Source organism: Lentibacillus salinarum (assembly GCF_042679865.1).
Taxonomy (GTDB): Bacteria; Bacillota; Bacilli; order Bacillales; family Amphibacillaceae; genus Lentibacillus; species Lentibacillus salinarum.
This window is the reverse complement of record NZ_JBHTNH010000060.1, coordinates 1-57,671: the sequence shown is the minus strand read 5'-3', so window position 1 is coordinate 57,671 and position 57,671 is coordinate 1. Positions and strand designations below refer to the sequence as shown.

Below are 57,671 nucleotides of genomic sequence, written 5' to 3'. Positions count from 1 at the left end.
AGGTAAGTGGTAAAGCAGGAATAAGGCACCAAACATCAGAAGTGAGGTTTTTGGCAGGAAAAATCGTCTGCTGTTACTGCACGTCGGCCAAACACGTAATTCACGAATGCGTCGGTAGAGCCGGGCAGGAACTCCCAGCAGCAATAATGGCGGGATTATAAAATAAAGCAAGCTCATCTGCAGCATGTGCAGGCTGAAGGCAAGATGACTGGCAGCTGCCAGCGGACTTCCGGTAACAGCGTACAAACTAATCAGCGCAAGAAAGAAGAACAACGGCTTTTTCCGCGCATCATCGTTCTGTTTGAAACGCCCGAACAGATACACATACAAGATCCCCACAAGCAAACAGCCTGCTAAAAACGGGATATTCCACACAAGAAACTGTTCCAAAAATAACGTATCCACCAAAAGATTCCTCCTTTCACATCATATAAAACGGACATGATTTCCCTTGTCGCTCCCCCCATGTATATGACAAACTTTCACAAATTATTCACAACACTTTCACATAAACGGCATTGAATAATAGCCCATTCCCGGTTATGATGATGTTAATATTTGTTTGAGTTTGTTACAAACAATCATACATAGAGAGGAGGAATGAGCGATTGCTTCCAGTTGAGCGGCAGCATAAAATAAAGGATTTGTTAAACAGACATCGCAATATGAAAATTTCTGATCTGAGCGAAGAGCTCGACGTTTCCGAAATGACGATTCACCGCGATTTGAAGCCGCTGATTGATGATGGTGCCGTCCTCAAGACGTTCGGTGGGGTATCGATTGCCCAGGAAGCGAACGATCATAATTCTGCCACGAAAGACTGTGTTTTTTGCAGCCGCACGATCAATGACCGTCTAGCATATCGGCTAATCTTGCCGAATAACCGGACGGAGACGGCATGCTGTGCACATTGCGGCCTTCTTCGTCACCGCCAGCTCGGCGATGACGTGGTCCAGGCCATTTGTCCGGACTTTTTCCGGCAGACAACGCTCAGTGCGCAGCTGTCCTTCTATGTGATGGATGCGTCCGTTGAAATCGGGTGCTGTCACCCGCAAGTGCTGACATTTGAACGAGGCGAGGATGCGGATAAATTCGTCAAGGGCTTCGGCGGGACCGTTTATCGTTTCGCGGATGGCATGGAAGCCATTTTCCAAAAAATGAACGGACACAACGGCTGTTCCGGTAGTCATCACTGACATGGCAACGATTTTAGACAGTCGGATTCAGGCAAGCGGAGCACCGGTTTTCCCAAAACGAATAATAGTGCCTGAATCCTCAAGAAAGGATGGCGTGCATGAGATTCTTCAAGATTTTGGTATTGCTGCTCACTCTTTTCCTTGCAGCATGCGGGGAAGAAATTGAGACTAATATGTCAGAGGAAGTAAGCGATTTTGAATTTACCACCCAGGACACAGAAACGTTATCGAACGATGACCTGAAGGGAAAGTGGTGGGTAGCAGATTTTGTTTTCACCAACTGTACAACAGTTTGTCCGCCTATGACGAGTAACATGGCTCATCTGCAGCAGAAAATGAAGGAAAATAACCTGGATGCGCAGCTCGTTTCCTTCAGTGTGGACCCCGAGCGTGATACACCTGAAGCGTTAAAAGAATACGCGCAAAATTTCCAGGCTGATTTGAGCAACTGGACATTTTTGACCGGCTATGACTTTCAAACAATAAAAGAATTTTCGATTAAGTCCTTTAAATCACTGCTAAAAAAGCCACCGGAAGGATCTGACCAAGTAACACACGGTACCAGCTTTTTTTTAATCAATCCGGAAGGAAAGGTCATTAAACAGTACAATGGCACCCAATCAGAAGAAATGCAAAAAATTGCTGACGATTTGAAGGTAGTCTTGGACTAAAAATGAAAATATGGGGGAATTGAAAATGAAAAAAAGGATCTGGACCATTTTGGCTGTGCTAGCCATGGCACTGCTGGCCGCATGCGGCAGTGGTGGCGAAAACGATGATACGGAACAGGAATCAAGCAATGAGGAAGAGGAAATCAAAGCACTCGAAGTGGACTTTGAAGTACCGGATACCGCCGAAGTTGGTGAAACGGTACAGCTGAAGGCAACCGTGACGTATGGAGACGAAAAAGTGAAAGATGCGGAAGAAATGGAATTTGAGTACTGGGAAAAAGGCAATGAAGAGGACAGTACCATGGTTCAATCAACAAATAATGAGGATGGAACATATACCGCTGAAGTAACCTTTGACCATGACGGCATTTACGAAATGTACGCCCACACAACTGCACGCGACATGCATACGATGCCGAAAAAATCCATCACGGTCGGTGACGGTGCAGAAAGCGAAGAGGACAGCGGCGACAGCGACAGTGATGATCATGGTGATCATCATACAGAAGGATTTGGCATGCACTTCGACAAGCCCGATTCTATCAAGGCAAAAGAAGAAACTGATTTAACAGTACATTTGCAGATGGACGACAATCCGTTTGAAGATGCCGATGTCCGCTTTGAAATTTGGAAAGATGGCTCGGAAAACCATGAATATGTGGATGCGGAAGAAACGAAAGCCGGGGAATACAATGCAGGTCATACATTCGATGACGCAGGTTCATATAAAATGATCATCCACGTCGAAAATGATGAAGGGCTGCATGAGCATAAAGAATTTCAGCTTGAAGTAACTGAATGATCTTTGGCAATCTCTTGGAAAAAGGGGCTGTAACATGTGCAGCCTCTTTATCTATTCCTCATCCTTTGCAGCTGTATTGATTGATTCCACCAATTATTTAGATCCTGGTGTTTCACCATTGTCAAAAATGGATTTTATGGACAAAGATAGTAACAATACCAGTAGCGCAGCCGAAACCATGGCTACCGATGTTGTGACAATTGATTTATGATTAATGATCATATACAAATTAACAAATAACAGCGCCGCAATAATCAATGGTGAAATATATGTGCCAATATTTCCGCTTGTTTTATTCAGTATGTTCAATGCCACGGCCTCTCACCTCTTACCTAAAGTGAATTTTCAATCAGTGGGGGTTTTTCTTCATCCCCCACTGATTTTAGGGGAACAAAGGCTAAGTTCGCAACGTCCTCGAAAAAGGAAAGCACTTTTTCTTCGTGCGATGTATCACTGTCGCAGCTTTCCATGTCCTGTTGTAACGCCTTTGTAACCTGCATCGTGCAGGCCCGAACAGAATCGGACCTTTACGACGCAAAGGACGTGCTAGGATCCTTGGACATAATTGAAACAGCCATTCAAAAGACGAACAATACGCTACTTGAGCGCGGGAAATATACGAAGACTCCTGCGGGAGCAAAGGCATAGGTGAGACCCCGCAGTGCGCCAGCAATCTTTTCTGCGAGGAGCGTATGCCTCACCGAAATAGCTTGCAACGTGACGAGCACGAGGAGGCTCACCAGCCGCCCGCGGAAAGCGACGAGCGAAACATCCACCGAGTAAGCTGCGAGTTGCGAGGAGTGCAGCTTCACCGAAAAACTTGCAACACGACGAGCACAAAGTATATTTCCGAAGCGGGTTATTTGCACCAATCATCATTTCGAGTTAGTTCGGATTCTCGTTACATTTGAATCGAACCGTCCTTTATCAAATGCTCCGTCCAGTTGTACAAATCGCAATCCCAACCGCTCTCACACTTTACCAGACAAGTTAACGACGTATTTTTTAAGGATTCATCCATTTCCAAATCAGGCATAAGTGCTTTCAGGAGATGCTTGATAAACGCGCCATGGCTCACAACCAATACATTCCGATCATGATGTTTGGCACTGATTTCTTCAATAAACGAGATCCCTCTGGTAATAATGCTGTCATGCGGTTCAAATCCCACATCCAATTCGCGCCATTCGGGGCCCCATTTTCGAACGCGTTCTTCTTCTGTCGTTCCTTCAATCAGTCCGCCGCCTCTTTCGCGGAGTCTGGAATCCAGATACAGTTGTATGCCGAGGTTATCGGTCAGGATTTCCGCAGTTTGCTTCGCCCGCAGCAGATCACTGGAATACACGACATCCCATTCACCGACTTCCGGCCGCTCTGCCAGTGATCTGGCCTGCTTCAAACCTTCCCCATCCAGTGGAACATCGGAACGCCCCTGCGCTCTGCCTTCTTTATTCCATTGTGTAACACCATGGCGCACAAATCCGATCTTAGTCATATAAGCGGCACTCCCCCACTATTTATATTCTCTACAAGTACTATGACCATGTTAACACAATTTCGTCAGCAAGAATCGCAAACCTGCGAACAGTAAAAACAGGAATATTTGCTTGTTGATCACCAGAGCAGATTCATTGAAAAATATGGTTTAAATCAGGGTTTATTTATTCTGGAAAACATTTATGGCCAAGAAAATCAATCCTTTTATTCGACCATCTTCCCTGATGTCACCTTTTTAATAGATGATATATTTTCGTTTTTGGATTGAAAACTTGACGCCAGTATTTCAAATAACCTCTGATTCACTGCTCGCAAATAAATGAACTGCGACCAAGTCACAGTTCAGAATTTATTTAGTAAGTCTGTTATATTTTTCTTAATTTTGGGAGCTCATTTTCTACAACATTCCAAACGATTTCATTATCTACGCCTAAGTATTCATGAATGAGCACATTTCTCAGCCCCGCCATCTCTCTCCAGGGCATATCACTATTCCAATTTCATTTCTTTTGAAATCCTTTTTGTTGACTCCCCAATAACTTCCAATTTCCTTATAACGGCATCCTGTGTCATCTTTGAACTAAAATAATCTTCCTTTCCATTTGGCAAATAGGATTCAATACTTTGGATGCATTCCAAAATATGGGTTAAATTAAATATATACGATCATTTTTCATAGCGGTCTTGCCTCACTCAATATCTTAACTCTTATACTGTGGTGAACAGCATTTTCCGTCACAACATCCACATCTCTATGAAGGATGTCTTCCACATCATTTTTAAATCTAATTAAATCAAACAGGCTTCTGTCGTCTTCAAAGGTTACAAGGAAGTCAACGTCACTATCTTCTTGATCTTCCATTCTGGCGGCTGATCCAAACAATTTTAAGTTTTGAATACCATGCTCCCTAGCACTTATTAATATTTTCTCCCGATTATCTTTTAGCGTTGTATAGATCGACACATCTAACACCTCTATACTTATTATACAATCGTTGACGGTTTTATTCTAATGAATTTTTCCATATGAACACACTGCAATACAATACCATTTGCTAAAGTCTCATTCTGTCGATGCCCGTAGCTGAACTATAGCAATTTTGCCCCAATCTACAGCGCTCCGCTCAAGTAAACAGTTGTAAAAATTTGCTATAAACCCGCTTCCTCACCAACTGATTTTTCCTGTGTCCCCAGGCTTACGAACACATAAGCAAAAAATGCGACAACGACCGGCAGCACGACCGAATGCAATCCGAATGGTTGCGGGAAGAATGTATCCGACAGAATATATAGACCGACGCCGGTAATCATTGAAGCAAGCGCACCGTATTTATTGCCTTTTTGCCAATAAAGTCCCATTACAATCGGCCACATAAACGCCGCCTGTAGACCACCAAATGCGAATAAGTTCAGCCAGATAATCAAATCAGGTGGGTTGAGGGCCATCAGAAAAATGATAATTCCTAGGACCGCTGTAACCCCGAAACTGAGGCCCTTCACCCGATTATGTGATGCTTTCGGTTCGACGTAATTCAGATAAACATCTTTAACAATTGATGAGCTCACTAACAGTAACAACGAATCAACAGTTGACATAATCGCTGCCATCGGAGCCGCCAGCACAAGGCCTGCCAGCCAGTTCGGCAAAACTTCCAGTGCAATAAGCGGCATGACTTTATCGCCCACTTCAATACCAGGTAATATCGGTCTGGCCAGCACACCAATCAAATGCATATTCAGCATGATGACACCGACAACGATTGTACCGATAATGATGGCACGATGCATAGAGCGGGAGTCCTTATAGGACATCGCCCTGACGGTGATCTGCGGCAAGGCCACAACCCCTACGCCAACCAGTATCCAGAACGATGACACAAAGGCCGGTGTAAGGGTGCCCTCAGCACCATATGGCGTAATCAAATTCGGGTTTTCTGCGGAAAGATCCGACATGAGATTGGAAAGCCCACCCCCTGCGATAATGGTTGCGATCAGCAATATGAGGGTCCCGACAAACATAATCGTCCCTTGGATGGCATCCGTCAGCGCTACCGCCCGGAAACCGCCGATGATCACATAGATCAGTACGAACAGCGCGAAAATGAATAATGCCGTTGTATATGGAATGCCGACCAATGATTCAATCAGACGGGCCCCACCAATCCACTGAGCTGCCATGGCGGAAAATAAAAAGATAATAATGCTGAATGCCGAAAACAGGACAACCCATTTGGAGCGATACCGTTCTTTCAAAAAGTCCACCATTGTCAGTGCTTTATATTTCCGTGTGACAATCGCAAATTTTTTCCCCAGTACCATCAGGACGAAGTAACCGGTCGATACTTGTGTCATCGCCAGAAGCACCCAGCCAAGCCCCTCGGTATAAGCCGTACCGGGACCGCCAATAAAACTGCTGGCACTGCCATAAGTTGCCGTCATCGTCATCGCCAGAACGAATCCGCCAAGACTTCTGCCGCCGAGAAAATAATCCTGAATGAATGTATTGGATGATCGTATGTATTTACCGGCCCACACACCAACCCCAAATATAATTAACAATACGCCAATTAACGGAACTAATGCCTCCCAATTCATGTTTCATTCCCCTCTTCATCAAACGAAACATCCACAAACCATTTTTTGACGACAATTGTCACCAGAACAGCCATGACAACAAACCCCAGCACACAGCTATAAAAAAACCACGCTGGCAGCCCGAAAACATATGTATAGTCGGATGGGTCCTTACCGCCAAGACCATATGCGAAGGCAAACCACCAGATAAAGTTGAAAATTGCCAGTCCAATCCCTATTAATGCCTCACGGTTAGCTATTTTGTAACGTGGGTCACTATCCGACATATTCTGCCCTTTCATTAAATGAGCCCCCTTTTACAGTTCAAATCCCTCACAGCAAAAAACGCCAAGTTACGACTTTTCTCTATTAATATAACATAGTACATCAGGTTGTAAATATTTAAAAAATTGATCCAAGAGTAGAACTTAAATGACACACGAAAAAAGAGTGACCACTGGGAAATCACTCTTTTTTCACCATTTATTCGGTTGGACTAGCTTGTGGCGGGGCTTTTCGTGCCAAGCACATGATGCCGGCGATTAAATAAAAGATGCCACCAAATATCAATGTTCCAAAGGTAATCAAAGTAGACACTGCAGCCGTCACAATCAAAATAATGCCAGCCGCTTTTGGTTTATTGTTACCTTTTACGAATAAAATTGATAGAATACCCAAAATCAGAGCAATCACAGAAAGAGCGATAATAAACCAGCCGCTCCCTTGCATCATTCCAAGGGCCGCTTCCATATCACCGGCTGCAATTTCAGGCTGCTGTATTTCTTCTGTTGTTTCATCTAAAACAGTCTCATTACCAAACAGCCATACCATGAATCCGCCGAAAATTGTAAAAAGAAAATAAACAATGGCACCAATGATGGTTAAGACGATTTCACCTGTTCTGCTCATATAAATACCTCCTCCGTTTCATCTTATGCGACGTGGAAAATCATTTATTCAACGCCCACTGTTTTATCAATTGTACCATAAATCAGATCGGTCTTACCGATATATGTCATGTTCAATGACAGCAAGCTGACTCCCGGCATTCTTCCATTCTACCAGACTTGATGTGAAATTTTAATAATCTCATGACAAACGCTTCCCCTTCTGTTACACTTAACATGTATAAAAGAATAGTTTGCGAACTACTAGGGGTGCCCAGCAATCGTGGGCTGAGAGGAAAGGCGTTCTAAGCTTTCCGACTCTTACGGACCTGATCTGGTTAAGACCAGCGTAGGGAAGTAGTCTGACGACATACCGATTTCAGCTATTTCAAGCCAGGTCCAGTCTATGGATCTGGCTTTTTTTATGATTTCCTCCCACCCCTAATGAGAGGAGGGACTCGAATCGAATTGAAACGAACACGCTTACTGACAACAATGGCTGTTTTTGTCGCTATTGGAACGCTGGGAGCACAGCTCTTATGGTTCCCGGCGGGCGTCGCCAAGGCTTACCCGGTGCAGCATGCCGTCAACGTCATGGCAGCTGTGACACTGGGACCCGGACCGGCCGTTGTTATCGCATTTATGATCGGTCTGCTCCGAAATATGCTCGGTCTGGGCACGCTACTTGCTTTTCCCGGCGGCATGGTCGGTGCTTTTCTCGCCGGCTGGTTTTATCAGATAACAAACAGAAAAGGGATGGCCGCGCTTGGTGAAGCAATCGGGACCGGCATCATGGGGTCACTGTTCGCTGTGCCATTTGCACGAATACTACTGGGCAGCTCGGCCGGGGCATTTTTCTTTATCCCATCGTTTCTCGTCAGCAGTGTTTCAGGTGCTTTAATCGGCTGGTTCATCGTGTCCAAAGTGAACCAGGCAAACATATTGGAAAATCGCGTATAAGGAGGCTTTACCATGCACCATATACCCGCAGCCTTGACAATTGCCGGTACCGACCCAAGTGGCGGTGCTGGCATCCAGGCAGATCTAAAGACTTTTCAGGAATTAAAAACGTATGGCATGTCGATCATCACATCCGTTGTCGCCCAAAATACAACGGGCGTCCAAGATGTACAGCATATAACGGTTCCCATGATCAAACAGCAATTGGATTCAGTCCTTTCCGATATTCCGTTTCAGGCATTCAAAACTGGTATGCTCGCGAATGTCGATATCATGAATGCCATTTCCAACAAAATCTCCGGATTAGCTATCCCTTATATTATGGATCCGGTGATGGTGACCACAAGTGGTGATACGCTGATTTCAGAGGACTCCCGCGATTACCTGCGCGAAAGCTTGCTTCCATTGACGACATTGGTCACACCGAATGTCCCGGAAGCAGAAGTGATTATTGGCGAAACCATTGAAACATCCGAAGACATGCAGCGGGCTGCCAAACGGATTGTCCATGAATTCGGTGCAGGGGCTGCCTTAGTGAAAGGCGGTCATATGCAAGGAAAGGCTGTCGACTTTTTATATGCGGGCGAAAAAATGCATACCTTTTCAGCCGAGCGGATTGATACAAAAAACACGCATGGCACCGGCTGTACCTATTCAGCAGCCATCACAGCTTATCTAAGTCAAGGCTATAAATTATCTGACGCTGTTCAACAGGCCAAAGACTTTGTAACCGCAGCCATCAGGGGCGCCTTTTCAATTGGACATGGAAGCGGTCCGACAAACCATTGGGTACACCGGACGGAAAGGGTGACATAAATGAACGACAACATCATTCAAAAGGTTCGCGAAACAACACCACTTATCCACCATCTCACCAATCAAGTGGTCATGAATTTTTCAGCGAACGGGTTGTTATCGTTTGGCGCTGCCCCGGTTATGGCAAAAGCTGAAGAAGAAGCGGCGGACATGGCGTCCAATGCCGATGGTCTCCTACTTAATATCGGTACGCTGACTGCTCAAGAGTTGCCGTCGATGATTCAGGCAGGCAAAGCGGCCAATGAAAAAGGAATTCCGGTCGTGCTTGATCCAGTCGGTGTTGCTGCAACCCCTTTCCGGACAACAGCGGTGAAAAACATCCTGGATGAGGTGCAGCCGACCGTGATTAAAGGGAACGCTGGTGAACTCGCACACCTCGTTGAAATCCCATGGGAAACAAAAGGTGTCGAATCCATTGGTGACGGGAATGCCGATAAAATTGCTTCCAAGGTGGCTGAAATGTATCAGACTACCGCCATTGTCACCGGGAAAACAGACGTCATTTGTATGGATGGTGCGACGCTGCATAATGACTCTGGCCATTCATTTTTAAGCAAAATCACCGGGGCCGGCTGTCTGCTCGGTTCTGTGTTAACGGCGTGCCTGACAACAAACGAAGCCATCGGGCAACAAGCACTGACTGCTGCTGAATTTTACGGATTGGCCGCAGAACATGCAGCCAAACGATCAGATGTCAATGGCCCAGGAACGTTTCTCCCTCGTTTCATCGATGCCCTGTCACTTGATCCTGCTGAGCTGGAAAGGAAATAGCTTATGAACCTGAGAAAATACTTTATCATGGGTAGTCAGAACTGCAACTACACACCAGAGGATGTTTTGGAAAAAGCAGCACAAGCGGGTATTACAGCTTTTCAGTTCCGCGAAAAAGGAGAAGGATCACTAACTGGTCAAGACAAATTGGCGTTAGGGCGCAGACTGCGCGACATTTGTACGCGTTATAACGTTTTGTTTTTCGTAAACGATGATATTGATCTGGTTGAACGATTAGGCGCTGACGGCATCCATGTTGGACAGGATGACATGCGGCTTAAAGAAGTGCGAAAGATGTTTCCCGATAAAATAATTGGATTGTCTGTATCCAGTCAAACCGAGGTCGAGAACAGTTCCATTGAGTTAGCTGACTATCTTGGAGCGGGGTCAGTCTTTGCAACATCATCTAAGGACGATGCCGAACAAGCAGTTGGCACCAAGTGGATTAAAACATTAAAGCGGCAATTTCCCGACATGCCGATTGTCGGGATCGGTGGGATTACAGAAAAAAACGCAGCCTCTGTCATCAACGCCGGGGCGGATGGGGTTGCCGTTATTTCAGCGATTACGAAAGCTGACAATGTGGAGGTTACTGTTCAAAACCTTTGAAGTCGATGGAAAAGGCAGAAGGGGTAGTCTCTTCGCCCCTTCTGCCTTATTCCACCCTTATTCTTCTCCTCCCTTTCAGCCAAAAATTGTGAACTTCAGGTTTTTAGTTGTGAACATCGGGTTTTTGACTGTGAACTTCGGGATTTCCGACAAAGTCTTTATACTGCGAAGGGGCGGTTGTGAACATTCTGGCCGAAAACCAGCCAATTCTGTGACAACTTCAGTCAAAATTATTCCGGTCCGCATACACGGCCATCGCATCACGCATGAACTCGGCCAGACCATCACCATACTTATCGATGTTTTTCGTGAAGCGTTCATCATCAACATACATTTGACCAAGCCCTTTGAAAGCTTCAAGTGAATAGTTGCCAATCTTATTCAAGTAGTCATACCAGACTTTTATGCCCGCTTGTGCTTCATCCGAATCAGGTGCTTGATGCCGGATTGCAGCAAGATCCCGATAAATTTGGTCAAATTCTTCACCCAATGCTTTCTGTTCATCGTTTGACATCTTGTTGATTTTGTTATTCGACTCATCAACCGCTTCATCACCCCAGCGTTCGCGGGCTTCCTGTTCGTATGGGTTTTTGCTGAAATCAAAGCCCTCAAACTTTTCCAAATCACTCATGTAAATCGCCCCTTTCATATGCTGGATCGTCTTATCAATCGTCGCAATCATGTGATCCAGTCGGGCGCGCTCCTCCAGCAGCATCTTCCGCTGAATCTGAAATGCCTCCTCCCTGTCAAATGACGGACTATTGATTATCGCTTTTATTTTCTTCAAAGGGAAGCCCAGCTGTTTAAAAAATAGTATCTGCTGCAATGATTCAAGATCCTTTTGTGAATAAATCCGATAGCCTGATTCAGTGGTATCCGGTTTGAGCAATCCAATGTCATCATAATGATGCAGTGTACGCACACTGATGCCAACTAATTCGGCTACTTCTTTCACTTTCATCTGGATGACCTCCCTTCAATGGTTACTGTAAAGGATAACGTAACGTAAGAGTCAATGGGAATTAGCCAAAAAATATTAAAAGGCGCCGGAATAAAATACAATTCGGCCGAGTTATTTGAGACGTGATCGGTATTTTATCTAAGACGGTCGGATCAATTTCGGAACAGGCATCTATTCATAAGCCCAATCAATAGTAGACGAATCCCCATATAGTGAAGGGAAAGAATTTTTTGGGGAGGCGAATGTCAATGAACCATTCACCTTATGATGATACAAGACTATATAATTTTCCCTGGTTCCAGGGAGACGGGCAAGACGCAGGCCCTCCATTCGGTGGACCACCCGGGCAGACCGGCGGGGGACCGCCATTTGGAGGAACACCCGGGCAATCAGGCGGAGGGATACCGGGATTCCCAGGTGGACCGTCACAAATGAGCGCGCCCACATCACCGCCGCCAGCATTTACACCACAGCAGCCGCAAACACAGCAGGCACAGGGTGGATTCAGCACCTTCGCAGTTGATCCGGGTTCCATAAGGGGGTGTCTGTTCCGATTTACGTATATTTGGTTGAGATGGGATGCGTTCTGGTTTTTCCCTGTATATATCGGCAGGCAGTCAATCGCCGGATTCAGGTGGCAACGAAATCGATGGGTGTACTATGGGGTCGATCTTGATCACATTCAATCGTTTCAGTGCTACTAGTGAGCCACCAGTAAATCATCAAAACGAAAGCCACTATTCAACCGAACAGTGGCTTTCCTTCATTCGTTTTTAATATCGTCAACAATCGTTTCAACCTCATCACGCGATATTTTGTCGCGTCCTTCTTTCAGTGCTTTGACGGTTCGTTTGGCCAAAGCGAGTGGAATTCGGCAAAATAGTTTAATCGTCCGGGTGTTGATGTCTTTCATATATGCATCTGCCTGGGCCAGATTCTTTTCAGTATAGCGGAACATATCCTCCCTTGTCCAGCCATCCGGCACAAAGTTGACACCGCGTTCACTGTCTTCATCTTGATTCCGCAAAACATTGACAGCCTGAAGGCCCCGACCGTAACTAATCGCCAGCTCCCGGTCTGTTTTTGTCCCATCATACCATTCCCAGATGTCCGACAGCATAACGCCGACAAGTCCGGCAACATAATAGGTATAATCGTCAAGATCAGCTTTATCCCTAATATTCCAGCCTTTTTCCGCCCAGTCAGCCATCCCGGCGGCCATGATGCTTGTCGATTCTTTGACATTCGCCACAATCCCATCCGGGCAGAGGCGGACCCAATCGCCGAGTCTCAGTGTCACTTCAGGCAGGAGAGATTTATATGGCTTGAGCAATTGACGGTACGCCTGATCGTCAAAGTCTTGCTTCAATAGCTTGCTCGTCGACCGGAGCAAATGTTGTTTAACCTCTGAATCCAGCTCTTCATGATCTTCAATTTCATCAACTGCACGCATGCACAAATAAGCCGACCCGACCGTCTGATTCAGTGGTGATTTCAGCAAGGTGATTGGTATGTAAAATGTCCGGCTTGTCTGTTTCAATATATTATTCGCATCTTTTTGCAGCTTCTTTATTTCACGCAACCATGACGCCTCCTTAATGCTAACTCTATTATACCAAAAAGATCGCCTAAATAATATGACGATGATTAAACAAAAAAAGGAGTACTCTAAGGCGTTCACTTACCGTGGAGAAACTTAAAAACACAGTACAATTAGCGTGTGATAGTTGTAATTAAAATTAAAACAGCTCAATTGCAGTTAACTGAGCTGTTTCCTTTATTTATTTTCACTCGCTTCTTCCACAATCGCGCATACGGTCAAGCAAAAGGATGGTTATTAGTTTAACAATCCACATGGTTATCGTTCCAGCCCCAATTTTAAAGGCTGGAACAACTTTATCTACTGCAAGGGACGTTTAGTGGGCTTATTCTTTGATTTGTCCCTCACCGCGGATTATATATTTCGTTGAGGTTAACGCAGGCAAACCCATCGGTCCGCGGGTATGTAATTTTTGCGTGCTAATGCCGATTTCAGCACCAAACCCGAATTCAAAACCGTCTGTAAAACGCGTCGAGGTGTTGTGATAAAGGGCTGCCGCATCCACACCGTTAAAAAATTTCAGCGTATTGTCGTCCGATTCGGTAATGATTGCCTCGGAATGCTTTGTGCCGTAACGGTTGATGTGTGCGATGGCATCATGAACGTTTGAAACAATTTTGATGGCTAAGATTTTATCGAGGTATTCAGTTTCCCAGTCTTTTTCTTTCGCCGGCACAAGATTCCCGGCGATTTCCTGCGCTCTGTCATCGGCCCGCAATTCAACGTGATGGTCTTGGAGGGTCTTAACGAGCTCAAGTAAATGGTTTTTCGCCCACGCTTCATGTACAATGACCGTTTCCGCAGCGTTACACACTGAAGGGCGCTGTGTCTTTGCGTTGACGGTTATATCAATCGCCATTTGTGCATTTGCGGTTTCATCAATAAAGATGTGACAATTTCCCGAACCCGTTTCCAATACCGGAACTGACGATTGTTCCACGACGGTTTGAATGAGGTTTTGTCCGCCGCGTGGAATAAGAACGTCAAGGTATTCGTTCAGCTTGAACATTCGAGCAGCTGTCTCCCTGCTCGTATCTTCAAGCAGCTCCACGGCATCCTTAGGAACGTCCGATTGTTCAAGTGCGCGGTGAATAACTTCTACAAAAGCCTTATTGGAATAAAGAGCTGAGGAACTGCCTCTTAGAAGGACCGCATTTCCAGTTTTCAAACAAAGACTCGCAGCATCCACCGTCACGTTAGGTCTTGCCTCATATATCATCCCAATCACACCCAGAGGAACCCTGACCTTTTCGATATTTAATCCATTAGGGCGATCCCATGATTCCAACACGTCACCGATGGGATCACTTAGTGTTGCCTGTTGTTCGAGCGCATCCGCCATATCGTGAATTCTTTGTTCGTTCAGTACAAGACGGTCGATCAGGGCCTCATGAAAACCGTTTTGTTTAGCGCCTGCGATGTCTTTTTCATTTTCGTTGATGATAAAAGTCGTTTCACTTATGAGTTGTTCAGCAATCAAATGTAATGCTTCGTTTTTTTGATCTGTGGTTTTAGTGCCAAGTACTTGAGCAGACGCCATTGCCTTTTTTGCTTTCGTTATCAATTCGCTCATAGAATTTCCTCCCTTAAAGATAGTACCAATCGGTCGCGGTGAATCACTTCTGGATGATTTCGCTCCGTTTTTATCATGGCTTCATCGCTCGCCAATCCCTTGATCGTGTTCAAATCCGAGGACGAATAATTCACCTGGCCTCTCGCTATAACTGTTTTGTTGGCGTTGATGATTTCGACCACATCCCCTACGTCAAAGATGCCTTCAAATGCTTTGATTCCCGCCGGTAACAAACTTTTTCCGTTAGAAGTAATCGCTCGTTCCGCCCCGTCATCGATTTCGATCTTTCCTGAAATTGGCGAGTGAAAAGCAATCCATTGTTTCGGCTTTCTTAAATTGTGGGTCTTGCTGTCACCGATATAGGTGCCATCGCCTTTCCCATCCAAAATATGCATTAGTTTTTCCTGCCCGGAGCCAGTTCCAACAAATACGTGAACGCCGAGTGATAGAGCGGTTTGTGCAGCTGACAATTTCGATTTCATTCCACCTGTACCGAACTTTGAACCCGAATCGCTGTTGGTTTGATAAAATAGTTTCTCTGTGATGGCAGGCAAAAAGTCGTAGCGTTTTGCTAAGCGGTTTACCCTCGGGTTGTGCTCATACAGTCCGTTAATATCAGTCAACATGATCAAAAAATCGGCATGGACAAGGCCACTGACCAATGCAGATAACATATCATTGTCCCCGAAGGTCAATTCATCAACTGCAACAGAGTCATTTTCGTTTATAATTGGTAAAACCGACCGCTTTAAAAGCTCGGTCAGTGTACTGTAAACATTCCCGTATTGTGCTTGATTGACAAAAACATTTCGCGTTAACAGCAATTGCGCGGCAATGATTCCATGTGCCTTGAAAGCCTCTGTATAAGCCTGCACCAACAATCCTTGCCCCACCGCCGCTGTCGCTTGTTTACCTGCCAGTGTAACGGGGCGGGACGGATAACCAAGCTCGCTAAAGCCGGCCGCAACAGCTCCCGAGGAAATCAAGATGACTTCATAGCCTTGCTTTTTTAGATATGTCAATGCCTCTGCGTGTTCGTTCAGTTTGCTTTTGCTGAGCTCTCCATTTGTATTCGTTAACGAACTGCTGCCGATCTTCACCACAATTCGTTTTTTTGCCATAGGATCACCCCTTTCCTCTACAACCTAAAAAAGACTCTTATCCGCCCTTCACATAATGTTGCAAAGGACGGAAAAGAGTCTACGTTCCGCGGTACCACCTTTTTTTGGCATCAAAAAACAATGATGCCCTCTCTTCCCCGTAACGCAGGAGAACGGTTGGGTTATTCGCCCAACAGCTCAAAGGGTAGGTTCAATAGCCTGAAAAACGCTGGAATCTTTCAGCCGATGGACTCCACTCTCTTTCGTTCCGGGTACTATTTACTAACCCCTATCAACGCCGAATCTTTCTAATTTAAAATTTATTATGTCCCACTTGTCAAGGAATGTCAAGGTTTTTACTATCATGAATGACAGCTTTAATGAATAATGTATCCATTCACACGTTGTTTTACCAGTAAAAAAATAGCGTACTAAATATGATGTGATTTAGCACGCTAAATATGATTTTATATTTTCTCCACCGTAAGTGAGCTACTTTTTATATCGTTAAAAAGTGTCAATTTATGGATGACCTTATAAGAAAGACTTCGGCACTCGCTATAGACGTGGTGAGTACCGAGTTTTTCTAATGATCAATTTTAATGGGTCTGCCTTTTCGTGGCCGTTCCCACATCAGTCCTTGTTCCAATGCCATCTTCTTCGCAATCTGTGGTGCATTCCACAATGGCGGCAACAATAGGAACGATACTGGAACGGCCGTTATGACAATCGAATTTTGAATGGCTGTAACACTGCCTTCACCAATTGTTAGGATGACCATTGTCGTTCCACCGAATATCAGCGCCCAGAAAACACGCAGCCAGCGGGCAGGATGATCATTGCCGGTCAGCGTAACAGACACGGTATAGGACATCGTATCGGTCGTTGTTGCCACGAAAACAACCGAAATAAGAAGGAATGCCACTGCCATGATCGTTCCCATCGGCAATTGGTCCATAATCGCCATCACAGCGGCGGGCATGCCCGCCTCATTCAAGGCCCCGGATACAGATCCCGCATTCTCCCTTTCAAAAAATACGCCAGTTCCACCCACAATGGAAAACCAGAAATTCGTGACGAGCGGTGCCACAATAGATACGGCGGTGATCAACTCCCGTATCGTCCGGCCGCGGGATATCCGACTGATAAAGATGATCAGCATCGGACCATAGCCGATAAACCAGGCCCAGAAAAAGAGCGTCCATGCACCAAGCCAGGCACTGTCACCGCGGTAGAAATTCATCGTAAAGAAGTTCTGCAAATGTACGCCGGTTCCGCCAATAAACGCATCAATGATAAACAATGTCGGACCAATCAGCAGCATGATCATTCCCAGCAGGAACGTCATGCTTACATTTAGACGACTCAGTAAAAGAATTCCCCGGTCAACCCCGGTCGCTGCAGAAATCGCCGCAATCACGACCAGCACGCATACAACCAGAATACTTACGCCGGCTGTATTGGGAACCCCGAATAAATGATTAAGCCCATAAGCAATTTGCAAACCAAGAAAGCCTAAAGGCCCCAATGTTCCGGCAGCTGTGGCGATGATGGAAAAAATATCTGCCGCCGATCCGAGAATACTTTTATGAAAGATTTTTTCCCCGAATACCGGATATAACAATGCCCTTGGCCGCATTGGATAGCCTTTACTGTAATGCACATACATCATGACGATCGTTGCCAGGGTTCCAAGTATCGCCCAGGCCAAAAAGCCCCAGTGCATAAAACCTTGCGCAAACGCCGCCCATACATTATTAAATTCGCCGCCACCGAATAACGGAGGCGTTGTCATGTAGTGATACATCGGCTCAGATGCTGCCCAGAACACACCACCACTAGCCAGAAGGGTTACTAAAATCATCGCAACCCAGCGATAATAACTGTATTTCGGTTTATCCATTTTTCCTAAACGGACTTTCCCAAATCTGGAAAAGCCTAAAAATATACCAATGACAAAATTACCAAACAACAAGAGCTGCCAGTATGCTCCGAAAAGATTAGCAGCATAATCGAATAACATTGTAATCCATTTCCCAACCACTTCACTGTTAATGAAAGATAACACAATAAATAAAATCAAAAACCCGCCACTAACGGCAAAAACGGTCCAATCCGTTTTCCTTTTCTTTTTTCCCTGCAAAGTTTGCCTCCCATATTAAGGAGCAAGTGCCTATAACAAGTGCTGTCATTACAGACCATTGGATGGAAAATGATTATCCTTTGCTTAAACCATTTATCTACTCTATCTCTCTAAAAGCCACCAGCTTGCTCAAGTTATTTCCAAACATAGTCATTAATTATAGTTTGGATTAAACGAACAGTCAATAAAAAAGTAAAAAATACAGTCTTTATTTCATGAGAGCAATAAATCCGCATCAGGAAAAAGTTGTCGAAGCAGTCTGGCAGCTCCATGTAGATATGATTCTTAAAAAGAAAATGGATTCAGAATATTTTTGTCAAATTGACTGGTTCGCTATTATAATAGGGAAAATGTTTCTTTTTTGATATGACGATATAACTTGCAAAAACCAACGCGCCATAACATATAGGGGGGACTACCTATTGAAGGAATATCTCCGGGAACTACCGGCTATCCATGCTATTCAAAAAGATCACCGATTTACAGTGTTACAGGAAGAATATGATATCCCGCTTTCAGCATTGACAAAATGGATCAGGAATATCATACATGATATACGCGAGCAGATGCTGAATGGCAGTTGGCAACAGGAATCGCCAACAACAATAGCCTTGGAAGATCACATTTTCACCATGCTTAACCAAAAGGCCGAAGCATTCCGACAGCATAATGTACGACAGGTCATTAACGCTACAGGGACAATCTTACATACCAATCTCGGGCGGGCCAGATTAAGTCAAAAAGCCATGGAACAAGTTGTTTTAACCGCGGGGAATTATTCGAATCTCGAATATGATCTGGAACAAGGCCAGCGTGGCTCCAGACATCAGCTGATCGAATCCATATTAACGGAGATCACCGGTGCAGAAGCAGCAATGGTCGTCAATAACAATGCTGCAGCCGTTTATCTGATTCTGCGCGCATTGGCACATGAAAGAGAAGTCATTGTTTCCCGGGGTGAACTTGTGGAAATCGGCGGCTCCTTCAGAATTTCATCCATCATGGAAGAAAGCGGCGCAATTTTAAAAGAAGTCGGGACCACCAACAAAACCCATGTATATGACTTTGAACAGGCCATTAACGACGAAACGGCCATCCTGATGAAAGTACATACAAGCAACTTTAAAACAATTGGATTTACCAATTCAGTTCAAGCGGAGGAACTGGTTGAACTGGCACGAAAACACCGTGCGCCACTTATTTATGAGGACCTTGGAAGCGGGGCACTTTATGATTTCGAGGCAGGTGACGAACCCGTCGTACCCGATGTGCTAAAAACCGGTGTGGATATCATTTCATTCAGCGGTGATAAGCTGTTGGGTGGCCCACAGGCAGGAATCATTCTCGGACGGCAGGATCTGATGGATCAATTAAAACGACACCAGCTGGCACGGGTATTACGTGTGGATAAAATGACGCTCGCTGCACTAGAGGCCACATTAAAAAGTTATGCAGCGGATAACACTGAGGAAATTCCCGTCATTCGTGATATGTCACTCTCCACAACCGAAATCAGAAAACGTGTTGACGCATTTGTGGCAGGTGTCCGTGAGAAAAGCGGGGATTGGCATTTCGATATACAAGACGACACTTCCCAGATTGGCGGGGGAAGCATGCCGGAGGTCGAAATGGCGACATTGGTTGTAGCGGTATGCCATACAGACCTCAGCCCACAACAAATTTTCGACCGCCTCCGTACAGGACAGCCTGCCGTCCTTGCAAGACGCAAGTATGATCAGGTCCTGCTTGATTTTCGCACCATTACAGAGGAAGAAATCCCATTATTAGTTGATCGATTTACTAATATCTAAAACGCCTGTGTCCTATGTATATTGAATTTTTTTCTTTTCTACTGTCATCCATTGGTGAGTCCTCCCTGGTTTTTGCTTCGTTTGGGGCCGTTACGCATCGACACCCTGAACAGTACCAAGGAGGCTTTTTTGTATCAAACCTCAAATGTCCTCATATTTCTTTATTACAGGAGTACTCTTTATTTTAGGTACATCAGATTGATAACGAAATAAAAACCTAGTGTCTCAAAATATAAGTTATCACGGCTCATATGACCCATTTCCGCTTATCTCCGACCCTTTTAGTCAATTTATGTTGATCCAACAGCTCCAAAAACGGAATCAAGTATTTCCTGGATACCTGTAGTGCATCTTTCGCCTCTTTTAAACCAAACAGCTCACCTGTGTTAACTTTCAACACCGCCAAAGCATCGGTAAATGGTTGATGATGAATAATATGTTCATTCGTTAACGGATAAGCCTGTTCAGTATGGATAAGGTATGCGTTCAGTTCGACTGTCTCTTTTTTCGGCACTGTCTTATGCACCATATAGTCATCCCATTTCTTCACCTGCAGGCCGTCCGCTTCAAGCTGGCCGATAGCCGTCTCCATTTGCGCCTTCCATTTTCCAGGCAAATGTGGTGTAAAGTCAGATAAAGCAAGAAACCGTTTATCCTTTTGAATCGCACCTGAGGCAAGCATTGATTCCAAACCGAATTCCATTAACCGCTTTGGAAACTGTCCGCTGAACGATTGCACGATTTCCGCCTTGCTGATTCCCGGGCGCATCGGAAAATCGCGATGATAATATTGCAGTTGTCCCGTTACCATATCCTTCATGATCGTAAAGTCGTTCGTAAGGGCATACTTATTTCCTGTAACCGGAAGCAAATGCCCGCTTTCAACCCCTTTGTCAACTGCGGTCTTTACTGCATGTTCATCAAGCGATGTATACTGAATGAGCTGCTTCACATCCAGTAGTTTATGCTTCATTAACACATCTTTCACAAGGTCATCCGGTGTCCCTTCTTTCTTTTTTTGTAACATCTCAACCGTTGCTTCTCCAAAGCGGTATTTGCTTCCTTTAGGTTCAATCACCCAACCACCGCCAAGTGTTTCAACCGGTGTCGGGCGCCTTAGAATAAACCGGTCACCACGGCGGACAACAATATCCTCCTCCAGGCGAATCTGACACAGAACGGCATCATGGTTTCTGTTTACTTCATTGCGGTCAAAAAAAATGATTTTTCCCATCACTTCAGACGTGCCAGTATGGACTTTTACCGGCATTCGCTGCTTAACAGGCGAAGACAACTGATCAACAAACTGTAGACTGACGTCAATGGTGTTCGTTACTAAAAAATGATCTGAAGCAACAAGCACATCCCCTCGCTGGATATCTTCCTTATTAACCCCGCCTAAATTTATAGCTGTTCGTTGACCGGCCCGTGATGTTTTTTTATCTTGACGGTGGACCTGAATTTGCCGCGCCCTAACTTTGAAACCTCCAGGAAGGATTGTTAGCGTACTTCCTTTTTGCACGATTCCCTCATATATCGTTCCTCTAACAATCGTACCCTGCCCCTTCACTGTGAATACTTGATCAATCGGCAGACGAAACGAACCATAAGCATCCCGGAATTCCGTCTTTTCCAATTCAAATACGATCTGTTGCCTCAACTGATCGATACCTTTTCCAGACACACTGTCAACACAAACCAATGGCCCCCCATTAAAAATGGTTCCGGCTAAACTTTCCTTAATATCTTCTATCGCAAGGTCAAGTAGTTCCGCATCGACACGATCTATTTTGGACACCGCGACAATACAATGTTGAATACCGAGGAATTCCAGAATTTGAAAATGCTCCTTTGTTTGTGGCATTACCCCTTCATCGGCAGCGATCACGAGGACAACAAGGTCAATGCCCGCCACTCCGGCAATCATCTGACGGATAAACCGCTCATGCCCAGGTACATCCACAATTGAAACGTGGCTGCCATCCTTTGTTTCCAAAGGCGCATAACCAGGTTCAATCGATACTTCCCGCTCTCTTTCCTCCTTTAAGCGGTCCGTATCCACATCGGTAAGTGCTTTTGTCAGTGTTGTTTTGCCATGATCAATATGACCGGCCATACCAATCGTAAAGTAAGCATCATCCATTTTTATTCCCCCGTTTTACATGAAAAATTATTTTCAACCAGAGACATTTTTGACGTGCGCATTGCCGAAAAATATGATACTATATAGACATAATATTCGTATTATAAAGTTATATATGAATATTAGGAACCCTTGTATTTATGGGGCTGGCTGAGTGACTGGTGTCCTCCCGGGTCTTCAAAACCCTGCGGGAGACGCGTGCCGTCTTCGGTGGGTTCGATTCCCACACAGTCCCGCCATACAACGTTTTGTATCGTTACTGCTTTCCCCGGGTCTAAAGAACCGCCACCCGTTAAGTGCCTTCAACAGGTAGCGCTTTTACAGTGTTTATACGTATCCCCTTATGTCAAAAAACCGCTTGGATTGACAGCCCTTTTTCCAACTGGCTCCCAACCCAAGCTTTTTAAAAAACAATAATCCGGCCTTTATTTTCGCTTGTCACGCTGCCAATGATGGCCGCCTCGACATAACGATTCTCAAGCGCACGCATCAGCGGCTCTGCCTCCGCTTCAGGTACAGACATAACGAGTCCTCCTGATGTCACCGCATCACAAAGGATTAACTGATCCCTAACACGAATGGAGTCGGCATAATCGACACGATCGGACAGCCACTTGTGATTTTTCTTCGTACCGCCTGGAATAATACCTTTTTCAGCAAGCGTTTTTGCCCCCTCCAACACTGGTACTTCCTCACTTGATATCGTGATACCAACCTGGCTGCCTTCAGCGATTTCCAGAGTATGACCAAGCAGTCCAAAGCCGGTAACATCCGTACAGGCATGCACATCGTAATCGGCCATAACCTCTGCCGCCACCTTATTTAAAGCTGTCATGATGCCGGTAGCGTTTGCAAGTTCTTCCTCTGTCAGTAAGTCTTTCTTAATCGCTGTCGTCAGAATGCCGATACCGATTGGCTTTGTAAGAATCAGTACATCACCCGGTTGTGCCCCCGCATTAGATAAAATGCGGTCCGGATGAATGGTGCCGGTAACCGACAGCCCGAACTTCGGCTCCTCATCATCGATAGAATGCCCGCCAACTAACGTAGCACCCGATTCGGCAACTTTTGCGGCTGCGCCAGCCAGGATATCCGCCAATATGTCCTGACTAAGTGTGTTCACAGGAAATCCCACGATGTTCATCACCGTAATTGGTTTCCCACCCATGGCATACACATCACTCAAAGCATTCGCAGCTGCAATTTGCCCAAACATGTAGGGATCATCAACAATAGGTGTAAAGTAATCCAACGTTTGCACAAGTGCCATATCCGTGTTGATTTTATACACGCCGGCATCATCGGAGGTATCCAAGCCTACCAGCAAATTTGGATTAGGGACAGACGGTGGTAAATGACGCAAAACTTGCGCCAGGTCTTCCGGACCAATCTTGCATCCTCAGCCACCTTTACTGGATAACGTGGTTAATTTAATTTCTTCTCTGGACATGGCATCACCCCCTTTCATGGATGGACGTTCCAATATCAGGCATAAATATAAAACAAAATTTCCTGGCCATTGTTAACCGGGTCAGTTGCCAATTGGTACCCACGCTTCGTTGCTTCTTCGGGGACATTTCTAAAAGATGACGGACAATCTGTAATGACTTTCAAAAGCTGCCCTTTTTCCAATTCTTTAAGTGCATCCAGTGTGTAAATAACCGGATAAGGACAGGATTCACCTTGTAAATCCAATGTAAAATCAGCTTGCACTTGTTCCAGCATGAGTCCCCCTCCTTTTTTTCATTCCAAACCCAACATGATGATTATTCCCACGTATGACAACAATCATATACATGACAGCAAGCATGAATAACGTGATCGCAACAGCACCAACAGGACCAACAGCAGGGACAAGATTTAGCTCCCGACCACTGGCAACGAGTATGTTATAAATGCCGAGATGATCCCAGCCAAATGCGAGGAAGGTTGCGCCTACTATATTGCCGGCAAATACTGTAAAATATAGAACTTGACCTTCCATTAATCGGTACATCATCCCGGTTTCGCAACTGGATGCCATCACAATACCCAAACCAAACAATAACCCTCCAATGAAAGTGCCTGGCGCGGCAACTTGTGTAATAGGTGGTATACCATAAAACGCAATCACCACAATCGTCAATATGGAACTGATGGCCATACCGGCTATGATAGCTTTGGCCATGATGCCGCGGCCCATAATCCACAAATCACGAAAGGCTGACGTGAAACAAATTTGCCCTCTTTCAATCAGGATACCAAAGAACGCACCAAACAAAGCACCGAAGCCCAGTAACATGTGCCCCTGTACAAAAAAGACCACAATGAGTGTCAGATACAAGACCGCAATCACCCCTCCGACATAAGGCTGTCTTTTCTTTGACACCTTGGCCTTCGTTTTGCCGTTTCCTTTCGTTAAGGCAGGCTTTCCTTTCCACCAGCGTGTTTGCACAATTTTCGCCCCAATATAGGTACCGGCACCTGTTGCAACGATAAAAAACCATGAATGCAAGGAAAATTGTGGCACACCGGTGAAAAAGGCAGCAAGGTTGCATCCAAGCGCAAGCCGCGCACCAAATCCTGCAATCATACCACCGACAAGCCCTTGTACATAGCGGCGCTTTTGCCGCGGAACACGAATCTTAAAACTATTACTTAATAGTACCATTATAAGAGCGCCGATAAACATCCCCCAAACCATCCAACCAGCCGGCCGTGTCAGTGTTGTTCCGTCCATCTGAATCCTATCAAAGTAAGCCCAGCCCGATATATCCACGCCAAAGAGGCCAACAAACTCCCCACCCAGCCGTGTGAATTCACCCGTGACAGCCCACACGGCTCCCGTAAAGCCAAAATACAAAGCACTCAGAACCCCAGCCAAAAGGAGCGCAATATACGGGTTCCAATAGTTCAGAACTTTATTTTGGAAAAAACGCATCACCTATTTCCCCTTACATAGTCATGTCGATACAAAAAATTGCACAATATTAGAATGATAGACAAGGGGGTCATGCTAATCCCCTTCTGGGAGGGCGTTAGGATTAACATGTCCCCCGGTGTCCGTTACTCAGCCCTGTTCCAATATTAATTCTTCAATATTTTCTTTCGTCAGGTCACCACCTGATATCCGGTTCACTTCTTCACCGTCCTTGAAAGCAAGAAAAGCTGGCAGCCCCATCACACGATAGTTAATACAAAGGCGTCTGTTTTCAGCAGTATTCAATTTGACAATTTTTACTTTATCCTGGTAAGTTTCTGATAAATCCTCCACATCAGGCATCAGCTGTTTACACGGCACGCAGCTCGGCCCCCAGAAGTCAACAATAACCGGTTTGTCAGCTTCCAGCACTTCCTGATTAAAGGTTTCTTTGTTCACATCAATCATGATTCACTCACCCCTTCATTTTGTTCAATAAGGAAAGACATCCCATCGGACAGGTTTGTCATTTTACCAAGGAAAAGGCTTCCTTTACCGACAAACATGGCATTATTGATTTCACCGTTCATGATCATTTCCCGTGCATGACCGAGGAATGGAATCGCTGAAGCAATATGGCCCTGGGTTGGTGAAAAGCCGGTCATGCCATGTTTATACTCGAACTGATTCATTTCCGTTTTTTCCATTTCCCCTCTGAGCACTGCCATCGCGGCAATTGTCCGATAGTTCGTTTTAGGAACGTTCCCATTACCGTTAGGTTCTGTCACATCAGGGTTATGCAGCTCAACAGCGTATTTATCAATATCCAGAATACCCTTTCCAAATTGCTCCAATGGCTTAATAATCAATGATTTGTAAATAGCCTGTGCAGATGACCCGGCGGAAATGTCATGTTTGCCAATGCTGTCTGTACGGATCACCGGGCTCTTGCCATCATCTTTACCAATGATCATGGCAATGGCTCCCATCTGATCTTCCACAATCGGCATATCATTTTTTAAGTTCCCAGCAAACTTCATCCCCAGTTTTGCCAAACTGCCACCACCAACAATAACGATTTCCTCGTAGATCCCCGCCTGAACGAGTCCTGCAGCGATATTCACAGAATGGGCAGGGGCACAGCAAAACGCTTTAATATCAGAACCAGTTGCATTGAAACAGGCAGCATGTTCGGCAATGGCCTTAGCTATATTGCCACCGCCGCGCTGATAACGGTCACCAACCGCTTCCTCGTCACAGCCAAATACGTAGTCAACGTCCTCTGGTATGACATCAAATGAATTGAGAACATGACGCATCGCAATAATACCTGATGCTTTATTGCACAAGTTTTCCAAAATGATCGTGGCGGTCAGAAATTGATCTTCATCATGACCTGTTTGCACACAGCCAACCAGCTGGTCACGGTTCACATGCAACGGTTCAGCCGTTCCCTGATCCAGCTTTTCCTCTATTGCAGCCATACTTTCACCATCTCCAAGGCGTTCCAAATCGTTCGGTTGTATTAACGGATGGTGTGCCAGCTTTTCCTTCAATTGCGATAGAAATGATTCTTCCAAATGAACTAACTGAAAGTCATCAGCGAGTTTTAACCACCCGTAAAATTCATCTTCGGGAACGATGTCACCGGACGGACCAAACCGCTTAGCATCCTCAAGCCTCACATCGGTCCATGGTCGGGCGTAATCATTTAAATCATCAGGTCGCATATTCCCAATAAACACCTGGTTTGGCGGATATGCGACTGCATCGTCGTGGTTCCTCAGATTAGCCAAGATCTCCTCAAGCAAAGCATCATCTTTTGCTGTTTCCCTTGTCGGCTTGGATCCGTGACGAACTAAGCCCGGCGTATGGGTAATGACAAACGAGGCACCTTTGACAACCGGTGTTATCATGTTATACCTCCTCACCCGCGTATTGTAATGCTTCCGTTATCTTTTCAACATAGTCCTGGGCTGACTGGGCCGCAATACTGCCATCACCCGTTGCTGTTACAATTTGTCGTAATCTCTTTTCGTTCACATCGCCAGCTGCAAAAATACCTTTAACATTGGTACACATATTTTCATCCGCCGTGATGTATCCGCTTTCATTTGTAATGCCAAGACCCTCTACACATTCCGTTAGCGGATCCATACCGACGTAGATGAAGACACCGTTACACGGGAGTTCTGATTGTTCACCTGTAACAGTATTTGTGAGCGCTACCGATGAAACCAGCCCATCTCCCTTAATCTCATCGACAACATGATTCCAAATAAACGTAACCTTTTCATTTTCAAATGCCCGCTTTTGCAGCAGTTTTTGCGCCCTTAATTCATCGCGACGGTGAATAATGGTCACTTTTGAAGCAAATCGGGTAAGAAAAACGCCTTCCTCCACTGCTGAGTCTCCACCACCGACAACAACAATTTCCTGGTCCTGGAAAAAGGCACCATCACACACGGCACAATAGGAGACGCCGGAACCCGATAATTCCTTTTCACCTGGTACGCCCAGACTTCTGTGTTCAGCACCTGTGGTAATGATAATTGATTTCGCCAATATCTCCTTATCCGCAACCGTCATTTTTTTATGAGGATAGCCATCTTCAACCTGCTGGATATTACCTTGAAGAAAATCGGCGTCGAACTTCTTCGCATGTTCAAACATTTTATTGGACAGATCGGGGCCGAGTATATGCTCGAACCCCGGAAAATTTTCAATGTCCTCTGTATCAACCATCTGCCCGCCTGGTACACCACGTTCAACCATTAATGTTTTCATCTTTGCCCTTGATGCATAAAGCGCTGCGGTCATACCAGCCGGACCGGTACCAGCAATTACCACGTCATAGATATGCTGTTCATTCATGTTATCCCTCCGTTACCGTTAAACAAATTTTTCCCTTGCCTCTTCCATTGCGCTGCATATGGTATCCCTTTCCAATGACAATTCCGCAACGCCAACTTGTTCCTCGTATATTTCCTGCGGGACTTCCGCTTTAACCACATCTTCCAGGACGTGATATACAGGAAGTTCCAATGCAACACCTGCCAAAGGTCCCGCATAAGTTGGATCACCTATTCTCACTGTTTCGGCATAAATATCAGCGCTATCGGCATCCGGAGATCCCAACAGAACAACAACATTTTCTTGCCCATGCACTTCCGCCGCTGTTTTCAATTTTTCCTGGACCACCTGGTCCATTGCGCCGGCGGCCGTTCAAACGAAACAGGCCGTGTCTTTGTAAATGACTTCGCCTCCTACAGCATTGATACACTCCGCAATTGCCGGTGCGGGTACCCCGTCTCTTTCTCCCAGAATGAACACCTTTTTACCATTCAACATGCTCATACACGCTCCTTATCATTAAAATTATATTTTGACCTCAAAAATTGAGGGTTCCGCAATATTTTGCATTAAACCATCGAGCGCAACCTCAACGCGATGTTTACGCAAATTCCATTGTTCTTCTTCCGTCAAATTCGGGTCACCCAATGGATGTGGAATGGATACCGTCTGAACAATCCGATTGGCACCAATCGTTTCGGCAATCGTCACGATATTGGCCATTTGCACAATTGGAATGCCTTCCCTTTCAATTTCTTTCGCTATCGTTGCCCCGCAACGCGTACAAGTACCTCAGGTGGCTGTCAGAACGATCGCTGATACATTTGCCTCGAGGAGCTCATTGGCAATCTCTTTACCCATCCGGCTTGCCTCTGCCTGACTGGTTCCTGTACCAACTGTCGAGTAGAAGTGGTGATACAGGCGGCCGATTTTGCCTTCATTTTCAAAGTGCCGCATCGCATCCAATGGAACAATCACATTCGGATTTTCATTGGCGGCATTCGGGTCAAATCCGGCATGTATCGTCTCCCACTCACCTGCTCTCAGTCCATCCTGTCCGGTTATGTCATATTTGCCCCATTTTGTAGCCGAAGCGGACTGGATTCCATCCGGATTTCCCTTAGGAACGATACCCCCTGACGTCACGAGCGCTACTGTTTCCTTACTTAAATCCTCCGCCGGCGATGCTATAGGGACTTTATTAATTTTCGGTATTGGGATTTCTGTCTCGTACTCATCACCGTTCAGTTTTTGCAGCAACATGTCAACAGCCCGATCTGCTCCCATTTTCGGTGGTTTAACAAATGTTTCACCGCGAACACCCATCGGAAAATAGCCCTCTTCCTTGGCTGACAGTGTTTCCTCGCCGGCAAGCAAACGTGTTGTGAAGTCAGCCATTGTCGGCACATCTTTCCGCATTGCTGCAGCACTTCTGCCACCGGAAAAGATATAAATATCCTTCCTAAACATTTCGACAGCGGGGTTTTCCACGTTCATACTTGTAATGACAGGCACATTAAATCGTTCTTTTACCGCCTTACAGATTTCACCACAGGCAAAGCCATACCGCCCGGCCATGAATGCTGGACCTGCAATAAAAACATCAAACGTTTTATCTTCCAGAAGTCCTAAAATGGTTGCAATGGCTTCATCTTTTTTTGAACCGAAGAAATTATCCCCGCAAACAACGGTATGCGTCACCTCAATATTAGGGTCAAGCCAGTTTTTTAACAGCATCCCCGGCCCAAGCACACCTTCCTGAATATCCGGCTTATAGTCAGCCTTTTCCTCACCACCGATTTGACCAAAAAACTGATTAAGATAATAGATAGCTTTTTTCAACCAACCTCACCTCCTTTTGATAATTAATACTCAACAACGGTCTTGAAGTGATTACCGGTGTTTGCATCTGCACAGAAAATCCCGTTATTTTCCATCTCTATTGACCCATCTGCTTTAATACTGCCTTCCCAGCCACCGGAATTGCCGTCTCTGGCAAGTGATTGAAGATCACCTACAACCATTTCCATCGGGTCAAGCCTCAACAACTGCGACACATTACCAGTTGAAACAAGCGCATCTGCCTTTATAGACAAATCGACCAGCGGCTGCGAGCGTCCGTCGCGCCCTGTTGCTTCATTTGTAATTCCAACGGTTCTGATACCGGCATCCTCCAGTTCACTTATAGCCAGTATAAAATCAGTATCAGGGTTTCCATATCCCTCTTCACACACAACCGCCCCTTCTGCTCCAAGTGAGTTGGCAATCTGTTTAACGCGCATTGCTGAACGTTGCTTCTCCTCAAGGGCAACATTCAAATTAGAAACAATCACACCGAGGAAATTAATCGTTACACCATGTTCCCACATCAGACGCTTAACAGTTGCATTATTGACATGTTGATAGGTTGATATTTTTGACGATGATGGCATAAAACTACCCGAAACAACAGCCCCATCCAGTAATTCATTCGGGTGCAGCAACGTTGGGAGCATATTTCCGGTATCCCAGCCATAAACAAGGGAATTGTATCCGCTTTCAATCATTTGCGACTGTAACTGCAACACATACACAACACCCGGTAGTTTCCTTACCCTGTCATCCGATTGATTGAGCGGTGGTAATTCATAAACTTCCAATCCATCCGGTTCCATATCCCGGACACATTCCCCGAGATATTCACTGAGTCGCATTGCGGCATGCCTTAGTGCCGTGTTCCTCTTTTGCTGTTCATTATTCTCTTCGTCTTCATTCGTATCAGCAACAAGACAAATGTTAACCAAATAGGAAAACATCGTCTGATATGACCCCGGACCGCTCATATCTATCAAGCCATCCTGGAATCCGCCCCAGTGTTTTCCTACCGCTAAGACACATCCCCCTTTCAACACGTGCATTCTCCCTGTACCCGCTGGAACAAGTTTATTCGTCACACCGGGAAACATAGCATCATCTGATACTTTGCACCTTGGCTCAACAGCATCCTTAACAGGTGTAATGCGAATCGGATCATTCGGCCTTGCAATAACAATATCGGCGTCAGTAATACGATCATCTTCATAAACAACCTGTAATGCTTTTTCTTTGTTGATTGTCAGCAAACCATTTTCAAAAACAGTCTCATCACCAAAATCAACATCCTGGATGTGAAAATTGCCAATTTCTAGCCTCATAAACGCCCCTCCCTTGATATAAGTAAAATAACTGCTGTAAGGTTGTTATATCTTCATAATACTTCTTTATGATCATGAATGTGCTAAAATTTAAATTGATTATAATCCAGTATTTTCTAAATGTAAATAGTTTTTCATAATTCAGTAAATAAAGTTTTTTCACTCAACTCAGTTTATCAAGTATAAACTGTACAAAATTTATAAAATTTGAAAAACGACGAAAGTCCCGCATCAATAAGTGATACGGGACATTATCTGTGGCAACACCTGAAATGATTGCCTAATTCATGAATTTGTCGGCTCAACAAAGTGAAGGTTTAGGCTATCATGATAATCCAATTGAACATCGTCAGGAATTTTCAAGTAGAGCAGCCGTTCACCGCCTGTATAAACATTTTCCAGCATCCGTTGCTCGCCTTCTTTACCTGTAAACTGTGAAATCGGGAATTCCTGCTTGAACATGGAAAGTTCGATCACAGCCGGAACAGGAGCGTCAATCCTGATTATTCCTGAAGAAAGCTTGACATCCATTGGATTCAACTCATCTGACATATCTCGCCCCTCTACGATAAATGGTGTCTGATAGTACGCAGCTTCAATGGTGTTGTCCCGATCAGAAACCCTTTCCACAAAAACAGGCATTTCGGCATGGGGGTCATGGCCGCTTACCATTTCCAAGCGAAGCGCCTCACGTTCCGTTGTCAGCTCCCACATTCCCTGACGATAAACATGGCCGGCGGTTTCAATGTCGCCGTCTGCAGCCAGCTCCCACAATAATGGGAGTTCTTCTGGTACTTTCTCCACCTCAGCCGGAAGATCCGAGGCTTCGGGAAGCATGAACGCCGTCGGGACAGTAAGGATAAGCACCACCATGTAAACGCCAAAGAGCCGTTGTACCAGTTTACTATAGCTATGCCGTTGACGCGTTTTCGGTGTCATCTTAAGAACAACCAATACCAGAAAACCAATGATCAGCAACAGGATGATAATTGGCATCAAATCATTTAACAGCATTACGTCCGCACCTCCAATCGGTGGGAAATCACGATAGAACCAGCCAGCAAAACCCCTGTAGTCACCATCATTTTACAAGTGAACAGCCAGAATGACCTTTCCTGAAAGTAAAACTCGCCAGCTGCCGGTAATAAATGAGTGCCGGTTATCCGAGGCCAGAGAATGATCAAACCAATGACCGCTGCAGGGATGATATAGGCTAGAATTTTATGAAGATGAACGAATGTTCCAGTCAGATAGCCGGCACTGCTCAACATAAAAATAAACATGGCCGCAGCCAGCATCCCCGTCAGCAATTCGCCAGGTGTATCTGTGAACCCGGACTGAATAATGGGTGTCGAATCGAACAGAAAATAGACGACGACTTTCAACAAAAATCCGGATAATAGCGCTGTTATACCTCCCAGCAGACTGGTCACTGCCAGAAAGACAATATTAGCCAGGTCACTGCTTAACCGGCTGGTCACAAATATAAAGTCATCTTCTCTATACGCTTTTGTTTTGATTTGCGTGGCACTCATGAATCCCCACAACATCGTAAATGCTACAACAATATCAGCCGAATAGTATTGAATCGAAAGTTCGGTGCCAGCGTTCGTACTTGAAAAACTAGCATTACCTGTCAATGAAAACAGTAATCCAATTAATTGCAGAATAAACAAGGTCATGAACATGCCAGCGAACCCCTTCAGCTTAAAGCGAAATTGCTGTTGGACGGTTTTGGCCATGCTAGGCTTTGTCAAAGACATCATCGATTCCTCCTTTCGTCCTTTCAGTCAGGTAAACGCACAAATCGCCCGGTGACACAGTTGACACATTGATGGCGGCCAATGTCATTCGCTCCAACTCGTGATCCGAAAAGTCATTTTTCACAACGGCATACATCCCCGCATCCGTCCTTTTCGAGTAGATGACTTCCTTGCCACGCGTCCACTTCGTCATCTCCTCTGGGGAACCACTTAAGCCAACTGCATATTCCTTCAGTTCTTCAACCGGCATGTGCAAGTAGTTTTGGCCGTCTTCAATCAGGAGCAAATCTTCCAGCAATTCCTCGATCTCATCCAAATGGTGACTGGAGATGATAATCGAACGCGGATGGGCCAAATAATCTTTCAGAAGTGCCCGGTAAAAGTCTCTCCGAACCGCTGCATCCATCCCGGTTGTTGGCTCATCTAACATCGTCAGCGCACATCGCGAACATAACCCGATGATCATATTGAACGTACTTTCTTTACCTTTTGAAAGACTCGAATAATTTTGACCCGGGCGAAAAGAAAAGTAATCAAATAGCCGCTCTGCCAGTTCCATATCCCAGTTCTCATAAAACTGGTCCGCCTGCTCCAGAATTTCCTTTAGCGTCAGGGCAGTTGGGAAGTTCATTTGGTCATCAACAAAAATCGTATTGGCGGAAACGAATAGACTATCAAATGGTCGGCGGGAAAAGACATTAACTTCCCCGGACGATTCACGCCAGAATCCAGCCAATATTTTCAAAAGCGTTGTTTTGCCGGCGCCATTTCGTCCGACGAGGCCAGTAATCTTGTTTTCTTCAATCGTTACCGACAGCTGATCCAATGCTTTATGCCGCCCATGTGTTTTGGTTAAATTCTTACATTCTATCACTTTCACGTCACATCCCCCTTACGTTCATTGACAGTTGTTCGAATCAGCTCCATTAATTCCTGTTCATCAACATGCAGCCGTTCAGCCTCCACCACCACCTCTTGAATAAGCCGTTTCAATGTCTGATTTTTTCGCTTATCGGAAATAATCGCTTTCGCATCATGTGCAACAAATTTTCCGAGGCCGCGCTTGTTATACAAAATTTTTTCCTCGGATAATAGCGTCAGACCCTTCGCCGCTGTGGCCGGATTAATATTGAATAGATCGGCAAGCTTGTATTGGGAATGTACTCTTTCATCCGGCTTGAAGTTTTCGTTTAAAATTTCGTTCTCAATCCATTCCGAGATCTGGATGTAGATTGGCTTCGTGCCATCTGTATTGATCATTCAAGCCTGCCTCCCTTTATGCAGGTTAGTGAATTAGTCGTGTAATGTAGTATATTACATATGTAAAGAAAAGACAAGAGGAGCAATTAGAAAAACTTGGCTTCCGCCTCGTCTTTCCAGTGGTCAGAAGTCGGATTGGAAACGTCGTCCAAAATTTTAAAAAAACCGCCTTATTAGCAGTATTGAAGGGTTGTCTATCTGCGCGTATGACGGTTTTATCAGCGAGCCCATTTTTGACAGAGTGGTCTCCCAGTTCAACATCTGCTAAAATGACCGTATAAACAAGACAGGAGAGATTCAAGTGACGATATATGTGGACGCGGATGCTTGTCCGGTTAAACTAACGATTATCGCGACTTCCCGGGAATTTGAGGTACCGGTCGTGCTCGTGAAAAGTTTTTCTCACTTTTCACATGATGATGAACAGCCGGGTGTTGAAACGATTTACGTCGATACTGGGGCTGAGGCGGCCGATTACCGGATCATGAAGCTGGCGAAAACAGGCGATATCATCATTACACAGGATTACGGGCTGGCATCGCTCGGGCTGGCCAAAGGTTGTACTGTCTTACATCATAAAGGCTTCACGTACACAAACGAGAACATCGATCAGCTCCTGTATTCCCGGTATGTCAACGCCATGGCACGCAAAAGCGGCAAGCGGACAAAAGGGCCGAAAGCATTTTCTTCTGAAGATGAAGCGGCATTCAGCGCCCTATTCCGAAAAACACTTGAGGAGGCATTACGTTAGTTCATGTCGACAACCGTGCTTCTCGCGCCAACATAACAACATCACGCCAGACACCGTTTAATGTGCCGGGTGGTTTTTTAGTGCCAACTTCGGCAAACCCTCATTTTCTATGTAAGTGAAAGCTGCTTGTATTGTTGTACTTAAATATCCATTAACAATTAAAAAACCCTTGAAACGACACTGCTGTTTCAAAGGTTTTCAAGGGAATACTTCCTGATGCTGAAGTCATTCTGTAATACCGGCCAATTTTGCGGCAACGGCACGCCCAGGTCCCAATAACTGACACCTCTCAAGCCGTCTGCCTTCACGGTGTCCAATTTGGCCTGAACACTGCGGGCATCCTCAAACCAGACTTCGTGCACCTGACCGCTTTCATCTGTATAACGGAAAAATGGCGATTGATATGTGTCATCATACTGAATGGATGCGCCATACCTTGCCGCCAGCCGGACTGCTTCTTTCGGACTCATGGTACTTGCAGTCGTCCCCTCCACCCATGGAATTTGCCAATCACGTGCATACAAAGGTATGCCCATGTGGATTTTGTGCCGCGGAATCACGCTTACAGCATAGTCGACGACATCCCGTACTTTGTTAATTGGTGCAATCGCCAGTGGTCTTCCGCCAGCCCAGCCCCATTCGTATGTCATCAGGATCACAACGTCAACGATGTCGCCGTGTGCCTCATAATCAATCGCTTCATACAACAGCCCTTCCTGATCAGCTGACACTTTTGGTGCCACGGCCGTTGTAACGAGAAAACCTTCCGGATGCAGCCGTGCCGTCACACGCTTTAAAAAATGATTGTAAGGCACCCGATCCTCCGGGTACACATATTCAAAATCGAAATTGACGCCTACATAACCTTTTGTCCGCATTTTTTCCAGCAAATTCGTCATAAATTTCTCTTGAATATCAGGATTTCGGAGCAGAGAAGCCACCAGGTCTGAATTGAACTCACCCTTGGTAAAATTGGTCACGACCAAAAGTGGCGCTATATCCGTCGCCTCGGTTGCCTCTAACACCAATTGATCCTGCAGTTCGGTCAGTAGGCCCTCCTCTGAGAAGCTATACATAAATGGGGAAAGATACGTTAAATCGTTACCAACACGCAGGACTTTAGATTGACCCGCTTCATTCAAATCCGTCATATAAGCGTTGACGTCGATTACCGGCCCTGGCGCTTCTGGAATCCGTAATAGTTGTCCCGGAAATATCAGACCGGGAGCTTCCATCTGATTGGCCGCGATTATCTGCTCAACACTAGTGCCATACTGCTGAGCAATGCCCCAAATGAATTCACCTGCATGAACGGTATGCAGAAGATACGGATTTTTCAGCATTTGACCGGTATAGATTACCGACGGATCAGCTATCCGATTAGCCACGGCAAGTTCCTGAACCGTCACCCGAAACATTCGGGCAATCGCCCATAACGTATCCCCTGGCTGGACGACATATTCACGACCGGGCTCCGGAATCACGAGCGACTGACCGGTAACTAAGACGTCAGAATCATCCCATTCATTTAACAACACAATCTGATTAATATCCGATCCATAACGTTGTGCTATTTGCCATAATGTATCGCCACTTTGCACGACATGTGTTTGCATCGTTACGCCCCCAATTAGATTTCTACATATCATCCTATTCATGGGATGATTGTCCTAGTACTAATCGGGAGAGATTTTTTAGCGATTAAAAAACGCCCTTTAGACAAGGACGTTCTTAAAACGTTATCGAATGGTCACATCCTGCATCACAAATCTGCTTTTCGGAATGGATGGCACGCGGACCAAACTGTAATTCAGATTTTGTTTGGGAACGGTATAATCAATCCGGTTTGCCAAAAAGGACAGACTCACTTTCATCAGATCAATGGTTAGCCACTCACCGGGACAGCGGTGCCCGATATCATAATCACCGCCGCCCTGCGGAATGAAATCAAACGGACTGCCATTCCATTCCTTGAAACGCTCCGGCTGGAATTCATCCGGTTTTTCCCATAAAGCTGGATCATGGCTGGCCCCGTAAACATCAAGCAGGACGAGCGTTCCTTTTTTGAAGTGGTGGCCACCCCACTTAAATTGATTGCGAACCTTTGCACCTAAAAAAGGGCCGAATGGGTAATAACGGCGAACCTCCTGGACAAACATCCGGGTATACGTTTCATCGCCTTTCTGCAGTTTCTTCTTCGTCTCCGGAAAATCGTTCATGGCTAGGGCACCAAATGTCACGAATCGGCCGACAGCAACAGTCGGTCTGACAATGTTAAGCAATTCTACCGCTGCTGTCTGCAGATCCAGTAAGCGATCCTTTAAATCACGGTGCCAGGCAATCGTATACAAAGCCGTCTCTTCACGTGGCTTTAACTGCCCACTCCGGACTTGTTCAATAATGGTTTTGATCCATCGTTCAGACCGGTTTCGCGCCGTCCTTCCCTGCCAATGTCTTGGTCCGACCGCCCCGAACGCATCAATCATTGCCGATAAGTCATGTGCCCGCTGGTCCAGTTCGTTTGCCCACAGTGGAACACCGGCCCATTCACAGGCAATGCGGCACATAATTTTTTCAGCTTCGGGAAATAAAATAATCCGGCGTTTCTGCTGCCAATCAGCTATCGCGATTTCCCACTGCTTTTCCGCGATGTCCATCAATTCGCTGAGCCGCTCGGCTGTCATCAGCGACATAAACATCCCTTTCCGGTGTCGATGATCTGCCCCATCCTGAACGTGAACACCGTTCTTCCCGAACAGTGACTCCTTAATACGATTTGGCACAGCACCTTTTCGGGTAAATTTGTCCTCATCATAGAAAATCTCTGTCGCTTCCTCACCGCCCATACAAATGACTTTCTGGCCCAGCAATCTGGTTTGAAAAATATTTGACTGATACCGGCGGCGTCTGTTGAGTATATAGTTATAACCTTCCGACATGAGTGTGATACTATTATCCAATACCTTTTCGCGCGGAATTGCCATCTATGCTGACTCCTTTCCTGGATGATATTCACTACCCATTCTTTTCCCCTTCTGCCCAAAATTTATGCCACTTTGAATACCACTGGTTCAAAACGTGGCAGTTGCTAGGCAAACTTGTTACGATGGGTTAGATGAATTTAATCGTTAAAGTGCGTGTTCAAAGAGGAGGATAAAAAGGACCGAGAAGTTCGAGGCGGCGTAGCTTTGAGCAACGGAGTGTATGCATTTAAATACATGAGTAGCGGAAAAGCAAGCCAACGAGCTTCCACAGGATGTGGTGACTTCGGCGTTCGACACAGGACGTGTCGGCATTTAGTCGAAGGTCCTCTATCGAAGTGTCATTTTTACCGGACTTTTTGAACAACCTCTTGAAAGAGGGTGAATATATGTCCCAAAAAGTCATCATAAATGATATGACGTTCCACGCATTTCATTTTCAAACGGGATCAATTACCGAAAATGGCAGGAATTGGACGAAGGTCAGCTTTGCTTTTAACGTAACACACGAAGATTATCATGATGTGACGACCCTGTTGTATAAAAATGATTTCATGGTGAACATTCCAGCGGAAAACCTCGAATTCCCGGCTGTCATCCATAACTATTCGACATCAATCACCAATTTATATGAACCAGGGAATACCGGGGAGTTCAGGCTCGAATTGGTTGAAAAACCACACAGCTGACCATTATGCTGTGTGGTTATCCATTTGCGTTCTCGTCAGTGACGACTCCGCTCTTATCCATTTGTAAAAGGGTTACCTGATAATCAGGTAACAGGGCTTCAACATGGCTGACGACAACACCGCCAGTCCCTTTTGGCGTAAGCGACATCATTGTTGGCCCAGCCCCGCTGATAACGGACCCATATGCTCCATGTTTTTTCGCCTCAGTCCTGATGTCATCATAATGCGGTATCAGGTCTTTCCTGTATGGTTCATGGAATAAATCCCGTTCCATCATCCTGCCCGCCAGCTCATAGTCACCTGAGGCAAGAGACGCAACCAGTACATTGCTGACCGCACTTGCGGAAGCGGCGCGTTCCATTGGATACGCACCAGGCAAAACATTTCTGGCCGTTTTCGTTTCCAGCGCATCGCCTGGAATAGACACAACGACGTCAACCTCAGGCGACGGTAATTGAACCCAATCAATCGTCCGATCAGTGCCAATTGCTATGATGAAGCCACCCATTAAAGCCGGCGCAATATTATCCGGATGCCCTTCAATCGCAGTACCGAGTTCCAGTTTTTGTTCTCGTGTCAAAGACAAACCACATACCTGATTGGCCAATTCAATACCGGAAACGATCGCCGCGGCACTGCTGCCGAGTCCGCGGGCCAGAGGGATATCACTCCGAACGGTTATGTGACAGGCAGGCAGAGCCTTACCCCAGCGCGTTGCTACATCGCGGGCGACTTGTACAATATAGTGATCATCAACGCTTGCCAGTTCCGGCAAATGTGGTGAATGCTGCTCAATCGTCCACTCATCGGCAGGTGACACATCAAGCGTTAAATACAGATTCAAAGCCATGCCCATCGAATCAAACCCTGGCCCGATATTGGCCGAGCTCGCCGGAACGCGTATTTTGAACGATGTCATGTTTTCACCAGCTTTGCAATATAGTCCGTGACGGTTTTTTCATCGTTCGGCAGTGTGATCGGTTCTTCATCCATCTGATCGATAGCCGTCTGCGGGTCCTTCAAGCCGTTACCGGTCAAAACGGCCACAACCTTTGTTCCCTCAGCCATCGCGTTCTGCTGCCTCTGTTGGATGATACCTGCAATCGACGCGCAGGATCCCGGTTCAGCAAAAACGCCTTCTTTAGTCGCCAGCAGCTTTTGTGCCTGAGCAATTTCTGCGTCAGTCACCGAACCAATTGTGCCACCTGATTCATCCCGTGCCTTTACCGCCAGATTCCAACTTGCCGGGTTGCCGATCCGAATGGCCGTGGCCATTGTTTCCGGCTTGGAGACCACTTCGTCCTTCACAATGGCAGCCGCTCCCTCTGCTTCAAACCCAATCATTTCAGGACGACCAGTCCCCTTTATATCATCGTATTCCTTGAATCCTTTCCAGTACGCACTGATATTGCCGGCATTGCCAACAGGGATGGCGAGATTATCAGGTGCTGATCCGAGTTCATCACAAATTTCAAACGCAGCCGTTTTCTGCCCTTCCAGCCGGTATGGATTAACCGAATTAACAAGTGTCACCGGGGCGGTCTCACTTAATCTCCGGACAATTTTCAGGGCATCATCAAAGTTACCGTCAATCGATACGATATCCGCCCCGTACATGACGGCCTGAGCCAGTTTCCCAAGGGCAATTTTGCCTTCGGGTATGACTATAATAGCTCTGATGCCGGCTCTGGCAGCATACGCCGCGGCCGAAGCAGACGTGTTGCCGGTCGACGCACAAATAACGGCGTTGCTGCCTTCTTCAATCGCCTTGGCAACAGCAAGTGCCATGCCCCGATCTTTGAAAGACCCGGTTGGATTTACCCCTTCCACTTTGCCGTATAATTCGATGCCCAATTGCTCAGATAACGTCGAAAAATGAATGAGTGGTGTGTTGCCTTCCTGTAACGAAATCTCCGGCGTTTTTTCTGTAACAGGTAAATACGATTGATAATGCGCGATCAGACCTTGCCACGTCATGCGTCAGCATCTCCTTCTACTTTGTAAAAACTCTTGACGTCAAGCACAGCATCAAGGCTGTTCAGTTCATCCAATGCCTGATACATTTTATCTAAAGATGACTGATGCGTAATGACGACAATTTCTGCTGTCCCGACATGTTCCGACGGGTTTTGCAAAATTTGTTTAAAACTGACGTTCCACTCATTGAATAATGCGGATACACGGGAAAACACCCCAGCTTCATCTTTAGCATGAAAACGGACGTAATACTGGCCAAACCGCTGATCATCTGTTTTCAATTCTTTTTTGAAACGTGGTTCAACAAATTGACTACCTGTCACACCCCGGTGCATATTCTTAATAACGGTAACCACATCGGATATGACGGCTGATGCAGTTGGCATACTCCCTGCACCTGCACCGTAAAACATCGCTTCGCCCACCGCTTCACCGTATACATAAACAGCATTGTATTCATTCTTGACATCTGCCAGCGGGTGCTCTTGGGAAATCAGTGCCGGCTGGACGTTGACTTCCACTTGCTTGCCGTCAAATTTGGCAAATCCGATTAATTTCATGATAAAGCCAAAACTGTCCGCATACTGCAGATCTGCCAATTCAATACCATTGATGCCGTTGACTTCAATATCTTCCAGATCGATATAGGTTGAAAACGCCAGCCGTCCCAAAATCGCCATTTTTCGTGCGGCATCGAGGCCTTCCACATCAGCGGCCGGATCAGCTTCCGCAAACCCGAGTTCCTGAGCTTCCTTCAAGGCATCCTCATAGCTGACACCTTCATTATGCATTTTGGTTAATATGTAATTCGTCGTCCCGTTCACAATCCCCATGACCTGCTCAATATGATCGGAGGCAAACCCATCGGTGATTCCTCTTAAAATGGGGATTCCGCCGGCGACACTGGCTTCATAGTAAAAGTCACATTTATGTTTCGCTGCAGCCTCATGCAACTCAGCACCGTGTAAGGCAACTAAATCTTTATTCGCTGTCACGACATGTTTTTTAGCGGCGAAAGCGTTCAAAATGTGTTCGCGTGCTTCGTCTATCCCGCCCATTACTTCAATAATGATATCAATATCCGGATCATTCAGCACATCTTCAGGGTCCAATGTGAGAACAGTCCCATCAATCTCAGCTTCAATATGTCGTTTTTTGTTGGGGTCGCGGACAAGCGCCTTTTTCACATCAACGCCGCATCCGAGCTGATGCGCGAGTTTTTCCTGATGTTTTTCAACAAGTGTGATCACGCCTGAACCAACGACGCCAACACCCAATAAACCAACCGATACCTTATCTTCCAAGTTACCACCCCTTCTGCCATTTTACGATTTAACGATATTTTATACATTTAAACATGAATAGGCGCGTATGGCAATAGCGAATTTTTAAAGAATTTAATTTTTCCTTTTATAATAGATGACTGTTCTTAAAGATACCGCTTAAATCAGACATGTCTGATACGGTGGCCATAAGGAAAATAAAGAAAACGGAAGTCTCACATATTGAATCAGTTGACATGGTTTCCATACAAGTATTATAATTTACTTGAATTTAAATAAAATTAATTCAAACTAAATAATGCTGGAGCGGGATTGATTATGGAAGAAAATTTATCATTAAAAGCCTTTGTAGTCCTGATGAAAGCATCGAAGTCGGTAACTGAACACGTGAAAAAGGATATCAGCCGTTACAATATGAAAACAACCGACTTCGCCGTGCTTGAAGCGTTATATCATAAAGGAAATCTCACAGTGAAACAGATTGCCGAATCAGTCCTCATTAATGCCGGTTCCATGACGTATGTGATTGATAAGTTGGAAGACAAAGAGCTTCTGGAACGCCGTCCATGCAAAGATGACCGCCGGGCCGTTTATATCCATATCACTGACAAAGGAAAACAGCTGATGGATGCTATTTTTCCAAAACATGAGGCAGCCATCGAAGAAATGTTTCAGAACATCACACCGGATGAAAAGAGAACCGTTATTAACATCCTGAAACGAATCGGCCAATCCAATCATGATTGAAATAGAAGGCTGTTTTCTCAAAGTTTGTTGCTTTTGAGATAAGAAGAAAAACATTTACAATCTCTGAGCAGTCCGAATACACGTAGACTCCCGCGGGAAGTAAGCGATAGGCAAGACCCCACAGGGCGGATGCCCGAGGAGGCTTGCCACTCGCTCGCGGAAAGCGAAGTGTATTCGGACTGCGGGTTAAATAACAACAATCCTTACGAAAAGAGCCAAATAGAAAGGGGATCATCATGCAGCACATTTTTCAAAAAGGGGACGACCCATCAAAACCAACATTCCTTTTGCTTCACGGCACGGGAGGAACTGAGCAGGATCTACTGCCGCTTGCCGGTGAAATCGACAAAGAGGCCAACGTCTTAAGTGTCCGTGGCAACGTGGCGGAAAATGGCATGCCGCGCTTCTTTAAACGGCTCGCGGAAGGCGTGTTTGATGAGGCAGATTTGATTACCCGCACGACTGAACTGAATGAATTTCTCGATGAAGCGGCCGAGGAACACGGTTTTGACCGGGATAATATAGTGGCAGTCGGCTACTCCAACGGTGCCAATATTGCTGGCAGCCTGCTGTTCCATTATCAACATGCGCTACGAGCAGCGATTCTGCATCATCCGATGGTACCACGACGCGGCATTGAACTGCCGGATTTATCCGGAAAAAACGTCTTTATCGGTGCTGGAACCAATGATCCAATATGTTCAGCTGAGGAATCAGAAGATCTTAAATCCCTGCTGGAAAATGCCGGCGCCCGTGTTGAATTGCATTGGGAAAACATGGGCCACCAATTATCAATGGGTGAAGTGAAAGCAGCCGCTGAGTGGTATAACAATTTATAGGATCGATCCCATTATAACTGTGATTTGGCGTATTTACACTAATCCTTAGCGTTTATATATCAAAATTTGGTGGTTCCCAGTAATCGCCAGCGATTTTCTGTCGAAGTTAAGCGTTTTTGCTTTTTTGCATCCATTTAAAAATCGTTCGGAATAACGCCGAACGATTTTTTATTCTGGCAGTAGCATATGAATTTCATTTTCAGAAGGATCCTTAACAATATACGTATCATTTTCCTTTTTAACGTTTACACCTAGGCTCTCCAGTTTTTTTATTTTTTCCTCTCTGCTTTGTTCATCCGGAAAAACGAGCGAATACCAGTTGAGTCCTGCGCTGTTATCGGCTGGTGCCGGTGCATTTTCCCCATTCCATATATTCAAACCGATATGGTGATGATAGTTTGCGGTTGATGCGAACAATGCTCCGGGATAGTTTGTGACAATTTGAAACCCAAGACCATCCACATAAAACGTTTCTGTACTTTGGAGATTCGCCACATGTAGGTGAATATGCCCCATGACTGTCTCTTCCGGTAATCCATCCCACTTATTTTCACTTTCACCAAGCAGACTGTCGACATCAAGGGGATCAGTCGACATGGCAACCTGTCCAGCCGACCAGTTCCATTCTTGTGATGGCCGGTCACGATACACTTCAATCCCATTGCCATCCGGGTCATTCAGATATAATGCCTCACTGACCAAGTGATCAGATCCCCCAAGACGGGCTCCTGCTTCGGCGACATGATTTAAAAAGCTGGAAAGATCCGCCCGTGACGGGAGCAGGATGGCAAAGTGAAACAATCCGGTCGTCCGTTCCGCTTTTGGCAAAACATCTGCCGGCTGTTCCAGTGTTAACAAGGGCGTTTTCCCATCTGCTGTCAATACAGCTTTTTGGTCTGTTTGTTCCAGCACGCTAAATCCGATGATATGTCGATAAAAAGACAGCGATTTCTCCAGATCTGTTACGTTTATATTCACTTCCCCGACATAGATTGCGGGTTTCTTAAAAAATTGCTTTTCCAATAGCTCAGCCCTTCCTGTCAAACCATATAATTATTATTTCATACTTAATTACTTTATGTAACCTATTGTACTAACTTTTTGCGGCTCTAGCAAGGTTCTATTTGAACAACGAATATATTTTTGTATACTAACCATAACAACGTTCAGGAAAGGATATCGTTAAATGATCGTACGAGAACGTCAAAATGAGTACATTATGATTGAACAGAATCACCATGCGCAGGTTTCCGGTCAAATGGCAGCCAACCTGAAGGATTCGTTCTTTTTAGAGGATAAATTCAAGTCATCCGTTCTTTATGCCATTGAAAACCATGATTACGCATGGAAAATGATTGATAAACAGCCATTCTGGAACGATCAAAAGCAGCAGCCGTATACGTTTACCGATTTTCCCAACCCACCTAAAACGGTTTTTTATAAACACGGTATCGATCAAGTAGAAAAACATGATTCTTATGCCGCCCTATTATGTAGCAAACATTATACACGCTTTCTTGTAGATGATACGGAAGAAACGTCCCGGTCGTTTGTACAAGAAGAACAAGAACGGCAACAGCGGCTAATTCATCTTCTTGAGGATTACGATGAGCCTATATTTAATGTCCATAGCGGCTTGCTGCAGTTGTTTGACAGTCTTTCACTGTATCTTTGCCTGAATGAACCCGGCGTCGCCAAGGAAGATGGGCACCCTTTTTTTAAAGACGGAGTTCCTGTTCCCCAGTCCCTTACTTTTTTCCATACGAACAAAATTCATCTTTATTGGACAGATGAACAATCCGTCGAAATGGATGTCGTTCCTTTCAAAAGCCCAGTAGACATAACGATTCAGCAGAAATCTGTTCCGAAAAAAGCCATAGCAGAAAATGGCTTGATCAAAAGTTACGAGCAAGCAGAGCAAGAAACAGTCTCAGTCCAATTGTTATAACTCTTTCTATTGGGTGCTGCGCGATCTGGGTTGGGTGCTGCGCGATCTGGGTTGGGTGCTGCGCGATCTGGGTTGGGTGCTGCGCGATCTGGGTTGGGTGCTGCGCGATCTGGGTTGGGTGCTGCGCGATTGATGCACTGTCGTAAACTCAGTGCATCAATTCGTTAATAATCCCGTGGCTGCGTCGTCAAAAGCCGCATCTGATACGCGTTCATGGCTGTTTCACCTAATGTATCAAGCAGATTATGATTGGCATATGCGCCAACAATGGCACCAAAGCCCGGAACAAGCTGCAGCAGCTTAATCAAATCCATATAATCCCGATACTCCTGCTGAAACACATGCCAATCCATGTCAGCGAGCTTTTCTTTTTCTGATTCCCAATTTGCAAGTATATAAAAGGTTTCCTTGCGTTTATTATCACTTGAAAAGGCCAGCTGAAAGACATGGAGAATGAAAAGTCGCTCCTCATATTGACGTGTATCATACCCGTAAATTGCTGCAGCTTCAAACAAAAACTTCATTTTAATGGATAAAAGCATCGGGAAATCAGCAAGCCCCAGGAAAAAACCGCCCGCACCCGTCCCAGCCCCTTCAACCACAGCTGTTTTGCGGTAAGATGTGAGCTTTTCCTTCAGCAATTGATCCTTTTCAAAAAGACTCAGATCCGCCGATTGCTGCTTATTTGTTGTGATATTAGATCCAATCAGGGTTGCTTTAACCATATTTTTAATACTTTCCGTTATAATCTTATGAGCCTTTTCAGGAATCATCCCATTTAGTTTTGTCTGCGTCTTTTTCGACAGTTGCGTGAAGAGACCTGACTTTTTCAATACACGTTGCCGCCATGTTTTCAGATCGTCATAAACTTTCTGTTCATAAGCATTCATGTTGATACCATCCTTTTTCCTTCTACATCATATATACGATTTTTCTGGGAAAAAGATTCAGATATGTTTGACCGGCTGGCTAAAATCGCGACAACATTCACCAACGCCGGCACTAACACGTCCTGAGCGTCGTGGCGTCGTCGTTTCGTGCACAAGAAAAGCTTCTCCGGGACGCCGCTTCATCCGTCTGTTCGAGCACGTATGATGCTAGGCGTTTTTCCACATCCTGGGGGCTTACCGGTAGACATGTCAACGCCTCCTCCATCCTATTAACTTTATAACAGGACGTTCGGCAATGAGTCATTTGATCACACCCCCGCGTTCAAACAGTACACTTCATCAAAAAAAGACTGATATTTCGATTGAAAAACGGATTAAATTGATGGTTAATGCGCAAAATGAAAAGGATCACGACATAAAGATGGAGGTTGATGAAGATGTCTGAAGACCAGCATCAAAACAAGCAGACAAACATCGAAAATGAGGACACACTAACCAACAGGCAGGGGCACCCTGTCACAAACAATCAGGATATCAGGACAGTCGGCAATCGGGGTCCGGCCACATTGGAAAACTATGATTTCATTGAAAAAATAAGCCACTTTGACCGCGAGCGTGTGCCGGAACGAGTGGTTCATGCACGGGGCGCCGGTGCCCACGGCTATTTTGAATCATACGGGACAGCCGGCGATGAACCTGTTTCCAAATATACAAGGGCTAAAGTTTTTCAGGAAAAAGGCAAACAGACACCGGTATTTATCCGGTTTTCGACGGTCGTACACGGCACGCATTCACCAGAGACACTTAGGGATCCGCGCGGGTTTGCCGTGAAATTTTACACAGAGGATGGAAACTGGGATCTTGTCGGTAATAACATTAAAATCTTTTTTATCCGTGATGCCATCAAATTTCCTGACATGATTCATGCCTTCAAACCTGATCCGATCACGAATATTCAGGATAGCCAGCGCTTCTTTGATTTCTGCGCCAATTCACCGGAGTCATTCCATATGGTGACGTTCATCTATTCACCATGGGGCATCCCGGCCAATTACCGGATGATGCAGGGATCCGGTGTCAATACGTATAAATGGGTCAACCATGACGGGGAAGCCGTGCTCGTCAAATACCACTGGGAACCGAAACAAGGCATCAAAAACTTGACAGTGAAAGAAGCGAATGACATCCAAAGTGACAACTTCAATCACGCGACACAGGATTTATACGACGCAATTGAACGCGGTGAATATCCGGAATGGGAACTGTTCGTGCAAATCATGAGCGATGATGAGCATCCGGAGCTGGACTTTGACCCGCTGGATGACACAAAAATCTGGCCGGAAGATCAATTCCCATGGCTGCCGGTCGGACGGTTGGTATTAAACAAAAACCCGGACAATTATTTTACCGAAGTGGAACAATCCGCATTCGGTACCGGGGTTCTTGTCGACGGCCTTGATTTTTCCGATGACAAAATGCTGCAGGGTCGGACATTTTCCTACTCTGATACACAGCGTTACCGGGTAGGCGCGAATTATCTGCAAATACCTGTCAACGCCGCCAAAAAACGGGTCGCCACGAACCAGGAAGGTGGGTCCATGCGGTATGAGCCAGAACGCTCACCCAAAAAGAATCCGCACATCAATTACGAACCATCATCTTTGGGGAATTATAAAGAAGCGGAGCAAGTCGGCAAGGAACACACGCCAAAAGTGGAAGGCAACATTGTCCGCGAATCGATTGACCGGAACGACAACACCAAACAAGCAGGCGAAACGTTTCGCTGGTTTGAAGACTGGGAAAAGGATGAATTGATTGCGAATCTCGTCGGCGACATTTCTGAATGCACACAGGAAATCCAGGATAAAATGATCGCCCTTGCCGAAGAAGCTGACGACGAATACGGGCGTCGTTTGCGTGACGGATTGGAAGAAGCAGCCAATATGATGTCTGATGGTTCCAGCAGAAACCCGCTTGGCAATAAGGATGCGGAAAAAGCGCCGGATAAAGCAGTTGGGAAAGGACACGATGCTGACCCGTATTGAGGTGGTTTGGCTGACACCTCTTATTTCCGAGGTCAGATGCCAGAAACTGGCGTTGATGAAATCGGTGAATTAGCCGACTTCTAAATCCCCGCAGCTTCTGAGAGCTGGGGGATTTCGTGTCGTTTACTGTCCTTGAATATCCCGCCGATTATAGCCAAGCATGCCCACAATTGTTAACCCAATCGCAACAATAGTCAAGATGACAACAGGCATCCATTCCATTTCATCCACCGGCAACTCCGGGATATAGCCGAATGGTGACAGCTTACTGACCCAGTCCGGGAATTGAAAAATGTTACCAAAATACAAGACGACAAACGAATAAAATAGATACAGCCAGACAAGGCTGCTTAATTTGGGCATGAGTCCAATAAAAAGCACTGCCAAGCCAATCATCACAAGCACTGCTGGGTAATAGGCCAGCCCGGCCCCATAAATTGTGCCAAATTCAAATGGCTCATCCGTGACACTTGCGCCTGCCGCCCAAAACCCTGCCACAGCCAGGGAAAGCATCACAACGCCATTGCTAACAGCGATCATCAAATAACCTGAGAGCAGACGTGTACGTGATACCGCTCTTCCCAGCAGGTGATCGAGCCGGTTCTTCTTTTCTTCTCCATTTAATTTAAGCACTGCCATAACGGCTGGGAGTGTTGCAATTAAGGTCATCACAAACATCAGCACGGACACAAATTGCATGGTAAATGAAGTGCCTTCCTGCGATTCCAATACTTGCCTCAGGGCCTCATTACTTTCGAAAAATGATTCCAGATCACCCATAACCGATCCATAAGAAACACCGACCACTATCATGGCAATCGCCCACGAAATGATCCCGGTCCGCTGCAGCCTGAGCGCCAAACCAAACGGGCTGAGCAGTGACTGTGACGCATGCCTTCTGCCTGGTCTTGATGGCAAAAATCCGGCATCAAGGTCGCGGATGGCATTCAAGTAGAATGCAAGTGCCATTAAAATAATGGCGCCGCCAGCCAGCAACAACAGCACCCACCAGTTATTGTCACTGTATACCTCAGCGGCTGTAACCCATCCTAACGGCGACATCCAGGATAATGCGTCATGACTGACATCTCCTATTGCCCGTATTAGGTAAGCAATTAACAGCAGTGCCAATGAAAATGCAAAGGCGGTTCGGGCGTTTTCTGTTATTTGTGCCATCAGAGCAGTCACCCCGGCGAAAAATATACCTGTCGCCCCTAATATCAGGCCATATAATAAGGACCCTGACAGCCCCATACTATCGATTCCTAATGCGTATAAGCCAACGCCGGCTATAACCGCCAGCAATATATTTATGAAACTTAAAACAATGAAAGAAGCATTCAAATTCGCAAGCTTCCCTACAGGCAGCGAACGAATCAATTCCAGTCGGCCGTCCTCCTCGTCAGACCGTGTATGCCGGTTCATCAACAGAATGTTCATTAATCCGACGACGACTGCTGTCAAAAGCAGCATCTGATGGGCCGTCATCGCCCCTATTGTGTAATTCCCTAAATCACCTGGGCCTACCATAGCGGTCATCGCAGGGTTTTCCATCGTCTGAGCCATCGCATCACGATCCTGCTGCGCCGGATACAAATCGGTAAAAGCAGCCGCAACCGCCATGGTGAAAAGAGACAGTGCAGCAAGCCAAATCACCATACGCAAACGATCAAGCCGCAGTATGAAACCTATCAATTTTCCGGTACTGGCAAACGAATGTTGTTTCATCAGGAGTCACCCCCTGAATCTCCTTCATAATGGCGCATAAACAAGTCCTCCAGTGTCGGCGGGGCACTTTCCAGTTTGAGGACACCGAACTGGCTAATATGCCGGATAACATCATCCAAATCCTCTGTGTTAACTTGCAACGAAAACTTCTGTTCTTTTCTTTCAACATTATGAACACCTTGCATCTTATCCAGGTCGATAATGGGTTGCTTTGTTTCGACATTCAGATTGGTTCTTGTTAAGTGACGTAGTTCATCCAATGAACCTGATTCAATCATTTTCCCATCCCGGATAATACCTACACGATCACAGAGCCGCTCCACTTCAGATAAAATGTGACTTGAGAGCAAGATACTTTTCCCTTCATTCCGTGCTTCCATTACACACGCCTGGAACGTCCGCTCCATTAAGGGATCAAGTCCGGACGTCGGCTCATCCAGAATATATAAATCGGCCTCAGAAGCAAATGCTGCAATGAGCGAAACTTTTTGCCTGTTCCCTTTTGAATACGTTCTGCATTTTTTGGAAGGGTCAAAGTTAAACATCTCAACCAACTCTTCGCGCCGCTCCTGATTCATAGTGCCGCCACGCAGTTTCATAAACAGATCAATCACTTCACCACCAGTCAAATTCGGCCACAAATTCACGTCCCCTGGAACATAAGCAATGCGTTTATGGACATCAACAGCATCTTTCCAGACATCTTTCCCAAAAATGGATGCGCTGCCGCTTGTCGCCTTTAACATCCCCAGCAAAACGCGGATTGTGGTCGATTTTCCTGCCCCGTTTGGACCGATGAAGCCGTGCACTTCCCCTTTTTGCACCTCAATATTGATACCATCAACGGCTTTGACGTTCCCGAACCTCTTTGTCAGATTTTCCGTTTTTAAAACCGCCATCCACAAACTCCCCCTTTAGTTATAAAAACTTTTCTTCAATATATCCAGATACGCATAAAACTCTGCCCAGTATGGATCAAAGTCAACATCCGATAGCTTCTGATCTTTTAAACGACCGATAACTTCATTTTGGTAGCCGTCCATCGCCCATTGAATCAGTTTGAAGACTTTATCTACATCGACATCGCCTCTGAACAGGGTCTTATCGATATTCTCATACATGATGGCATTGCCTTCTACCAACAATTGCTCATACTGACGCTGCAGATGAGAAGGCAAATCTGGTACACTTTCCAGAAAAAATGTTCCCAGGAAATTAAATACATTCGGAGACTCAGCAAACGATGCCATTTTAACTTTTGTTGCCTGTTTCATCCGTTCAATAAAATCGGTCTCCTGTTTATCGATTAAACTTAAATAGTGGTCACGTACGATACCCAGGGCATGATCAATCAAATAATGATACAATTCTTTTTTACTTTCAAAATAGTAGAATAGCATGCCTTTTCCGATTCCGGCTGCTTTAACCATTCGGTTGGTTGACGCGCGATCATAGCCATTTTCCGCAAATTCTGCGAGCGCTGCATCCAAAATACGGTGTTTTTTATGTTCATCAAGGTTTTGAAATGTTTCTGTAATGGCTTCTTCCCCCTTTCATCTCATCCCTATTCATCATTCAGACACAATAGACCATATCGGTCGACTTCATCGTAGCACGTTAGACCACATTGGTCAACAGACAGCTTAAAAATCGGGAGAACGCAAACCACGTCTCCCGATTTCGTATTATGATTTAGTTGTCAGAGTTATCCTGTGCTTCTGCATCATCAGATGACTGGTCATCGCTGGCATTCTCCATGTCATCAGGCATATCCGTCTCAGTTGACAAATCCAATTCTTCCAGCAGGCTTTCCAGTTCGCTCATGATGTCTGCAGCCTCCTGCCAATTGCCTTCAGACAACGCTTCCTGATAGGCATCAAACAGCTCGGAAAACTCTTGTAATTGACCTTCTGCCTCCACGATTGGCTGCGAAGGATCTTGCTGTTCATCCGGCTCGCTTTCCTGATCTTCCGGGTCATCCTGCTGTCCGCCATCCTGATTGTCCGAGTCCACGATGTTCAGCATGGCCTCGAGCGCAGCATCAAAGTTAGCTTCCATGACAATCTCATCCTCATAAGCCATGACAACCCGTTTGACTTCCGGCAGTGATGTCTCATTATTTGATTCGATATAAATTGGCTCAACGTAAATGATTGTATCCTCTATTGGTATGGCCAGCAGATTTCCACGAATCACATCCGAGCCACCTTGTGCCCATAAATTCAATTCCTGAGAAATCTCACTGTCCTGGTTAATCCGGTTTTCAATTTGCTGCGGCCCATAGATATTCCGCTGCTTCGGAAATTCATACACAAACGTCTCACCATAATGCTCGCCATCGTTTCTGACACCCATCCAGGCGATCATATTTTGCCTGTTTTTAGGTGTGTAAGGCCTCATCAGAATAAACTCTTCCTCATCCTCCTCGGGCAGCTTCATGGTTGTATAATACGGCTCCATTTCAATGTCCTCACTGAAATAGCGCTCTGTCGGCGTTTGCCATGTATCTTCCCGGTTGTAAAACACCTCTAAATCAGACATATGATAGGTGCCATACATGGAAGCTTGAATCGAAAACAGGTCGGTCGGATAACGGAAGTGACTCCGTATATCGTCGGGTATTTCCTCTGTTACTAACTCAGGGAATATATTTTCATACGTTTGCAATAATGGATTATCCGGTTCAGCGGCATAAAAGGTTACCTCACCTGTATACGCATCGACCGCTACCTTCAGCGCGTTCCTGATATAGTTTGCCTCACCCTGGAACGCTTCGGCGTACGGATAATTTTCAGCTGTCAAATACGCATCAATCATCCAGACAAGACTACCATTATCCCGTACCACTAAATAAGGATCCTGATCATACGTGAAAAACGGTGCAATGCGGTTAACACGGTCCATAATATTCCGGGTTGCCAACAGCTGACTGTCTTCTGTTAACTGGTCAGACACAAACATCCGGAAGGACCCTTCATTAATCGCAAATAACAGCCGGTTGAATCCTGTCATTGGAATACCTAAATCGGCTTCATACCGTGTGTCGACGTTTTCATCACCTGATGGATAATCAAATTCATCCACTTCACTGTTGGTGATGACGTTGGGCGCATTTTGCTCCCCGAAATAGACTTCCGGGCGACTGATATCCAGTACACCTTCAGGGGGCAGATCCTGCAACATATACTCCGGTTGGCCCTGTGCGGTCACGTTGTTGACATGACTCATCGACAGACCATAGCCATGCGTATACCGCAAGTTCTGGTTAACCCACGTTTGTGCCTGTTCCGGCAGGCTGGACGTATCCAGTTCCCTAGCGCCTAAAAATACTTGTTCATACTCGCCGTCAATTTCATAACGATCAATATCGACATCGTTAAATTCATAGTATGTCCGGAATGTCTGTACCTGATTGTAGACATCAAGCAATGGCCGCACATCATTCATTCGGACATTATCGATCGTTCCGGCGTTTCGCTCCACCATTTCCGTATCCAATGAATTATTGCCCGGATGCTCTTCCTCGTTAATGTCGTCTAAATCATAGGCAGCTCTTGTATAGTCTAAATTGTCCTGCAAGTAAGGTTTCTCTTTAGCAAACTCATTCGGCGACACCACAAAGTTCTGTACCGCCACAGAAACCCCCAGCCCGACAACGGCCAATCCGATATAAATGGCAATTGGCGTCAGCATTGACTGAATGTTGCCTCTGATCAGCTTGATGATCATCCACACCGTCATCAGCAAAGCCACTGCCGCCAGGACGTAGGCTTTCGGAATGTTGACGACTTCATCTGTATAGCTCAGGCCCTCTACCACACTTTTCTGAAATAAGTTGACCTGGTTCGTCGCCAATGTCCCAAACGGCTGTAAGAGATGATAACCAGCCAAAAGCAGTCCAATAACACCAAGTGTTATGCCTAAGTGCAATTGTGCGGATCGGCTCATCCGGTACATATGGAAGACCGAGTATGCACCCATTTCCACTAGGAGGAAAAAGATGCTTAAACCCAACAGGACAAACACAACTAATTCAATCATCGGTAATACAAATAAATAGAACGAAATATCCAGACCAAAGTATGGGTCCGTCTGACCGAATGACGCATGATTGAGTAATTTAAGCGCGCTTTCCCAGCCGACTCCTTGGATAATACTACTTCCAAACAGCCCTACGACAGCTGATATACCGAGCATAATCGCCATCATGATTTTTCGCTTTTCCAGTAGAGGCGGCAACTGACTTGATTGAAAATGCTTTAGATATGAACGGCGAATCCAGAAAAGCGTCACAAATGTACCGACGGCAAATAACACAAATCCGGCAACACCGAGCAGCAGTTTACTTGTCAGAATGGTTGTGAAAACACCAGAAAAATCAAGCGTGTCCATCCATATGTAATCTGTTATTAATTGCAGCGCAAACAAACCTGCTATCACAACAAGTATGATGGCAAGCACGATATAGCCAAGCCAATTAAACTTCCGATTCCATTTTATTTTCGGTCGCTGATTAGAACCTCCGTCAAAAACATCCAATGTAAACCTCTCCCCCTACTATCTCTCAAAATGCCTGCTACATTGTTCGATATCAGCAGAAACCTTCATTTCCATCATACATGACTCATAAAGGAAATGAAAATGTTTGTTATCTTTTTATACGATAATAAAAGGGAAAGGTTCCAAATAACGTCGGGATTTACATTTTATTGGTTATTTATCACGGTTGTCACGATGATTTTCGCCTTGACCTTCCAAATCATCGTGATCAAATTCTTCGGCAAATTCAGTCTGCAGCTGGCCGGCTCGAGGTGACTTTTCCCGTTCCTCAAACCTTTCTTCCTCAAGGTTCTCCGTCATATACGTATGAATAAACGGCTCACAACATGTGATAAAAAACGCAGCCATCAGGGCAGTTGTCGCAAGCGGGATACTTGCTTCGATGAACAGGCCTCCAAGAAACCAGAGTGACAGGAAAGCCAGAGGAAAGTCGGCAATTGAAGCCGTTACATTGCCAAATCGGCGAAGCACCAATAAATCACCAATGAGAAAAGACACACCTGTTGTCAATAAACTGATCCAAAATAAATTCATCACGTTCGCATTATAAAAAATGCCAAATAACGAAAATACGGTGATACCTATTGCAATGGCTTTAATGCCCAATGTTTTTAAATAAACCATGTCACGTTCCCATCCTTTCCAGTGTTCGTAATAGTTATAGTCTGGCTGAAAAGCATGGGATTATACATGGTGGGGGGATTACTTCAAGATGATGTTTCCATTTTCGTACCCATCATGCTTTCTTGCTTTAGGCACATGTTATTCTAAGCAAAATGCTGCAGCCAACAACTGCAGCATTTCACCTATATTGATTCTGCTTTTTGTAACGCGTTATTGATCGAATCGGTGGTTATATCCGAATGGGATGTATGCCAGAGAACTTCCTTGTCTTGAATCAAAAAAATCTGTGGGGATTCATGCTTTACGTCCGTCTCCTCCGCAATCTGATTGGACAGCTCCCTGGTTTCAATAACCTTGACCATAAAAGCATCCACATCAGTACCGGCCGATTCCAAATACGTGTTATATTCCTTGAACGCGCCGGCACTGATCGGACAAGTGGTGCTGTGTTTGAAAAATAGAACCGGTTTTTCCATTGAGCGTTCCCACGCCTGCTCTAATGCCTCTTTTGACTGCAATTCTTTTAACTCTGCCATTTACAATCTCCCCTTCATTTATTTATTCCGAACACGCTTGGCCACATAATGAGTAGCATACATTTCCCGTCGAACCATTTGCACTATCTTTTGACGGCTCCCTTCACTCAACATATTCAAGCCCATTATCTTCACAAAATTCAATAGCAATTTGTTTGTAGCGTTTATCCCGATAATCGTACCAATCTTCTTCCAGGTCCAGGTCAATAATCATATCCTTAAAACGTCTGAAGGCTCCTTTTCCGCGGATGGCGTGCAGCAGTTTGTCCTGTGCTTTGGAATCTTTGATGGAAAAGCAAAAATCTTCCATCATACCGTATTCGTTGATGTCAAATTGTGACGGGATCGGCAAGTATTTCGCCATATCATATTCCACAAAATCGATGGCCAATTCCATCTGTTCCTGCTGCCAATCCGGTAAATGGTCATATGGCTCACCATCTTCTGCTATCCTGACCAGGCTCTCCATGATAATAACGATCTCACCAGTTTCTTTATTGACTAATTGAAAGTGGTCATCCATTTGCATGTCCATTTCATCCGCGAGTTCTGATAGTTTTACTTTGCTGCCCATTCGTTCACCACCCTTTATTAACCTTCCAACATTTTCACATGAACCTTTCTCGTTCTTGGCCCATCAAATTCACAGAAATAAACACTTTGCCAAGTGCCCAGAATGAGTCGGCCATCAGAAATAATCAATGTCTCACTCACACCGACAACAGACGACTTCATATGCCCGTCGGAATTGCCTTCCATATGGACGTATTCTGGCTTATTCGGAAACGTCTCGTCCAACCCACGTTTCAAATCCGTTTTGACATCGGGATCGGCATTTTCGTTGATCGTGATGGCACCTGTCGTATGCGGGCAGAAAACGATCATGATACCAGCCTGCACGCCGCTTTCCTTTAAGGCCTTGTCCAGATAGCTGTCCAAATTCGTAAACGACTGCTTTTCATGTGTTGAAATCGTAAAGGTATGCAACGTTTTCGCCACGGTTAACCACTCCTCTTGCAAGCGTTCGGCCAGAGACGCCATGGGTATACGTCCGGCGGTAGGGATTCGCTTTCCGTCATATCCTTCTTTGTCGGATGTTCAAACGCCAATGTGTGCGACCAGAGCGCAATCTGTTGGCCTGGCTTGTTCACCTTCTGTCCATATTTCTGATCACCGTAAATGGGACAGCCGATGGACGCCAATTGAACTCGTATCTGGTGTGGTCTGCCGGTGTGGAGATTGATCGAAAGTAGACTCAAACCATTTGCTTCCCCTAACACCTCATAATCCAGCACCGCTTTTTTCGCTTGTTTCGTTTGCGGTGAAACAACATGGACTTTATTTTCCCGGTGGTCTTTGAGTAAGTAGTCTTCCAACGTGCCATGATTTTGTGAAGGTTTGCCCCGGACGACAGCCAAATAATGCTTCTCGAACGCACCCCTGCGAATCGCATCCGAAAGACGCGAGGCTGCTTTGGACGTTCTGGCAAATACCATCACACCACCAACCGGCCGATCAAGCCGGTGGACAAGCGCCAAATAGACATTGCCGGGTTTCTGGTAACGGACTTTGATATCGTCCTTCATGATGGTCAGTAAATCGTTATCTCTTGTGCTGTCTTCCTGAACGGGTATATTAACCGGTTTTTCAACCATAAGGAGATGGTTGTCTTCATAAAGAATTGGAATCTCCACCCACTGTCACGTCTCCTTCAGCTATGTTAGGTATAGCATAACATATCCAAACTTACATTCTCAGGTCACTGACTCTTTTTTTCCGTTACCGCCTATCAAAAACAGCCCCAGCCATAATCCAATCATCTTACAGTCGAACCGATGCGTTTCAATGTTTATAAGCTTAATTGAGATTCAAAGCATTCAACAGGAACAAAATCGCTGACGCGACTAAATCACGTCCCAAGTGAGGATTAATCACTTGGGATGTTTCTCGCTCTAATCATAGTACCATTGCAGTGAGGGCAATGAAGTTCCACTTCTTCCCCTCTCTTTTT

At 45.5% G+C, this 57,671-nt stretch carries 60 protein-coding genes, 1 tRNA gene, 1 riboswitch and 1 other annotated feature (1 of these 63 running past the window's edge); of the genes, 17 read left to right on the top strand and 44 right to left on the bottom strand.

Annotated elements, in window-relative coordinates; all coding sequences use genetic code 11:
• Positions 1-405, bottom strand: the 5' end (the start) of a protein-coding gene (locus tag ACFQ4A_RS18525; RefSeq protein ID WP_382402878.1) for a cytochrome c oxidase assembly protein. The gene continues 408 nt to the left of window position 1, outside the view; the window shows 405 of its 813 coding nt (coding positions 1-405); it begins with the start codon at positions 403-405; its stop codon lies beyond the left edge, outside the window.
• Positions 406-608: 203 nt separating this feature from the next.
• Here ACFQ4A_RS18525 and ACFQ4A_RS18520 point away from each other — a divergent pair, with 203 nt between their 5' ends.
• The 3 genes from ACFQ4A_RS18520 (at position 609) to ACFQ4A_RS18510 (ending at position 2,669) form a co-directional block, all read left to right on the top strand.
• Entirely contained in the window at positions 609-1,196 is a 588-nt protein-coding gene (locus ACFQ4A_RS18520) for a DeoR family transcriptional regulator (RefSeq protein WP_382402877.1), read from the top strand.
• A gap of 98 nt (positions 1,197-1,294) precedes the next feature.
• A complete protein-coding gene (locus ACFQ4A_RS18515) occupies positions 1,295-1,867 on the top strand; it encodes an SCO family protein (protein WP_382402876.1) in 573 nt (190 codons plus the stop codon).
• Between the two features lie 25 nt (positions 1,868-1,892).
• Positions 1,893-2,669, top strand: coding sequence for a FixH family protein (locus tag ACFQ4A_RS18510; RefSeq protein WP_382402875.1), 777 nt, complete (start codon positions 1,893-1,895; stop codon positions 2,667-2,669).
• Positions 2,670-2,762: 93 nt separating this feature from the next.
• Here the strand turns inward: ACFQ4A_RS18510 and ACFQ4A_RS18505 are convergent, their stop codons facing one another.
• From ACFQ4A_RS18505 to ACFQ4A_RS18470, 8 genes are all read right to left on the bottom strand, one after another.
• Entirely contained in the window at positions 2,763-2,984 is a 222-nt protein-coding gene (locus ACFQ4A_RS18505) for a hypothetical protein (protein ID WP_382402874.1), read from the bottom strand.
• A gap of 586 nt (positions 2,985-3,570) precedes the next feature.
• A complete protein-coding gene (locus ACFQ4A_RS18500) occupies positions 3,571-4,164 on the bottom strand; it encodes a histidine phosphatase family protein (RefSeq protein WP_382402873.1) in 594 nt (197 codons plus the stop codon).
• A gap of 367 nt (positions 4,165-4,531) precedes the next feature.
• Positions 4,532-4,651, bottom strand: a complete 120-nt coding sequence (locus tag ACFQ4A_RS18495; RefSeq protein ID WP_382402872.1) for a HepT-like ribonuclease domain-containing protein — start codon at positions 4,649-4,651, stop codon at positions 4,532-4,534.
• A gap of 4 nt (positions 4,652-4,655) precedes the next feature.
• On the bottom strand, positions 4,656-4,805 hold the full coding sequence (locus ACFQ4A_RS18490; RefSeq protein ID WP_382402871.1) for a HepT-like ribonuclease domain-containing protein: 150 nt from the start codon (positions 4,803-4,805) through the stop codon (positions 4,656-4,658).
• A gap of 34 nt (positions 4,806-4,839) precedes the next feature.
• The gene (locus ACFQ4A_RS18485) at positions 4,840-5,130 is read right to left on the bottom strand and encodes a nucleotidyltransferase family protein (RefSeq protein ID WP_382402870.1); all 291 of its coding nucleotides are present in this window, start codon (positions 5,128-5,130) and stop codon (positions 4,840-4,842) included.
• Between the two features lie 185 nt (positions 5,131-5,315).
• Positions 5,316-6,761 carry a sodium/pantothenate symporter gene (gene panF / locus ACFQ4A_RS18480; RefSeq protein WP_382402869.1) on the bottom strand — a complete coding sequence of 482 codons (1,446 nt, stop codon included), beginning with the start codon at positions 6,759-6,761 and terminating at the stop codon, positions 5,316-5,318.
• Positions 6,758-7,027, bottom strand: a complete 270-nt coding sequence (locus ACFQ4A_RS18475; RefSeq protein ID WP_382402892.1) for a YhdT family protein — start codon at positions 7,025-7,027, stop codon at positions 6,758-6,760. The genes panF and ACFQ4A_RS18475 overlap by 4 nt, the downstream gene beginning before the upstream one ends.
• A 196-nt stretch (positions 7,028-7,223) precedes the next feature.
• Positions 7,224-7,649, bottom strand: a complete 426-nt coding sequence (locus tag ACFQ4A_RS18470; protein ID WP_382402868.1) for a DUF4064 domain-containing protein — start codon at positions 7,647-7,649, stop codon at positions 7,224-7,226.
• 234 nt (positions 7,650-7,883) lie between these two features.
• Positions 7,884-8,000, top strand: a riboswitch (TPP riboswitch).
• Positions 8,001-8,095: 95 nt separating this feature from the next.
• Here ACFQ4A_RS18470 and thiW point away from each other — a divergent pair.
• The 4 genes from thiW to thiE are packed head-to-tail and all read left to right on the top strand — an operon-like array spanning position 8,096 to position 10,783.
• Positions 8,096-8,587, top strand: a complete 492-nt coding sequence (gene thiW / locus ACFQ4A_RS18465; protein ID WP_382402867.1) for an energy coupling factor transporter S component ThiW — start codon at positions 8,096-8,098, stop codon at positions 8,585-8,587.
• Between the two features lie 12 nt (positions 8,588-8,599).
• Entirely contained in the window at positions 8,600-9,403 is an 804-nt protein-coding gene (thiD, locus tag ACFQ4A_RS18460) for a bifunctional hydroxymethylpyrimidine kinase/phosphomethylpyrimidine kinase (protein ID WP_382402866.1), read from the top strand.
• The gene (gene thiM, locus ACFQ4A_RS18455; RefSeq protein ID WP_382402865.1) at positions 9,404-10,174 is read left to right on the top strand and encodes a hydroxyethylthiazole kinase; all 771 of its coding nucleotides are present in this window, start codon (positions 9,404-9,406) and stop codon (positions 10,172-10,174) included. It abuts the gene before it with no gap.
• 3 nt (positions 10,175-10,177) lie between these two features.
• Positions 10,178-10,783, top strand: coding sequence for a thiamine phosphate synthase (gene thiE, locus ACFQ4A_RS18450; protein WP_382402864.1), 606 nt, complete (start codon positions 10,178-10,180; stop codon positions 10,781-10,783).
• A 220-nt stretch (positions 10,784-11,003) separates the two neighbouring features.
• On the opposite strand, the gene ACFQ4A_RS18445 is transcribed toward thiE, so the two are convergent.
• Positions 11,004-11,750 carry a MerR family transcriptional regulator gene (locus ACFQ4A_RS18445; protein ID WP_382402891.1) on the bottom strand — a complete coding sequence of 249 codons (747 nt, stop codon included), beginning with the start codon at positions 11,748-11,750 and terminating at the stop codon, positions 11,004-11,006.
• A gap of 242 nt (positions 11,751-11,992) precedes the next feature.
• Between ACFQ4A_RS18445 and ACFQ4A_RS18440 the strand changes: the two genes are divergently transcribed.
• Positions 11,993-12,448 (top strand): hypothetical protein, encoded by a 456-nt coding sequence (locus tag ACFQ4A_RS18440; RefSeq protein ID WP_382402863.1) that lies wholly within the window; start codon positions 11,993-11,995, stop codon positions 12,446-12,448.
• Positions 12,449-12,507: 59 nt separating this feature from the next.
• Here ACFQ4A_RS18440 and ACFQ4A_RS18435 read toward each other — a convergent pair whose 3' ends face one another.
• The 4 genes from ACFQ4A_RS18435 to ACFQ4A_RS18420 all read right to left on the bottom strand — a co-directional run bounded on the left by ACFQ4A_RS18435 (position 12,508) and on the right by ACFQ4A_RS18420 (position 18,160).
• On the bottom strand, positions 12,508-13,326 hold the full coding sequence (locus tag ACFQ4A_RS18435) for a squalene/phytoene synthase family protein (RefSeq protein ID WP_382402862.1): 819 nt from the start codon (positions 13,324-13,326) through the stop codon (positions 12,508-12,510).
• Between the two features lie 343 nt (positions 13,327-13,669).
• Positions 13,670-14,917: a glutamate-5-semialdehyde dehydrogenase gene (locus tag ACFQ4A_RS18430; RefSeq protein ID WP_382402861.1), complete on the bottom strand. Its 1,248-nt coding sequence runs from the start codon at positions 14,915-14,917 to the stop codon at positions 13,670-13,672.
• Positions 14,914-16,038: a glutamate 5-kinase gene (gene proB / locus ACFQ4A_RS18425; RefSeq protein ID WP_382402860.1), complete on the bottom strand. Its 1,125-nt coding sequence runs from the start codon at positions 16,036-16,038 to the stop codon at positions 14,914-14,916. The genes ACFQ4A_RS18430 and proB overlap by 4 nt, the downstream gene beginning before the upstream one ends.
• Positions 16,039-16,098: 60 nt before the next feature.
• Positions 16,099-16,322 (bottom strand) — a binding site (T-box leader).
• Positions 16,323-16,603: 281 nt separating this feature from the next.
• Positions 16,604-18,160, bottom strand: a complete 1,557-nt coding sequence (locus ACFQ4A_RS18420) for a BCCT family transporter (RefSeq protein ID WP_382402859.1) — start codon at positions 18,158-18,160, stop codon at positions 16,604-16,606.
• A 422-nt stretch (positions 18,161-18,582) separates the two neighbouring features.
• On the opposite strand from ACFQ4A_RS18420, the gene selA reads away from it, so the two are divergent.
• Complete coding sequence (selA, locus tag ACFQ4A_RS18415; RefSeq protein WP_382402858.1) at positions 18,583-19,971, top strand: L-seryl-tRNA(Sec) selenium transferase; 1,389 nt, start codon at positions 18,583-18,585, stop codon at positions 19,969-19,971.
• A 247-nt stretch (positions 19,972-20,218) separates the two neighbouring features.
• Here selA and selB read toward each other — a convergent pair whose 3' ends face one another.
• The gene (gene selB, locus ACFQ4A_RS18410) at positions 20,219-22,114 is read right to left on the bottom strand and encodes a selenocysteine-specific translation elongation factor (RefSeq protein WP_382402857.1); all 1,896 of its coding nucleotides are present in this window, start codon (positions 22,112-22,114) and stop codon (positions 20,219-20,221) included.
• A 142-nt stretch (positions 22,115-22,256) separates the two neighbouring features.
• On the opposite strand from selB, the gene ACFQ4A_RS18405 reads away from it, so the two are divergent.
• A tRNA-Sec gene (locus tag ACFQ4A_RS18405) sits at positions 22,257-22,353 on the top strand.
• Positions 22,354-22,517: 164 nt separating this feature from the next.
• Here ACFQ4A_RS18405 and selD read toward each other — a convergent pair.
• The 13 genes from selD to ACFQ4A_RS18340 all read right to left on the bottom strand — a co-directional run bounded on the left by selD (position 22,518) and on the right by ACFQ4A_RS18340 (position 34,062).
• A complete protein-coding gene (selD, locus tag ACFQ4A_RS18400; RefSeq protein WP_382402856.1) occupies positions 22,518-23,564 on the bottom strand; it encodes a selenide, water dikinase SelD in 1,047 nt (348 codons plus the stop codon).
• A 35-nt stretch (positions 23,565-23,599) separates the two neighbouring features.
• Positions 23,600-23,839, bottom strand: coding sequence for a sulfurtransferase-like selenium metabolism protein YedF (yedF, locus tag ACFQ4A_RS18395; RefSeq protein WP_382402855.1), 240 nt, complete (start codon positions 23,837-23,839; stop codon positions 23,600-23,602).
• A complete protein-coding gene (gene yedE, locus ACFQ4A_RS18390) occupies positions 23,817-25,034 on the bottom strand; it encodes a selenium metabolism membrane protein YedE/FdhT (RefSeq protein ID WP_382402854.1) in 1,218 nt (405 codons plus the stop codon). The genes yedF and yedE overlap by 23 nt, the downstream gene beginning before the upstream one ends.
• A 129-nt stretch (positions 25,035-25,163) precedes the next feature.
• A complete protein-coding gene (locus ACFQ4A_RS18385; protein WP_382402853.1) occupies positions 25,164-25,481 on the bottom strand; it encodes a thioredoxin family protein in 318 nt (105 codons plus the stop codon).
• Entirely contained in the window at positions 25,478-26,929 is a 1,452-nt protein-coding gene (grdC, locus tag ACFQ4A_RS18380) for a glycine/sarcosine/betaine reductase complex component C subunit beta (protein ID WP_382402852.1), read from the bottom strand. Before grdC ends, ACFQ4A_RS18385 begins: the two co-directional genes overlap by 4 nt.
• Position 26,930: 1 nt before the next feature.
• Complete coding sequence (gene trxB / locus ACFQ4A_RS18375) at positions 26,931-27,887, bottom strand: thioredoxin-disulfide reductase (RefSeq protein WP_382402851.1); 957 nt, start codon at positions 27,885-27,887, stop codon at positions 26,931-26,933.
• Positions 27,888-27,905: 18 nt separating this feature from the next.
• Positions 27,906-28,370 carry a glycine/sarcosine/betaine reductase complex selenoprotein A gene (gene grdA, locus ACFQ4A_RS18370; RefSeq protein ID WP_382402850.1) on the bottom strand — a complete coding sequence of 155 codons (465 nt, stop codon included), beginning with the start codon at positions 28,368-28,370 and terminating at the stop codon, positions 27,906-27,908.
• A gap of 21 nt (positions 28,371-28,391) precedes the next feature.
• On the bottom strand, positions 28,392-29,708 hold the full coding sequence (locus tag ACFQ4A_RS18365; RefSeq protein WP_382402849.1) for a glycine/betaine/sarcosine/D-proline family reductase selenoprotein B: 1,317 nt from the start codon (positions 29,706-29,708) through the stop codon (positions 28,392-28,394).
• 23 nt (positions 29,709-29,731) lie between these two features.
• Complete coding sequence (locus ACFQ4A_RS18360) at positions 29,732-31,039, bottom strand: glycine/sarcosine/betaine reductase component B subunit (protein ID WP_382402848.1); 1,308 nt, start codon at positions 31,037-31,039, stop codon at positions 29,732-29,734.
• A 285-nt stretch (positions 31,040-31,324) separates the two neighbouring features.
• Positions 31,325-32,053, bottom strand: a complete 729-nt coding sequence (locus tag ACFQ4A_RS18355) for a hypothetical protein (protein ID WP_382402847.1) — start codon at positions 32,051-32,053, stop codon at positions 31,325-31,327.
• Positions 32,053-32,802, bottom strand: coding sequence for a hypothetical protein (locus tag ACFQ4A_RS18350; protein ID WP_382402846.1), 750 nt, complete (start codon positions 32,800-32,802; stop codon positions 32,053-32,055). Before ACFQ4A_RS18350 ends, ACFQ4A_RS18355 begins: the two co-directional genes overlap by 1 nt.
• Positions 32,783-33,682, bottom strand: coding sequence for an ATP-binding cassette domain-containing protein (locus ACFQ4A_RS18345; RefSeq protein ID WP_382402845.1), 900 nt, complete (start codon positions 33,680-33,682; stop codon positions 32,783-32,785). The genes ACFQ4A_RS18350 and ACFQ4A_RS18345 overlap by 20 nt, the downstream gene beginning before the upstream one ends.
• Positions 33,679-34,062, bottom strand: a complete 384-nt coding sequence (locus tag ACFQ4A_RS18340; RefSeq protein WP_382402844.1) for a GntR family transcriptional regulator — start codon at positions 34,060-34,062, stop codon at positions 33,679-33,681. Before ACFQ4A_RS18340 ends, ACFQ4A_RS18345 begins: the two co-directional genes overlap by 4 nt.
• Before the next feature lie 301 nt (positions 34,063-34,363).
• Here ACFQ4A_RS18340 and ACFQ4A_RS18335 point away from each other — a divergent pair, with 301 nt between their 5' ends.
• On the top strand, positions 34,364-34,813 hold the full coding sequence (locus ACFQ4A_RS18335; protein WP_382402843.1) for a YaiI/YqxD family protein: 450 nt from the start codon (positions 34,364-34,366) through the stop codon (positions 34,811-34,813).
• Between the two features lie 188 nt (positions 34,814-35,001).
• Here ACFQ4A_RS18335 and ACFQ4A_RS18330 read toward each other — a convergent pair whose 3' ends face one another.
• Together ACFQ4A_RS18330 and ACFQ4A_RS18325 are read right to left on the bottom strand one after the other, a co-directional pair.
• On the bottom strand, positions 35,002-36,429 hold the full coding sequence (locus ACFQ4A_RS18330; RefSeq protein WP_382402842.1) for a LysM peptidoglycan-binding domain-containing protein: 1,428 nt from the start codon (positions 36,427-36,429) through the stop codon (positions 35,002-35,004).
• A 123-nt stretch (positions 36,430-36,552) separates the two neighbouring features.
• A complete protein-coding gene (locus ACFQ4A_RS18325; RefSeq protein ID WP_382402841.1) occupies positions 36,553-37,797 on the bottom strand; it encodes a cytochrome P450 in 1,245 nt (414 codons plus the stop codon).
• A gap of 386 nt (positions 37,798-38,183) precedes the next feature.
• Here ACFQ4A_RS18325 and ACFQ4A_RS18320 point away from each other — a divergent pair, with 386 nt between their 5' ends.
• Positions 38,184-38,483 (top strand): DUF3219 family protein, encoded by a 300-nt coding sequence (locus ACFQ4A_RS18320; RefSeq protein ID WP_382402840.1) that lies wholly within the window; start codon positions 38,184-38,186, stop codon positions 38,481-38,483.
• A 16-nt stretch (positions 38,484-38,499) separates the two neighbouring features.
• On the opposite strand, the gene thrB is transcribed toward ACFQ4A_RS18320, so the two are convergent.
• Genes thrB through ACFQ4A_RS18305 form a run of 3 tightly spaced genes read right to left on the bottom strand, consistent with a single transcriptional unit; the run spans position 38,500 to position 41,764 of the window.
• The gene (gene thrB / locus ACFQ4A_RS18315; protein WP_382402839.1) at positions 38,500-39,402 is read right to left on the bottom strand and encodes a homoserine kinase; all 903 of its coding nucleotides are present in this window, start codon (positions 39,400-39,402) and stop codon (positions 38,500-38,502) included.
• Positions 39,399-40,460, bottom strand: coding sequence for a threonine synthase (gene thrC, locus ACFQ4A_RS18310; protein WP_382402838.1), 1,062 nt, complete (start codon positions 40,458-40,460; stop codon positions 39,399-39,401). The genes thrB and thrC overlap by 4 nt, the downstream gene beginning before the upstream one ends.
• Positions 40,457-41,764, bottom strand: coding sequence for a homoserine dehydrogenase (locus ACFQ4A_RS18305; RefSeq protein WP_382402837.1), 1,308 nt, complete (start codon positions 41,762-41,764; stop codon positions 40,457-40,459). The genes thrC and ACFQ4A_RS18305 overlap by 4 nt, the downstream gene beginning before the upstream one ends.
• 297 nt (positions 41,765-42,061) lie before the next feature.
• On the opposite strand from ACFQ4A_RS18305, the gene ACFQ4A_RS18300 reads away from it, so the two are divergent.
• Both ACFQ4A_RS18300 and ACFQ4A_RS18295 read left to right on the top strand, forming a co-directional pair.
• Positions 42,062-42,490: a MarR family winged helix-turn-helix transcriptional regulator gene (locus ACFQ4A_RS18300; RefSeq protein WP_382402836.1), complete on the top strand. Its 429-nt coding sequence runs from the start codon at positions 42,062-42,064 to the stop codon at positions 42,488-42,490.
• Positions 42,491-42,726: 236 nt separating this feature from the next.
• A complete protein-coding gene (locus ACFQ4A_RS18295; protein ID WP_382402835.1) occupies positions 42,727-43,329 on the top strand; it encodes an alpha/beta hydrolase in 603 nt (200 codons plus the stop codon).
• A gap of 168 nt (positions 43,330-43,497) precedes the next feature.
• On the opposite strand, the gene ACFQ4A_RS18290 is transcribed toward ACFQ4A_RS18295, so the two are convergent.
• Entirely contained in the window at positions 43,498-44,352 is an 855-nt protein-coding gene (locus tag ACFQ4A_RS18290) for a VOC family protein (protein ID WP_382402834.1), read from the bottom strand.
• 163 nt (positions 44,353-44,515) lie between these two features.
• Between ACFQ4A_RS18290 and ACFQ4A_RS18285 the strand changes: the two genes are divergently transcribed.
• Positions 44,516-45,277, top strand: coding sequence for a DUF3891 family protein (locus tag ACFQ4A_RS18285; RefSeq protein WP_382402833.1), 762 nt, complete (start codon positions 44,516-44,518; stop codon positions 45,275-45,277).
• Between the two features lie 164 nt (positions 45,278-45,441).
• On the opposite strand, the gene ACFQ4A_RS18280 is transcribed toward ACFQ4A_RS18285, so the two are convergent.
• Positions 45,442-46,167 (bottom strand): EcsC family protein, encoded by a 726-nt coding sequence (locus tag ACFQ4A_RS18280; protein ID WP_382402832.1) that lies wholly within the window; start codon positions 46,165-46,167, stop codon positions 45,442-45,444.
• 295 nt (positions 46,168-46,462) lie between these two features.
• Between ACFQ4A_RS18280 and ACFQ4A_RS18275 the strand changes: the two genes are divergently transcribed.
• Both ACFQ4A_RS18275 and ACFQ4A_RS18270 read left to right on the top strand, forming a co-directional pair.
• Complete coding sequence (locus tag ACFQ4A_RS18275; RefSeq protein WP_382402831.1) at positions 46,463-46,612, top strand: hypothetical protein; 150 nt, start codon at positions 46,463-46,465, stop codon at positions 46,610-46,612.
• Complete coding sequence (locus ACFQ4A_RS18270; RefSeq protein ID WP_382402830.1) at positions 46,605-48,212, top strand: catalase; 1,608 nt, start codon at positions 46,605-46,607, stop codon at positions 48,210-48,212. Before ACFQ4A_RS18275 ends, ACFQ4A_RS18270 begins: the two co-directional genes overlap by 8 nt.
• A 123-nt stretch (positions 48,213-48,335) precedes the next feature.
• Here the strand turns inward: ACFQ4A_RS18270 and ACFQ4A_RS18265 are convergent, their stop codons facing one another.
• From ACFQ4A_RS18265 to ACFQ4A_RS18225, 9 genes are all read right to left on the bottom strand, one after another.
• A complete protein-coding gene (locus ACFQ4A_RS18265; RefSeq protein ID WP_382402829.1) occupies positions 48,336-49,940 on the bottom strand; it encodes an ABC transporter permease in 1,605 nt (534 codons plus the stop codon).
• Positions 49,940-50,839 carry an ABC transporter ATP-binding protein gene (locus ACFQ4A_RS18260; RefSeq protein ID WP_382402828.1) on the bottom strand — a complete coding sequence of 300 codons (900 nt, stop codon included), beginning with the start codon at positions 50,837-50,839 and terminating at the stop codon, positions 49,940-49,942. Before ACFQ4A_RS18260 ends, ACFQ4A_RS18265 begins: the two co-directional genes overlap by 1 nt.
• A gap of 15 nt (positions 50,840-50,854) precedes the next feature.
• Positions 50,855-51,430 carry a TetR/AcrR family transcriptional regulator gene (locus ACFQ4A_RS18255; protein ID WP_382402827.1) on the bottom strand — a complete coding sequence of 192 codons (576 nt, stop codon included), beginning with the start codon at positions 51,428-51,430 and terminating at the stop codon, positions 50,855-50,857.
• Positions 51,431-51,632: 202 nt separating this feature from the next.
• Positions 51,633-54,479 (bottom strand): UPF0182 family membrane protein, encoded by a 2,847-nt coding sequence (locus ACFQ4A_RS18250; RefSeq protein ID WP_382402826.1) that lies wholly within the window; start codon positions 54,477-54,479, stop codon positions 51,633-51,635.
• Positions 54,480-54,653: 174 nt separating this feature from the next.
• Positions 54,654-55,124 carry a YndM family protein gene (locus ACFQ4A_RS18245; RefSeq protein ID WP_382402825.1) on the bottom strand — a complete coding sequence of 157 codons (471 nt, stop codon included), beginning with the start codon at positions 55,122-55,124 and terminating at the stop codon, positions 54,654-54,656.
• Between the two features lie 182 nt (positions 55,125-55,306).
• Positions 55,307-55,660 (bottom strand): bacillithiol system redox-active protein YtxJ, encoded by a 354-nt coding sequence (gene ytxJ, locus ACFQ4A_RS18240; RefSeq protein ID WP_382402824.1) that lies wholly within the window; start codon positions 55,658-55,660, stop codon positions 55,307-55,309.
• 103 nt (positions 55,661-55,763) lie between these two features.
• Positions 55,764-56,234, bottom strand: a complete 471-nt coding sequence (locus ACFQ4A_RS18235) for a UPF0158 family protein (RefSeq protein WP_382402823.1) — start codon at positions 56,232-56,234, stop codon at positions 55,764-55,766.
• A gap of 17 nt (positions 56,235-56,251) precedes the next feature.
• A complete protein-coding gene (locus ACFQ4A_RS18230) occupies positions 56,252-56,701 on the bottom strand; it encodes a secondary thiamine-phosphate synthase enzyme YjbQ (protein WP_382402822.1) in 450 nt (149 codons plus the stop codon).
• Complete coding sequence (locus ACFQ4A_RS18225) at positions 56,662-57,354, bottom strand: RluA family pseudouridine synthase (RefSeq protein ID WP_382402821.1); 693 nt, start codon at positions 57,352-57,354, stop codon at positions 56,662-56,664. Before ACFQ4A_RS18225 ends, ACFQ4A_RS18230 begins: the two co-directional genes overlap by 40 nt.
• Between the last annotated feature and the right edge of the window lie 317 nt (positions 57,355-57,671).

Coding starts and splice junctions, on each gene's coding strand:
- ACFQ4A_RS18245 (WP_382402825.1), bottom strand. CDS start 55,124: ATGGTTTATTTAAAAACATTGGGCATTAAAGCCATTGCAATAGGTATC.
- yedE (WP_382402854.1), bottom strand. CDS start 25,034: ATGCGTTTTTTCCAAAATAAAGTTCTGAACTATTGGAACCCGTATATT.
- ACFQ4A_RS18300 (WP_382402836.1), top strand. CDS start 42,062: ATGGAAGAAAATTTATCATTAAAAGCCTTTGTAGTCCTGATGAAAGCA.
- proB (WP_382402860.1), bottom strand. CDS start 16,038: ATGGCAAAAAAACGAATTGTGGTGAAGATCGGCAGCAGTTCGTTAACG.
- ACFQ4A_RS18285 (WP_382402833.1), top strand. CDS start 44,516: ATGATCGTACGAGAACGTCAAAATGAGTACATTATGATTGAACAGAAT.
- ACFQ4A_RS18440 (WP_382402863.1), top strand. CDS start 11,993: ATGAACCATTCACCTTATGATGATACAAGACTATATAATTTTCCCTGG.
- ACFQ4A_RS18430 (WP_382402861.1), bottom strand. CDS start 14,917: ATGAGCGAATTGATAACGAAAGCAAAAAAGGCAATGGCGTCTGCTCAA.
- ACFQ4A_RS18495 (WP_382402872.1), bottom strand. CDS start 4,651: ATGCCCTGGAGAGAGATGGCGGGGCTGAGAAATGTGCTCATTCATGAA.
- ACFQ4A_RS18265 (WP_382402829.1), bottom strand. CDS start 49,940: ATGAAACAACATTCGTTTGCCAGTACCGGAAAATTGATAGGTTTCATA.
- ACFQ4A_RS18235 (WP_382402823.1), bottom strand. CDS start 56,234: ATGGGCAGCAAAGTAAAACTATCAGAACTCGCGGATGAAATGGACATG.
- thrC (WP_382402838.1), bottom strand. CDS start 40,460: ATGACGTGGCAAGGTCTGATCGCGCATTATCAATCGTATTTACCTGTT.
- yedF (WP_382402855.1), bottom strand. CDS start 23,839: ATGCTGGAACAAGTGCAAGCTGATTTTACATTGGATTTACAAGGTGAA.
- ACFQ4A_RS18230 (WP_382402822.1), bottom strand. CDS start 56,701: ATGGCGTCTCTGGCCGAACGCTTGCAAGAGGAGTGGTTAACCGTGGCG.
- thrB (WP_382402839.1), bottom strand. CDS start 39,402: ATGACATCGTTCAAAATACGCGTTCCGGCGAGCTCGGCCAATATCGGG.
- grdC (WP_382402852.1), bottom strand. CDS start 26,929: ATGATAACACCGGTTGTCAAAGGTGCCTCGTTTGTCATTACCCATACG.
- ACFQ4A_RS18500 (WP_382402873.1), bottom strand. CDS start 4,164: ATGACTAAGATCGGATTTGTGCGCCATGGTGTTACACAATGGAATAAA.
- ACFQ4A_RS18330 (WP_382402842.1), bottom strand. CDS start 36,429: ATGCAAACACATGTCGTGCAAAGTGGCGATACATTATGGCAAATAGCA.
- ACFQ4A_RS18385 (WP_382402853.1), bottom strand. CDS start 25,481: ATGATTGATGTGAACAAAGAAACCTTTAATCAGGAAGTGCTGGAAGCT.
- ACFQ4A_RS18515 (WP_382402876.1), top strand. CDS start 1,295: ATGAGATTCTTCAAGATTTTGGTATTGCTGCTCACTCTTTTCCTTGCA.
- thiM (WP_382402865.1), top strand. CDS start 9,404: ATGAACGACAACATCATTCAAAAGGTTCGCGAAACAACACCACTTATC.
- ACFQ4A_RS18475 (WP_382402892.1), bottom strand. CDS start 7,027: ATGTCGGATAGTGACCCACGTTACAAAATAGCTAACCGTGAGGCATTA.
- ACFQ4A_RS18270 (WP_382402830.1), top strand. CDS start 46,605: ATGTCTGAAGACCAGCATCAAAACAAGCAGACAAACATCGAAAATGAG.
- ACFQ4A_RS18360 (WP_382402848.1), bottom strand. CDS start 31,039: ATGAGGCTAGAAATTGGCAATTTTCACATCCAGGATGTTGATTTTGGT.
- ACFQ4A_RS18350 (WP_382402846.1), bottom strand. CDS start 32,802: ATGTCTTTGACAAAGCCTAGCATGGCCAAAACCGTCCAACAGCAATTT.
- ACFQ4A_RS18260 (WP_382402828.1), bottom strand. CDS start 50,839: ATGGCGGTTTTAAAAACGGAAAATCTGACAAAGAGGTTCGGGAACGTC.
- ACFQ4A_RS18280 (WP_382402832.1), bottom strand. CDS start 46,167: ATGAATGCTTATGAACAGAAAGTTTATGACGATCTGAAAACATGGCGG.
- ACFQ4A_RS18355 (WP_382402847.1), bottom strand. CDS start 32,053: ATGCTGTTAAATGATTTGATGCCAATTATCATCCTGTTGCTGATCATT.
- ACFQ4A_RS18510 (WP_382402875.1), top strand. CDS start 1,893: ATGAAAAAAAGGATCTGGACCATTTTGGCTGTGCTAGCCATGGCACTG.
- ACFQ4A_RS18340 (WP_382402844.1), bottom strand. CDS start 34,062: ATGATCAATACAGATGGCACGAAGCCAATCTACATCCAGATCTCGGAA.
- thiE (WP_382402864.1), top strand. CDS start 10,178: ATGAACCTGAGAAAATACTTTATCATGGGTAGTCAGAACTGCAACTAC.
- ACFQ4A_RS18320 (WP_382402840.1), top strand. CDS start 38,184: ATGTCCCAAAAAGTCATCATAAATGATATGACGTTCCACGCATTTCAT.
- panF (WP_382402869.1), bottom strand. CDS start 6,761: ATGAATTGGGAGGCATTAGTTCCGTTAATTGGCGTATTGTTAATTATA.
- trxB (WP_382402851.1), bottom strand. CDS start 27,887: ATGAATGAACAGCATATCTATGACGTGGTAATTGCTGGTACCGGTCCG.
- ytxJ (WP_382402824.1), bottom strand. CDS start 55,660: ATGGCAGAGTTAAAAGAATTGCAGTCAAAAGAGGCATTAGAGCAGGCG.
- ACFQ4A_RS18275 (WP_382402831.1), top strand. CDS start 46,463: ATGAGTCATTTGATCACACCCCCGCGTTCAAACAGTACACTTCATCAA.
- ACFQ4A_RS18325 (WP_382402841.1), bottom strand. CDS start 37,797: ATGGCAATTCCGCGCGAAAAGGTATTGGATAATAGTATCACACTCATG.
- selB (WP_382402857.1), bottom strand. CDS start 22,114: ATGGATGATGCTTACTTTACGATTGGTATGGCCGGTCATATTGATCAT.
- ACFQ4A_RS18470 (WP_382402868.1), bottom strand. CDS start 7,649: ATGAGCAGAACAGGTGAAATCGTCTTAACCATCATTGGTGCCATTGTT.
- ACFQ4A_RS18295 (WP_382402835.1), top strand. CDS start 42,727: ATGCAGCACATTTTTCAAAAAGGGGACGACCCATCAAAACCAACATTC.
- thiD (WP_382402866.1), top strand. CDS start 8,600: ATGCACCATATACCCGCAGCCTTGACAATTGCCGGTACCGACCCAAGT.